Here is a 57,671-nt window from a genome sequence, read left to right as displayed (position 1 = left end):
GTCTTCGGCCAGTTCACGAACCTGCCCGGGATCTCCGACGCCACGCTCGTCCTGCTGCGGATCGAGAACTACGGCGCGCAGAGCATCAGCGAGTCCGACTACACCAACAACGGCCCGCACGGCCTGACCGTGGATGTCGCCGACCTCACCGTGCGCAGCGTCGTGGTCATCCCCGATCCCGACGAGCTGCATCTGCTCGGCCACTTCTCCGCCCCGGACAGCCTCCGCTACGGCGACAACCTGCTCCAGCTGCCGCGTGTGCCGCTGAACCCCGGCCAGCACTACAAGCTGCTGATCCTGCTCAGCGGCGGCGGCGCCGGCAGCGATCTGCACGTGCGCGGCGGTATCCGCGACGGCGGCATCGTCGAGACCGAGAGCGTCTCGGTGGACGACAAGCCCCAGCGGTTCAGCCGGCCGGCCCGTCTGATCATGGTGATGCTCACCGCGTGTGTGGTGGCGCTGGCGGCGATCATCCTCATCCCGGGTGACGGTGGGCGCACCCGGGTCGGCTGTGTGGGCGGGCGGCTGACGATCGCCGGGTCCACGGCGTTCGCGCCGATCGCGCGGGCGGCCGCCGACCGTTACCAGCGTGACTGCCCCGGTGCGACGATCGTCATGGACGCCCGGGGCAGCGAGGCCGGTCTGCGCGAGCTGACCGCGGGAAGCGAACCGCGCACCGATCTGATCGCCTTCTCCGACGGGCGGGTGCAGACCGGTGCGAGCCCCCGGCTGTGGGGGCAGGCCGCTGCCCTGTCCGTGTTCGCGCTGGTGGTCAACAACCATCTGGCGGTGTCGAACCTGACCTCCGGGCAGATCCGCGCGCTCTACACCGCCGACCCGGCCGGGCGGATCACCGACTGGAGCCGGATCAGCCCTCGCGATCCCGTGCCGGTGGCCGCCCTGAGTCGCACCGGCGATTCGGGCACCCGGCAGGCCTTCGACGCGTTGTTCCTGAGCGGCGACGCGGAGCCGGCCACCAGTTCACCCGGTGGCTGCCTCGGTGATGGTGCGGCCGGCGGGCAGGCGGTGTACTGCCAGTTGGCGAGCAGCGCGGAGATCGCGGGCCGGGTGGCGGCGCTGCCGGGCGCGGTCGGGTACGTCGACCTGCGGGCGGCGCGGAACACACCCAACGTGCACCCGGTGTCGATCGACGGCCACGCGCCGTCCATCCATGACAGTGGGTATCGCTTCACCGAGATCGAGTACGCCTACACCGACGGCAGGCCGGTGCCGGGCAGCCTCGCCGACGCCTTCCTCAGCTATCTGATCACCGGCCCCGGCCGCAGCGACCTCACCACCGACGACGACCAGCCCTGCTACACCCCCGACAACCTGCCACGCTGCCGTGGCTGAGGCGGGCCGGCCGCCTCATCGCCGGCCGCGGCGGCGGCGGCGAGAGTCGCGCGCAGCCGACAACGTTCGGCGAAGGCAAGAGCCGCCAGGTGGTAGGGGCGGGCCGCCCAGCCGAGACTGATGTTGTGGCTGGCATCGGCCAGCAGGCAGGTCTCGACCGTCGGGGCCGCGGTGAACAGCCGACCGATCGCGGCCAGCTCCCCCTCGTCACTGGTCCACCACTGTTCGTACTCGGCCATGGTGATCCGCACCGGCACGCGGATGTGGTGCGCCAGCGACGGAAACGACGGCGGCCAGGTGTGGATCTCCGCGCTCTCCCCCTTCGCGGACGGCTCGAGAAAACCGCGCCGTCCCCGCAGTGTGTCGGCGGGATACAGCTCGGACGCCCCCCAGAACACCTCGATCGCCTCGGCCACGGTCGCCGGCGGTGGGACATCCGGGTGGATGCCGTAGCGCTGCGCCTGGTAGCGCAGGCCGACCCCGGACCCCTCCAGCCCGAGCAGCGCACCGCTGCCGGCCTCGGCGGCCCCGGCGGCCTGCGGGGTCTGGGCGGCGACGTGGATGGCCAGTTTGAAGCCGTTGGAGTGGGCGACCAGGACGAAGCCCGCGCCGACGGTGTGCGTGGCCGCGAAGTCGGCGAGGGCGGCGCGGGCGATGCCGGCCTGGGCGGCGAAGTTCTGGTCGGCCTCGGCCAGGGCGGCGCTGGCCCGGTAGCCGGGACGGTCCAGGGCCAGCACGTTCCAGCCTGCGGCGGCGCCGATCGTCAGCAGGGACAGCTCCGGTGCCGCCCCGCCGTGGAAGTAGCCGGCGTTCATCCCCCCGCCGTGCAGCGCGACGATCGTCCCGCGGGGCTGCGCCACCTCGGCCAGCAGCCCCGACACCGAATAGCGCCCCGCGTCCAGCAGGACGGGCGCGACGGCCGGCTCAGCCTCGGGCACTGGCCGGCAGGGTGATCGTCTTCGGTTCGAGGTAGGAGGCGAGCCCCTCCGGGCCGAGTTCCCGGCCGAGACCGGACTGCTTCACACCGCCGAACGGCGCCGCCGGGTCGAGCGAGATGCCGTTCACTCCGAAGGTGCCGGTGCGGATGCGCCGTCCGACCTCCACACCGCGGTCGAGGTCCTCGGTCCACACCGTGCCGTACAGGCCGAACTCGGTGGAGTTCGCGATGGTCACGGCCTCGTCGACGTCCCGGTAGGGCAGGAAGGCGACGACCGGGCCGAAGATCTCCTCCTGGGCGATCCGCATGCCCGGGTCGACGTCGCGGAACACCGTCGGTTCGACGTAGTAGCCGCGCTCGAGGTGGGCCGGACGGCCACCGCCGGTGACCAGGGTCGCGCCCTCGTCACGTCCGATGTCGATGTAGTCGAGGACCCGGGCCCGCTGACGGTCGCTGATCAGCGGACCGATGAACGTGGTGGGTTCGGTCGGGTCGCCGACCCTCAGGCCGCTGACCTTCGCGGCGAAGATCTCCACGGCCTCGTCGTAGCGGTCGACGGGGACGACGATCCGCGACTGGGCGACGCAGAACTGCCCGCTCTGGAACAGGCTCATCGTGACCAGACGCGCCATCGCGTTCGCGAGATCCGCGTCGGGCAGCACGATCGCCGCGGACTTGCCGCCGAGTTCGAGGGTGACCCGCTTGAGCTGGCCGCCGGCCAGGGACGCGATGCGGCGGCCCACCGCCGTGCTGCCGGTGAACGCGACCTTGTCGATCCCCGGGTGCGTCACCAGATACTCGCTGGAGCGCGGCCCCGCCGCCAGCACGTTGAGCACCCCGGCGGGCAGCCCCGCGGCCGCCGCGGCCTCGGCGACGAGATAGGCGTTCAGCGGCGTCTCGGGAGCGGCCTTGAGCACGATGGTGCAGCCGGCGGCCAGGGCCGGGGCGACCTTCATCATCGCCAGGAAGAACGGCACGTTCCACGGGACGATCGCGGCGACCGCGCCGACCGGCTCGTGGCGCACGATCGCCGGGGAGTAGCGCCCCTCGCGCGGCGCCTCGTCCTCGAAGGTGCTGGCCAGCTCGGTGTAGTACCGCAGCACGTCCAGCCCGTTGTCGACCTGCGCCGAGCGGACCATCGCGGCCGGGACGCCGTTCTCCGCGGTGATCGTCTGTGCGAGCTCGTCCGCCCGCTTGACCAGCTGCTCGAGCAGCTCGCCCAGCACCTGCGCGCGCTGCGCCGGGCTCAGCCGCGGCCACGGGCCGGTGTCGAACGCCCGTCGCGCGGCGGCCACCGCGGCGTCCACGTCCTCGGTGCTGGCGTCCGGGACCCGACCGATCACGTCCTCGGTACTGGGCGAGACGACATCGAGATGGTGCTGCGAGCTCGACGCGACCCACTGACCGTCGACGAAGATGTCACCGCTTGTGTGCACCACCGCACACCTCCCCAGAATCAAGCCCAAGACCAGCCGAGACAAAAACTAGTCGATGTCGCATCGACGCGTCGATGTCTCCGCCGCGCCGCCCCCGTCCGCCTACAGGGCGCTGGCCAGGCGGCCGGCGAGCAGGCGGGTGAAGCGAGACGGGTCGCGCAGGTCGCCGCCCTCGGCGAGCAGGGCCAGGTCGTAGAGCAGATCGGTGGTCTCGGTGAGCGCGGCGGACTCGGTGTCCTGCTCGTGGGCGCGGCGCAGGCCGGCGACCAGCGGATGGGTCGGGTTGAGCTCCAGGATGCGCTTCGCGGCCGGCACCGGCTGGCCCATCGAGCGGTACATCCGCTCGAGCGCGGGTGTCATGTCGAAGGTGTCGCCGACGACGCAGGCGGGCGACGTCGTCAGGCGGGAGGACAGCCGCACCTCCTTGACCTCGTCCCGCAGCCGCTCACCCATCCAGGTCAGCAGCGCGGCGAAATCGGTGCGCTGCTGCTCCCGCTCCGTCTCCGTCTTCTTGCGGTCGTCCTCGGTGTCCAGGTCCACCTGTCCCTTGGCCACCGACTGCAGCACCTTGTCGTCGAAGCGGCCGACCCGCTCGACCCAGACCTCGTCGACCGGGTCGGTCAGGATCAGCACCTCGTAGCCACGGGCCGCGAACGCCTCCATGTGCGGCGAGTTCTCGATGGTCGCCCGCGAGTCACCGGTCATGTAGTAGATCTCGGTCTGGCCCTCCTTCATCCGCTCGACATAGCCGCGCAGCGTCGTGGTCTGCTCCGGGTCGTGGGTCGAGGCGGCGGAGATGATCTCGAGGATCGCCTCGCTGTCCTCGGCCGCGTCGAGCAGACCCTCCTTGACGGCGGCACCGAACTCCGACCAGAAGGTGCGGTACTTCTCGGCCTCGTTCTCCAGCAGGTTGCGCACCGTCGCCAGCACCTTGCGGACCAGCCGACGGCGCACCTGCTGAATACGCCGGTCCTGCTGCAGGATCTCCCGGGAGATGTTCAGCGAGAGGTCACGGGCGTCGACGACACCCTTGACGAACCGCAGGTAGTTCGGGAGCAGCGCCTCGCAGTCGTCCATGATGAACACCCGCTTGACGTACAGCTGAACGCCGCGGCGGGCGTCCCGGGTGTAGAGGTCCAGCGGCGCGCGAGACGGGATGAACAGCAGCGCCTCGTACTCGAACGTGCCCTCGCCCTTCATCTGGACGACCTCGAGCGGGTCACTCCAGTCGTGGCTCAGGTGCCGGTAGAGCTCGTTGTACTCGGCCTGGTCGACCTCGTCGCGGGGCCGGGCCCACAGCGCCTTGCGTGAGTTCAGCGTCTCGATCTCGATCGTGGTCGCGGCGACCGGCTCACCCGCGGCATCCGCGTCGGCATCCGCGTCGGCATCCGCGTCCGCGTCCGGCAAGGGGGCGGGGCGCTCGACGGCCATCCGGATCGGCCAGGCGATGAAGTCGGAGTACTTCTTGACGATCTCGCGGATCTTGTGGTCGGCGGTGTAGTCGAACAGCCGGTCCTCGGCGTCCTCGGCCTTCAGGTGCACCGTCACCGCGGTTCCGCGGGGGGCGTCGGGCACGTCCTCGATGGTGTAGGAACCCTCGCCGTCGGACTCCCAGCGGGTACCGGTCCGCTCCCCCGCCCGCTGGGTCACCAGGCTGACCCGGTCGGCCACCATGAACGTCGCGTAGAAGCCGACACCGAACTGGCCGATCAGATCCGCCGAGGCCGTGGTGTCACCCGCCGCCCGCGCCTCGGACAACGAGCGCAGCAGTTCGGCCGTGCCGGAGCGGGCGATCGTCCCGATCAGGTTGACGACGTCCTCGCGGGACATGCCGATGCCGTTGTCGCGCACCGTCAGGGTGCGCGCGTCCCGGTCGACCTCGAGGTCGATGTGCAGGTCAGCCGTGTCAACACGCAGCTCCTGCTCGGTCAGTGACGCCAACCGCAGCTTGTCCAGCGCATCGGACGCGTTCGAGATCAGCTCCCGCAGGAACACGTCCTTGTCCGAATAGATCGAGTGCACCATGAGGCGCAGCAGTTGGCGCGCCTCCGCCTGGAATTCCAGCGTCTCGACCCGGGTGGTCACGGAGTTCCTCCATACGAATTCAGCCGAACAGGGTCGCGAACATCGGGCGTCCACCACACCGCATCCGCGGCAGAAATCATACCTATCACTGCTGATCCGTCTCCAACCATGCCGCCGGCGCCCGAACGGTCACGCCGAGGTGACCCGGCGATGGCTCCGGAGTGGAAAACGGCTTGCCCTGGCGACGCCACCGTGGCAGGTTCGAGAGCGCTCCCACTCCCGGACGAAACGAGTTGCCGATGCTCCGCTGAGGCGCCGACCCGACGGCCCGCCGTGGCCGTCCCGCCTGGTACCGCCTCGGAGGACACGTATGTCCACCCAGCTCACCCTGGATGGCGTCAGCAAGTCGTACGATCATCGCCGCGTGCTGTGGGATGTCAGCTGCTCCCTGCCGCCCGGCGGCCGCACCGGGATCATCGGTGAGAACGGCGCCGGCAAGAGCACCGTGCTGCGGCTGCTCGCCGGTCGTGAACAGCCCGACGAGGGTCGGGTGATCGTCCAGGCCGACGCCGGCGTCGGCTACCTGCCGCAGGAGGCCCCGCTGCCGTCCCACTGGACGGTCGGTGACGCCGTCGACGACGCCCTCGCCGAACTGCGGGCCATCGCGTCCCGGATGCGCCAGCTCGAGGCGATGATGGCCGGACCAGCCGGCACAACCAGCTCGGATGCGGTACTGGAGGAGTACGGCACGTTGCTGACCATGTTCGATCTGCGGGGCGGCTATGACGCGACGGCCCGGGTCGAACGGGTGCTGCACGGGGTGGGGCTCGCCGGGCTCGCGCGGCAGCGGACGCTGGCCACGCTCTCCGGTGGGCAGCAGGCCCGGTTGCGGCTCGCGTGCGTGCTGGTGGCCAGCCGCGAGGTGCTGCTGCTCGACGAGCCGACCAACCACCTCGACGACGACGCGCTGACCTGGCTGGCCACCTACCTGCGCGCCCGCACAGGCACGACGGCGCTGGTGTCCCACGACCGCGTGTTCCTCGAGGCGGTCGCCGGCACCCTCGTCGAAGTGGACGCGGCCAGCCACGGCCTGACCCGCTACGGCAACGGCTACGCGGGATATCTGCAGGCCCACACCGCCGCTCGGGCCCGCCAGGCCCAGGCGCACGCGGACTGGCGCGCCGCGGTCGACCGCCAGCGGGAGGCCACCCTGACCACAGCCCGCCGGGTCTCCCCGCATCGCGCCGCGACCGATCGCAACAAGATGTCCTACGGCCTGGCCGGGGACCGCGTGCAGCAGGCGGTCGCGAGCCGGGTCCGCAACGCCGAGGAACGTCTGCGCCGCCTGCTCGACCACCCCGTCGCCGCACCCCCCGAAGCACTGCGCTTCGCCCTGCCGGCCCAGCCATCCCGCCCAACCCAGCCATCCCGCCCAACCCAGTCGCCCCGCCCAACCCAGTCGCCCCGCCCGTCCCTGGCCGTCAGCGCCGGTTCCGCCGGCGCCCCGGACTCCACCAGCACCACCAGCCCAACCCGCACCACCAGCCCAACCAGCGATGCCAGGCCGACCAGCACCACCAGCCCAACCGGCACCACCAGCCCAGCCGGCGGCGCCAGCCCAACCGGCGGGACGCTGCTTGGCGCGGTGGAGGTGACGGTGGCGGGGCGGCTGCCGGCGGTGTCGCTGGTGGTCGGCGCCGGGGAGCGGCTGCTCGTCGACGGCCCGAACGGGGCCGGCAAGACGACCCTGCTGCGGGTACTCGCCGGCGATCTCGTCCCCGACGGCGGCGAGGTCACCCGGCATGCCACGATCGCGCACCTGCCGCAGCAGATCCCGGTCACCCATCCGGAACGCACCCTGCTGGCCGCCTTCGCACACGGCCGCGCCGCCCTGACCGACTCCACCCTGCGGGGTTCGCCCCGCGCCGGTGGACGGGTCGAGGTCCGGTCCGAGGACGCACAGGCGCTGTTGGCCTTCGGGCTGTTCACCCGCGAGCAGCTCATGGTGCCGCTGGGACGGGCGTCGGCCGGCCAGCGGCAGCGCCTCGCGCTTGCCCTGGTCCTCGGGGCCGGCGCCGACGTCCTGCTGCTCGACGAACCCACCAACCATCTCTCCCTGGTACTCGTCGAGGAGCTCGAGGCCGCACTCTCCGCCTATCCCGGGGCGATCGTGCTGGTCAGCCACGACCGGTGGGTCCGCCGCCGCTGGAACGGCGACCGCCTCACCCTGGCCCACCATTCCGGCGCCGCCCCGCGGACGTGACCATGCCCCGCATCCCCACATCCCCCGCACCCGCACCCGCACCCGCACCCGCACCCGCACGATCTTCCCGCGGATCCGCCCGCCGGCGGCCGACCCTGCGGTCCGCGGTCAGATGCCGAGGGTTGGACGGCCGCATGCCGAGGGTTGTATGGAAAATCGGGCCCTGAATCCTCGAACAACCCTCGGCATGTCATCGTCCTGACCACAATTCGGCTGCGTCGAAGCGCTCACCCCGTCATCACGGCGACGAGGTAATTACTTATATCTGTAGATATCGGACATCCAGCTGGCCGCGATCCGGCATTCCCGAGGTTCGGCGAGACATCGAACCACCCGACTTGCGCACCATGCCTCGACCGGACGCGATCGAGGCCGCGGCGGGAACCGCATGGCCACGCCACGCGGCATGGCCATGCGACACAGATGGGCCGGTCGCGGAAGGTGGACCCCGCCTCGGCCGGGCGGGCCAGGGTGGCCGACGTGGCAGACGCGCCGGACATGGCGGACGCGCCGCCGAACGTGACGGATGCGTCGCCGTGCCACCGGCCAACCAGCCGCGGAGCGCGGGCGACCGGGGGTCATCCACGGCGGGCATGTGATTCGGATCACAGTACGCGCGAACACGCGCCGGAGCACCGTCGTCATGGCACCTCGACCGCATACCCACCTTGCGCCACACAAGCCGAGCCGGTTGACAACTGACGGCTACTTATCTAATGTTTTCACCACTCTTCCACTCGAACACCGCCTTCGTGTGATACCTCTACCTACGACAGCCGTTTCCGCCGACACCCCTGCCCAGCGCTGCCGAGATGCGAGGAGACGAGGAGCGGATGGAAGCGGGTCCGTCGTCCGATCCGGTGCGTGAGTTCTTTCTTCCCGAGCTTCCGCGGTCGTTGCCATGGCGATATCACCCGCGGGCGGCGCAGATCGAGTTCGCATCCAACGGGTGGGTGCGCGCATACCTGTCCGACTGCTTCTCGAGCGAATCCGAGCTGCTTTTCTTTCTGCGTCAGCGCAACGGTCTTTACGGTCCGCTCACGGTGCCGGACGCCGACGCGCGGCGGGCCCGTGACGTGGCCGACTGGTATCAGTTCGTCACGGTCATCGACACCTTCGTCTCCGACCGGACCGGTCTCGGCGCGAACCTCGCCGATGCCCGCGCCGTCTTCGCCGCGATCATCGGCGACTTCATCCCCGAGCAGCCGCAAGGTGACGAGACGCGGTCCACCCCGGTGCGGCCCGGCGAGACCCGGCCCGACCAGGCAAGGACCGACCAGGCGCGGGTGGATCAGGCAAGGACCGACCAGACGCGGGTGGATCAGGTCGCGTACGGGCGGGCGGCGCGGGATCTGTGGGAGCGGATCAGCACGGGGCTCAGTCGGGCGCAGACGGGGCGGCTGGTGGCCGCCCTCGCGGCGTTCCTGCGTGGCTGCGCCACCGAGATCGACGCGAAGCTCGCCGGCACGGTGCCCGACTACGAGACCTGCCTCGCCGTCCGGCTGGACAGTTTTGGCTGCGATTTCATCGAGCTGATGACCGAATACGGCGCCGAGGTGGATCTGAGCGACATCGTCGCCGAACTGGCCGCTGTCCACGACCACTGCCGCCGCCAGATGATCATCATCAATGATCTGCTTTCCTGGCGTAAGGAGCATGCCCAGAACGATCCGATGACCGTGGTGCGGGTGCTGGTCGAACATGACGGGCTCGCGCTGCAGCCCGCGGTCGACCAGCTGTGCGGGCTGGTGGCGTGGCACGAACGGGAATACGCGCGGGCTCGCGACGAGCTGCTGGCCGGCCCGCTCGGGGCACGTGACGACGTCCGACGGTATCTCGGCGCGCTGGACCTGCTCATGGGCGGCAGCCAGGAGTTCGAATACCTCACACCACGCTACTTCGGTGACGGTTTCGTCTGGGACGGCGCGACGTCCGGCTGGGTCGATCTGTATGCGCCGGTGACGCGATTTCGCCCAGATCCGTGGGAATCCGTGCGATCCTTGGAACGCCTCCAGCCCACGGTGCCACCTGGCGCCGCCGGGCGCCCGACTGGCGGGGCAGCCATCGGTACCCGTTAGGTGGTGTGGTGACGACCAGCGAAACCGTGGCTCGGCCAGGTCGCGACCAGGTACGCACCCGTTCGTACACGTTCGCCGTCGCGGACGGTCGCGTTCCTGGCCTTGGTCATGCACCGGCACTGATGCGTCGACCACTGGACTTTCTCGCCGGCCTGCCCGCCCAGGGAGATCTCGTCGAGATCAGCCTCGGGCCGCGCCGGGCGTATCTGGCCTGTCATCCCGATCTGGTGAACGAGGTGCTGGTACGCACCCGGGTCTACGACAAAGGCGGGCCGCTTTTTGACAAGGTCCGGCTGCTCATCGGCGACGGGCTGGTCAGCGCGCCGTGGGAGGTGCACCGTCGACTGCGCCGGCTGATGCAGCCGGCCTTCCACCATGGCCGCCTCGACGGGTATCTGCAGCTCATGGCCGAGGAGATCGACCGGGTGCTCTCGACCTGGCGCGCGGGCCAGGCGATCGACGTCAACGAGGCGCTGCACTCCCTCACCCTGCGGATCACCGCTCGCACGATGTTCGCCACCGACGTCGCCGAATCGCGCATCCTCAACGAGGTCGCCGCATGCATGCCGATCATCATGCGTGGCGTCTACCAGCGCACGGTCGCCCCGGTGGACTGGTGGGAGAAACTCCCCCTGCCCGGTAACCGCCGGTTCGACCAGGTCCGCGCCCGGATGCTCGCCGTCATCGGCGAAACCATCGAACTGCAGCGCCGCGACGGCACCGACCACGGCGACCTGCTGTCCATCCTCGTCGCCGCGCGGGACGGGGACGAGGCCGCGCGGCTCTCCGACGCCGAGGTGTTCGACCAGGTCATGACGCTGCTGATCGGTGGGACCGAGACGACCGCGAACGCGATCGGGTGGGTGCTGCACGTGCTGGCGCAGAATCCGCCGGTGGAGGCGGCGGTGCACGCCGAGATCGCGGGCGTCCTCGAACGCTCGGGCGGCGACACACCGGGTGTCGCCGACATCGCGGCGTTCGACTACACCGGCCGGGTCCTTCAGGAGACGCTGCGGCTCTACCCGCCGGCGTGGGTGCTGACCCGGGTGACCACGCAGGACACCGACCTCGGCGGCCGGCACCTGCCGCGCGGCAGCATCGTCCTGTACAGCCCGTACGCGATGGGGCACAGTGGCGCGCTGTTCGCCGATCCGGAGCACTTCGACCCGGACCGTTGGCTGCCGGCGCGGGCCCGGGAGATCCCGCCTGGTGCGTTCACCGTGTTCGGTGGGGGCAGCCGCAAGTGCATCGGTGACACGTTCGGCCTGGCCGAGGCCACTCTGACCATCGCGAACATCGCCCACCGGTTCTGGTTGCGTCCCGTGCCCGGTGCCCGCCCGCACACCGCGATCCCCCGGGCGTCGCTGGGTACCGGCCCCTACCCGATGGTTCCCTGGCTGCGCCGGCCGTAGCGTCCCCGCCCGGCGGCGAGCCGGCCCGACAGCAGATATCCGGCGATCATGATGGCGGCGATCATCGGCGGGCCGGTGGGCGCAGCGCGGCGAGGAACAGGTCGAGCAGACGGCCGGCCTGGTCGCGGTCCTGACGGTCGGCGGCGGCCAGGCAGATCCCGGACAGGGCGACGAGCACGTCGTCCGGGGCGACGTCCGCCCGTAGTTCGCCCGCCGACGCGCCGGCCCGCAGCAACGTGGCCACGGCGCTGGTCAGCCGCTCCCGGCTGCGTGCGAAGGGATTGCCCCCGGAGGCGACCAGTGCCCGCAGCGCCGGCCCCATGCCCTGCTTGGTCGTCAGGTAGTCGAAGAACCGGTCCATCCAGGTCCGCAGCGCCGCGGCGGGCGCCAGCGTCACGAGCAGGTCGTCGACGCAGTCGCAGAGCCGGTCGAGTTCACCCTGGTAGGCGGCGTCCACCAGGGCCTCCCGGGTGGGGAAGTGCCGGTAGAGGGTGCCGATGCCGACACCGGCTTCCCGGGCGACCGCCTCCAGTGGCACCTGCGGTCCGTCCTGCGAGAGCACCCGGACGGCCACCGCCAACAGGCGCTCCCGGTTACGCCGCGCGTCGACACGCAGCGGACGTGCCGCCATGTTCACCTCCCGGGAATCTTCCGGAGGGACCTCCGGTTATGACCGATCGAAGTGGAGGAACCTCCGCTTGATTTTACCGATCTTCTGGAGGAAACGCCGTATGAGCGACCGGATCACGACCCCGTTCGGTGCCGAGTCGACCGCCGCCGAGGTGCTCGCGGGCCTCGACCTGACCGGACGGCGCGCCATCGTCACCGGCGGCGCCTCGGGTATCGGGATCGAGACGGCCCGGGCCCTGGCCGACGCCGGAGCGGAGGTGACCCTGGCCGTGCGCGATGTCGCCGCGGGTGAACGGGTGGCCGCCGAACTGAAGGCGCCGGTGCCGGTCCAGGTCCGCCACCTGGACCTCGCCGAGCCGACCAGCGTCGGGACCTTCGTCGCCCACTGGGCCGGCCCCTTGGACATCCTGGTCAACAACGCCGGCATCATGGCCTCGCCGCTGCTGCGCACCCCGCGGGGCTTCGAGTTGCAGTTCGCCACCAACCATCTCGGCCACTTCGCCCTGGCCACCGGCCTGCACCCGGCGCTGGCCGCCGCCGCGGCGTCCCCGACCGGCGAGGCGCGCGTGGTGTCGGTGAGTTCCAGCGCCCACCACCGCTCCCCCGTCGTGTTCGACGACATCCACTTCGAGCGCCGTCCCTACGAGCCGTGGGCGGCGTACGGGCAGTCGAAGACCGCGAACGTGCTGTTCGCCGTGGAGGCGACCCGCCGGTGGGCGGACGATGGGATCACCGTCAACGCGCTCATGCCCGGCGGCATCCGCACCAACCTGCAGCGTCACGTCTCCGAGGCGGATCTCGAGCGGCTGCGCAGGGCCGCCGCGGGCGACGGCACTGGTCCCGCGCTGCGCTGGAAGAGCCCCGAGCAGGGTGCGGCCACCTCGGTGCTGCTCGCGGCGTCCCCGCTGCTGGCCGGGGTGGGCGGACGCTACTTCGAGGACTGCCACCAGGCCGAGGTCGGGATGCTCTCCGCCCGCAACGGCGTCGCCGCCCACGCCCTTGACCCCGAGGCCGCCGCCCGCCTGTGGGACCTCTCGGTCACCACCCTCGCCGGCTGACCACGGCAGTCGGCGTCGCGCACGACCGGCGCCGGCCCGGCCCGCGCCTGGTTCCGCGGAACCGGGCGCGGCCCGGCGCCGGAGCGGCTACTCGAGGCGGCGGAAGCGACTGGCGTGGAAGACGAGCGGGCTGACATCGTGATCGGCGTCAAGGTCATGGACCTCGAGCACGATGATGTCGTGGTCACCGGCCCGGACCTGCTGGGAGACGCTCGTCTCCAGCCAGCCTCCGGCGTCGTCGAGCAGGACGGCCCCGGCGTCGGTGGTGCGCCAGTCAAGCTCGGCGAACCGGTCGGCGCCGCGACCGGCGAGCTGACGGCCGTGGCGCTCCTGGGCGGCGCTGAGGATGCTCACCCCGAGACGGGGCGCGGAGCGCAGCAGCGGCCAGGTGCTCGACGAGTGCGCGACGCACACCGAGACCAGCGGCGGCTCCAACGAGACGCTGGTGAACGAACTGACCAGCAGCCCCACAGGTGCGCCGTCGACCTCCGCGGCCACCACGGCCACACCGGAGGGAAACGAGCCGAACACATATCGCAGCCGAGCTGAGTCGATGACCTGCGGTGGGCTCACCATGTGCCGACCTCCACCACATCGAGAGTACTGGCCGCTCGGGCCACTGTGTGCCGGTTCGCCGGGACCGGCAGACCGAGGTTCCCGCGCAGCGTCGTCGAGGAGTACTCGTCGCGTACCACGCCACGGTCGCGCAGGATCGGCACCACCTGCTCGGTGAAGCGGGCGAACTCGCGCGCCGAGTTCACCGTGATGTTGACGCCGTCCAGGCCGTCCGCCTCGAACCAGCGCTGGAGTTCGTTCGCGACGGTCAGCGGGGAACCGACGAACGGCGAGCGCTGGGCGTCCAGCTGGTGCTCGACGACCTGGCGCAGGGTGAGGTTGCGCTCACGGGCCAGCGTCGTGATCGACTCGGCGTGGGTGCGGAAGCTGCGCGCGCCGGCGTCGCCCACGTCCGGGAAGGGGGCGTCCAGGTCGTAGCGGGTGAAGTCGTGCCAGCCGAACGGACGGCCGAGTTCGGCCAGCGCCCGCTCGAAGCTGCGCCCGCCGCGCGCCGCGTCGTCCTTGGCCCGCGCCTCGGCGTCGGTGTCGGCGATCACCGGGGAGACGCCGGGGACGATGAGCACGTGCTCGGGGTCGCGTCCCTTCGCGGCCGCCCGGGCCCGCATCTCGCGGCGGAACTCCTGCGCCTGCGCCAGCGAGGGCGCGTGGGTGAAGATCGCCTCGGCGATGCTGGCGCCCAGGTCACGCCCCTCCTCGGAGTCACCGGCCTGGAAGATCACCGGCTGGCCCTGAGGGGTGCGCTCGAGGTTGAGCGGGCCGACGACACCGAAGTACTCGCCACGGTGGTCCAGGGTGTGCTGACGGGTCCGGTCGAAGAACTCGCCGCGCGCGCGATCGCGGGGGAAGGCGTCGGACTCGTAGGAGTCCCACAGGCCCTGCACGACGCGCACGTGCTCGAGCGCGCGGCCGTAACGGGTGGCGTAGTCGTAGTGCTCGTCGCGGCCGTAGTTGCCGGCGGTGCCCGCGTCGCCGCTGGTCACAACGTTCCAGCCGGCCCGCCCGCCGCTGATGTGATCGAGTGAGGCGAGCCTGCGGGCCACGTTGAACGGCTCGTTGTAGGACGTGGTGATCGTGCCGACCAGGCCGATGTGGTGCGTGTGTACCGCGATGGCGGACAGCAGCGTCAGCGGCTCGAGCCGGCTCAGGTAGTGGTGCGGCGAGTCCGGCGTGATGAACTGGCTGTCGACGATGAACACATGGTCGAACTTCGCCGCCTCGGCCTGCTGTGCGCGGGCGATGTACCAGCGCACGTCGACACTCGCGTTGGTCGGGATGTCGGGATCCAGCCAGGTGGTGTGCTGGCCGGGGCCACCGACACCGAACAGGACGGCCCCCAGCTTCAGGGTGCGCCCCGGCCGCCGGGCCGAGCCGGAGTTCGAAGCCGAGCCGGGATGCGGAGTAGAATCGGACATACTGACCTTCCTGGACGCCTGTACATACGTCAGCACGGACGTCCACACGCCAGTTCAGGCGTCGGTCTGGACGTCCACCGGAGGAACGGCGCGGGCTCGGGCGGCCGGCGCGGCGGGCACGGAGGTCAGCGACAGAGCGCGGCCTGGCCGCGGGCGAAATCAAGCCAGCGACAACGTGTCAGCAACACGCAGGTCAACTGGGCCATGGCGCCCAGCATGCGGCGCGTGCGTCGGTATGTCCAACGATGCTTCATGATGGCGATCCATCGCGGATCGTGATGCATTCTCGAGTAGCCTGGTGAACATGCGCCGGACCCTGGACATCGCCCCCCTGCGCAGCCTCGTCGCTGTCGCGGACTGCGGCGGTTTCCAGCGGGCCGCGACCTCGCTGCATCTGAGCCAGGCGGCGGTCAGCCAGCATGTGCGCCGCCTGGAGGCCGCCACCGGGCGGCTGCTCGTCGAACGCCAGGGGCGCGGCTCCCGGCTGACCGCGGACGGCGAGAAACTGCTCTCCCAGGCCCGCCGCATCCTCGCCCTGCACGACGAGACCCTCGAGGACTTCGGCTTCGCGGGCGACGCGACCCTGGTCATCGGGTCGACCGAGCACGCCGCCGCCCAGGTGCTGCCGCCGCTGCGCGCCGCGTTGGAGGACGGCCCGGCCGGCCATCAGATCCGGTTTCGGATCGACCGGGGCTCGAAACTGCGCGAGCGGCTCGACGGCGGCGGCGTCGACCTGGCCCTGCTGCTCGGCCCGGCCGACGATCCGCGGGCACGGGCGGTCGGCGATCTGGAGCTGACCTGGTACGCCGCCCCCGGCTGGCACCGCCCCGCGGCGAGCCTGCCGATCCCGCTGGTCGCCTTCGACCATCCGTGCGCGCTGCGCACCCGGGCGTTGGAGACACTGTCCCGGCACGGCCTGCCCGCGGTGATCGGCGCGGAGGCCATCCAGCTCGCCGGGGTACAGGCCGCCGTCGGCGCGGGCCTCGGGGTCGCGCTGATGGCGACGTTGCACCACACCCCGGTCGGCCTCGTCGCCTGTGACGACCTGCCCTCCCCCGGTGCCCTTCCGCTGGCGGTGTGGTCACGCACGGGCCTGGCCGAATCGGTCACCCGCCGGGCCGCCGACGCGCTACGCGACCTGCTCGCCGAAGGAGCCTGATGTCCGCCACATCCGCCGGGTCAGCCGGGTCGTCGGGATCGTCCGGTCGCGCCATCCGGGTGGTGCGCACGCCCGGCGGGGTCGCGGTGCCCGCCGACATCGACCCGTTCCACCGTCGGCTGCACCGGGTCGCCCCCGCCGGCCTCGTCGGTGACACCACCCAGACCACGGGGATGCGCCGCCGCGAGGCGATCAGCGGCAAGACCGTCGGCGCCCGCAGTCTGTGGATGGGTCAGACGCACGTGCCCGCGTCGACGTCCTCGGGCAACCATCACCACGGCGCGTCCGAAACCGCGATCTACGTGGTCGCCGGCCATCCCGTCTTCGTCTTTCTCAACGTCGAGGGGGACGACCCGGTCGAGACACGTGTCGAGACGTCCCCCGGCGACTACGTGTTCGTCCCGCCGTACGTGCCGCACCGCGAGGAGAACCCCGACCCGTCGGTGGAGGCGCTGGTCGTGATCGCCCGCACCACCCAGGAGGCGATCGTCGTCAACCTCGAGGGCCTCGACTGGTCCGAGGTGCGCACCGATGATCCGGGCGACACCGGCTCCGCCTGCTCGTAGCCGGCCACGGCGGGTGTCCGCTCAGCGCACGAGCCGGAAGAAGCCGCGGACCTCGTCGACGAACAGGGCCGGCTGTTCGAACGCGGCGAAGTGGCCGCCGCGCGCCGGCTCGCCGAACCAGCGCAGGTCGGTGAACCTGCGCTCGGCCCAACGCCGCGACGCCCGGAAGATCTCGTGTGGGAACACCGAGATCCCCGACGGCACCGCGACCTCGTCGGCATCGACCTCGCGCAGGCTTTCCCAGTACAGCCGGGCCGAGGAGGCACCCGTGCCGGTGAACCAGTACACCGACACGTCGTCGAGGATCTGGTCCCGCGACAGCACCTGCGCCAGATCACCGTCGTGGCCGGTCCACTCGTGGAACTTCTCGACGATCCACGCGCACTGCGCGACCGGTGAGTCGACCAGGCCGTAACCAACGGTCTGCGGGCGGGTGGACTGCTGCGAGGCGTAGGCCATCCCCCAGGTGGTGTACTCGCGCAGCCGGGCGAGCGCCGCCCGCTCCGCATCGGTGAGGTCGGTGAGCTCGCCGCGGGCCACGGCCTGGCCGATGCCGACCAGCGGCATGTTGACATGCACGCCGACGAGTCGGGCGGGCCGCTGCTGGGCCAGACTCGTGGTGACCATCGCCCCCCAGTCACCGCCCTGCGCGCCATAACGGTCATAGCCCAGCCGGGTCATCAGGTCGTCCCAGGCGCGGGCGATCCGCGGGAGGGCCCAGCCGGTGGACGTCGGGCGTGCGCTCCAGCCGTAGCCGGGCAGCGACGGGATGACCAGATGGAACGCGTCCGCCGGGTCCGCCGGATTCGTCAACGCCTCGATCACACCGAGGAACTCCACCACCGACCCGGGCCAGCCGTGGGTGAGGATCAGTGGCAGCGCGCCGGGATGCGGCGACCGGGCGTGGATGAAGTGGATGTCCAACCCGTCCAGCCGGGTGCGAAAATGCTCGAACGCCCGAAGCCGGGCCTCGGCGGCGGCGAAGTCATAGCCATCGGCCCAGTAGCCACACAGCTCGCGCAGATAGTCCACCGGAACGCCCTGCGACCAGTCGTCGACCGTCGCCGGCTCGGCCCAGCGGGTGCGCCGCAGCCGGTCACGCAGGTCCGCGACGGCGGCGGAGCTGTACTCGGGGCGTATCTCGACGATCGCATCGGTCATGGCGTACGACGGTATCGGTCAGTGCCGCAACAGGCCCGCTTCCTGCATGGCGGAGGCCACAAGCTCGCCGTCGCGGGTGAAGAACATGCCCCGGGACAGCCCGCGGGTGCCGCCGACGGTCGGGCTGTCCTGGGCGAACAGCAGCCAGTCGTCGGCGCGGAACGGACGGTGGAACCACATCGCATGGTCGAGCGACACCAGGTCGAGCCGCCCGGGTCCGGCCCTGTGATGCGGGCGCCGCGCGGTGGTGGACAGGGTGACATCCGAAAGATAGGTCAGCGCGCAGACGTGCAGCAGCGGGTCGTCGGTCAGCGGCTGATCGACGCGAACCCAGATGTACTGCCGGGGCATCCCGTCCTCGGGGGCGGCGGAGCTGGTCACCAGCCGGAGATCGAGCAGCTGGAACGGCGGGAAGTCGGGGGCGATCAACATCGGCCCCCACCGCTGGGACTGCTCGTCGGGGCCGGGAACGTCAGGCATCCGCAGCCGATGGCTGTCGTCGCTGTCCCGGGGACGCTGGAAGGATGCCGACATCGAGAAGATGACCTCCCCGTCCTGGACGGCGCTGACCCGACGGGTGGTGAACGACCGGCCTTCGCGCAGCCGCTCGACGAGGTAGACGATCGGCGCGTCGGTGCGGCCGGGGCGCAGAAAGTAGCCGTGCAGCGAGTGCATCCGCCGGTCGGGGTCGACGGTGCGCCCGGCCGCGATCTGCGCCTGGGCCGCGACCTGCCCGCCGAAGGCGCGCATCGGTGCACCCTCATGACATCGACCGCGGAAGATGTCGCGGTCGATGGTGTCGAGGGTCAGCAGATCCGCGAAGTCAGGCTTGTGCTCCAGTGCCACAGCGCCGAGGCTACCCGCGCCGGGGTAGCCGGAGCGCGTCAGAGCACGCCGGCCTGTCACCAGCCCCGTCAGGTGTGGTCAGCCAACGTCAGGAGCGGTCGACCAGCGTCAGTCGTCGTCCAGGGCCGGTTCGGGGGCTCCACCGAAGATGCCGTCGCACAGGCGCAGGTAGAACCGGTCGGGCCGGGGCACGTGTTCGAGTTTCTCCAACGCGCTGACGTGATCGCCCTCGGTCTCCATCTCGAACGTGCCGTAGCCGAGAAGCCGGCCGTTGGGATCGAGTTTGTACGACAGGTCGGTAATCTTCGACAGTGGCAGGCTCTGTATCCGCCGGGACAGGATCCCGGACGCCTTCACCAGCCGGGTGTTCGTGATGAGCAGCACGGTGAGATACCAGCCGAGCAGTCGCCACATGAGCCGGAGGACCACGGCCAGCGCCACCCACCACAGCAGCGTGACCAACACACCGATGCCCGCGTGGTGGACGGCATCGTAGAGGGAGACGGCGATGGCGACGGCGAGGACGCCGGCTGTCTCGAGAACCACCCGGGCAACCACCACCCAGTGAAGTCGTATTTGTACGGTTAGATGTTCGTTGTTGGCCAGATAGCCGTCGATGCGCATGGCGGAACCATCCCCGTGTGCCCCCCGAATTCCGACAGATCATGATCGCACACACGGCGCGATGCAGGCTATCCCTTATCCGACACATCGCAACCCGGGTGTCACATCCGGCGATCAGGTGACCGGGCCGGCGCACCAGACATCCTTCGGACATCTACCGGACAGGGCCGGGTTGACGCGGGGTGTCGGACCGTGCCGCCCGACCGCGCCGACCAGGCAGCGGTGCCACGCACATGTCACCGGGCATTTCCGCGAAATCATCAGTGATCTGACGGACCTTGCCTCACATCTCGAGACCGCCCGACAATTCGTCGTGAACCGCAGTTCTGTGCAGACCGCGCGGAACCGCGTTCGGCGAGAGGAGTTCGGTTGCCCACCGATCTGTCCACGGACATTGTGCGGACGTCCGCCCAGGCCGGACGCCTGGTTCTCTGGGAGGAGTCAGCCCGCGACGGCGCCCAGGGGAAAACCCTGATGAATGCCGGGTTCCGGATAAGGCTCGCCCGGAAACAGGGGCAGATCTTCGGTGTGCACGGCGCCCGACATGTCGTTTTCGCCGCCGGGTTTCCGGCGGTGTGCGCCGAGGAGTTCGAGGTGACCCGGCGGGTCGCCCTCGAGGTGGACGGCGCGGTGAGCCCGGCGGCGGTGTGCCGGGCCACCGCCGCCGATGTCCGCCAGGCCGTGGCCGCGGTACACGCGGCCGCCCGCCGCCGGGTGATGATCGTCGTGCCGGCGTCCGACCTGCTGGCGGATGTGATGCTGCACCGGACGGCACGCGCGATGCCCACCCTCGCCCCGGAGCTGGTCGACGAGGCGCACGCCACGGACCGCACGGCGGGCGGGGTGGCGGGCACGCTGTCGGTGGACGTCTGCCTCGCGGACGCGCCACGGGCCGATCCGGTGCTGCTCGCGGAGCTCGCCGAGCGGGTGACCGCGGCCGGCGCCGGCGTGGTCGTGATCGCCGACACCATCGGCGATCTGCTGCCCACGCAGACAGCCCGGCTGTTCGACCGGTTGCACCACGGTATCGGCGATCAGGTGGTGCTCGCCTCGCACCTGCACAACGATCTCGGACTGGGGCTGGCGAACACGCTCGCGGCGCTGCGGGCCGGGGTGCGAGTGGCGGCCTGCTCCTGGCTGGGCCTGGCCGAACGCAGTGGGATGGTGGCCACCGAGCAGCTGTTGTTCCTGCTCGCCTACCGTCCCGAGATCGTGGCGGACCTGCTCGGCGACACCGACGCACCCGGGCGGGGAGCCGACCTGTGGTGGGCCGAGCCGGATCTGACCCGGCTGCCGGAGATCGCCGAGATGGTCTCCGCGCGCACCGGCCTGCCGTTGTCGGTCACCACACCGATCGTCGGCAGCGGCGTCGGCACCATCTCCACCGGGACGCCGTTCGTCCACCCCGGCGCGTTCCAGCCCTTCGACCCCCGGCGCGTCCTGGGTGTCGAACCCCACGTCCTGCTCACCCAGCTGGCCAGCGCCCGGGTGGTGCAGGCCGTCGCCGAACGTCTCGGGTTCGCGCCGGACCGGGCGCAGACCGCGGCCGCCCTGCGCTGGGTGAAACAGGAGGCGTACCGCCGTGACCAGGCCGTGATTCCCGACGAGGACCTCGCAGGCTTCCTGCGCGACGCCGGCACGCTTCCGGGGCCGGTTCCGGTGGCCGGCCCCGGTTCTGGCACCGGCCCCGGTTCTGGCACCGGCCCCGGTTCTGGCACCGAAGGCCGCGCGGTGAGCGCGGCGACGGCGCCGCCGGAAGTCCAGGCCGCGCTGGTCGCCGGGCGGGCGGTCATCATGCCGAATCCGCCGCCGCTGACCTACGTGGTCGCCGCCACCACGCCCACGGCCGTCAACCAGGCCAAGCGACGGCCGGTCGACCAGGAGGTCGCGGTCTGGGTCACCGGTGACGCGCTGCTGGGCGAGCTCGCCGACCTGGTCGCGCTGGCGGCCCCGGAACGCGGCTTCGCCACCTGGTTGCTGCTCGAGGAGCGGGTCACACTGCTGGTGCCCCTGCGCCCGGACGTGGACGTGCCGGGCTGGCTGTCCCCCGCCGTCCGCGGCGGCTACGCCCTGCTGTTCGGGGCGCGCTGGGCACCGGTGCTGCCGCTGCTGTCGGCCTTCCGGCTGCTGTACGTCAGCAGCGCCAACCGGACCGGCCGGCCACCGGCTGCCACCGCCGCCGACGCCGCCGCGATGTTCGGCCCCGACATCCCGATCCTCGACGCCGACACGATCACCACCGACACGATCACCACCGACACGACCACCACCGGGACGGTCACCACCGGGACGGTCATCACCGGGACGGCGTCGACCGGGGCACGCACGGGCGCGACGACGATGCTGCGGCTGGGCGCCGACGGCACGCTGGGCCTCGTCCGCCACGGCGCCCACGACCGCCCGGACGGACCGGACGGGTCCGCGGCACTGCCGGTCGTCGACTATCTCACCGACGTCCAGGCACGGTTTCGGGCCACGACCCTGCTGCCTCGTTCGTACGAGGCGACGCCGGCCCTCGACCATGGCCACGGTCTGTGACGCTGCCGCCGGGGCCCACGGGTGTGCAGGGTGCACACGGGTCGCCGTAGGGGTATCCGCGTCCGATTCGCCCCCCACAGCGACCCGTGTAGGGGGATCTTGCTGTGGGGCCGGTTGCGGGGCGTCGCGGTGGCGGGGTGGGGTGCTGGCTGTCGAGCCGGACGGCTCAGACGGCGGCGCCGACGCGGTCGACCAGTGCGAGCGAGCGCTCCCACAGGGCGGCGCGGACGGCACCGTCGTAGGCCTGCGGGTTGGCGCGGGTCTCGCGCTGACGGTCGAAGAACCTGCCGGTGACACCGTCCAGCGCCGGGCTGGTGACCAGCCGGTGGGTGGCCTCGACACCGGTCTCGAGGGCGTCGACGCTGTGGCCGACTTCCAGCAGCACCATCTTGGTCGGCATGTACGTCGCAGGGTGCAGGCTGTTGACGGTGATCTCGGCGGGGTCGACCCGTGCGGCGAGCTCGAACCCGGACATGATCTGCGCGAGCTTGCTCTGGGCGTAGGCCCGTCCGCCGTTGTAGGCGCGCTCAAGCATGAGGTCGTCGAAATCGAGGGGATGCTGGCCGAGGGAGGCGACGTTGACGATCCGGGCCGGCGCACGCCCGACCGGGCCGGCGGTGGACGAGCCGGCGGTGGACGAGCCGGCGGTGGCGGTGGCGCGCAGCAGCGGCAGGAGGTCCAGGGTGAGCAGGAACCCGGCCAGGTAGTTGACGGCGAAGCGCAGTTCGTGGCCGTCGGCGCTGGTGCGGCGGGTACGACCGTCGGGCTCGCCGGAGCCGATGCCGGCGTTGCTCACGAGCACGTCGAGTCGGTCGGTGGCGGCCCGCACGTCGCCGGCAAGTCGGCGGACCTGGGCCAGATCCGCCAGATCCGCCTGGACGGTCCGCACCCGCGGGCCATCACCGGAACGACCCTCAGGACCGGGACGACCCTCAGGACCAGGGCTACCCTCGGGGCCGGGACGACTGGCGGGACCGGCGAGTGCGTTGAGCTCGTCGGCCAGCGCGGCTAGTCGGGCAGGGTCACGGCCGTGCAGGATGAGGGTGGAGCCTTCGGTGGCGAGCCGGGCCGCGAGGGCCCGGCCGAGGCCGTCGGTGGCGCCGGTGATCAGGATGGTGCGAGGCTCGGTCATGGGCGCCTCCTGCCCGCTTCGCGCCGCGTTGATTCCCGGGAGACCGACGATCCCGGGGCAATGTCAGCCCTTGACGGACGCCACGACGGACGACTCAGCGGGTGGTTCGGCGGACGGCTCAACGGGGCGCCATCCGGACGGCACCGTCGAGGCGGATGACCTCGCCGTTGAGCATCGCGTTGTCGACGATGTGGGCGACCAGGTTCGCGTACTCGGCCGGGTCCCCGAGCCGGCTGGGATGCGGGACCTGGGTGCCGAGCGAACGCAGCGCCGTTTCGGGCAGCGACTCCAGCAGCGGGGTGCGGAACAGGCCCGGGGCGATGGTGACCACCCGGATCCGATGTTGGGCCAGCTCACGGGCGACCGGCAGGGTCAGGCCGACCACACCGCCCTTCGACGCGGCGTAGGCGGCCTGGCCGATCTGACCCTCGTAGGCGGCGATGGACGCGGTGTTGACGAGCACGCCGCGTTCCTCGCCGTCGGACTCGACCGGGGTGTGGGCGATCATCGCGGCGGCGGCCAGGCGCAGCACGTTGAAGGTGCCGATCAGGTTGACCTCGATGACCTTGCGGAAGCCGTCCAGGGGACTGGGCTGCCCGTCCCTGCCGACGATGCGTGCCGCCGGGCCGATGCCGGCGCAGTTGACGGCCATGGCGAACGGGCCGTGGGCGAGCGCGGTGTCGACCGCCCGCCCGACCGCGTCCTCGTCGGTCACGTCCGCCGGGACGAAGCTGGCGCCGGAGCCCAGCTCGTCCACGATCTTCTTGCCGTTGCTGGTCGGCAGGTCGACGACGACGACGTGCGCTCCCTGGCGGTGCAGCCGCTGGGCGGTGGCCAGGCCCAGGCCGGACGCACCGCCGGTGACCAGCGCCGACTTCCCCGTGACCTTCATGGCGAGCAGCCTGCCACAGCCCACCCGGCCGACCCTGCGATGCCGCGCCCGACGCCGGGGTCGTAAGCGCCGGGACAGGACATCGAGGTCGACGCCTCCCTGGAGGGTGGCCGTCCCGAACGGGTCAGAGCTGGCCCTGGCTGGCCGTGCCCAGCGGGATCGCCCGCAGGCGGCGGATCACCGGCGCCTCGGCCAGGCCCCCGTCCAGCCCCGAGACGAGGGTCTTCATCGCCGGGCTGGTCCCGTGCTCGTCAAGCAGGTCCTCGGACGTCCACTTCTCGACGATGACGAACTCGTCGTCGCTCTCGTGCAGCGCGTACAGCTCGCAGCCCGCGTCCTGCTCGTGGACGAGTGGGAAGGCCGCCTCGAACGCGGCCCGTACCTGCGCCCGCCGCTCGGGCAGGGGCTTGAGCACGGCGACGACGACAACACTCATCGAATCTCCTTCGACAGGCCAGAAAGGACAGAAAGGACAGACAGAACGAACAGGGATTACCACAACGAGGCGGGCCGCAACAGACAGTACGGGTGGCCACCGCGCCCGCGGTGACCACCCGTACTCATCTCAGCAGGTCGACCGGTGTGCCGTCAGCCCCTGTTCACCCCAGTTCGCCGCGGCCACACCGGGTCGGGCTCAGTCCTCGATCGGGGTCGCGCCGAGGACCTTGTAGGCCTGCGGCTGGCCCTTGTCGTCCAGGACCGAGATGATGCCGCCGCGGACGCAGGTGGACGGCGCCAGCGGGTCGGCCTTGCCGTTGCAGCGGAAGCCGATGTCCAGCGCGCCGGCCAGCTGCCGCTGCGGTGCCTTCTTGATCGTGGAGGTGATGTTCGCGGCCGTGATGTCACCGGTGATGCCCTGCACGCCGGTGGCCAGCGCGGTGACCTCGATGAAGGAGGTCATACCGATGTTGCGGGTGGTGTCGATGCCGCTGCCGTAGGTCTCGGCGACGGCGTTGTAGAGCCGGGTCGAGGCGTTGTCCGCGCCGATGGGTGCGGACGCGGCGACCGTCATGCCCTTGAGGACCGAACCGGGCACGGCCTTGCGGGTCGCGTCGGTGTTGCAGGCGCCGATGGTGGAGATCGGACCGGTGAAGCCGACCGCCTGCAGACCCTTGAAGGCGCTGATGCAGAAGGAGTCGTTACCCAGCACGAAGACGAGACCAGGGTCCTTGCTGACGATGTTCTGCATCTGCGGGGTCATGTCCGCGGTGCCCGGCGGCACGGCGACGACGTTCAGGGCGACTCCGGCCTTCTGGAAGACCCCGGGAGCGACCGTCTTGAGCGAGTCCACCGCGGACGGCACGTCGATCACGACATAGGTGACCTTCTTCAGGCCGGCTTCCTTCGCCCGCTGGATCGGGAGCGTGTAGAAGCCGAAGGTGTTGTCCTGGATGGCGAAGGTCGACTCGGTGTCCTGGGTGGTCGCCTTGGTGACGCCGCTGTAGAGCATCACCGGGATGTGCGCCGCGTGCAGCGGCTCCCAGGCGGCGCCGATCACCGTGGAGGCGCCAATGACGGTGGCGACGACCTTCTCTTCGATCAGGCGGTTCGCGCAGTCGGTGCCCTTGCTCGGGTCGGCCGCGGACTCACAGCTGACCAGCTCGATCGGACGCCCGCCGATGCCGGCCTTGTGCTGGTTGAGATATTTGACGGTGGCCTTGGCCACCGTGATCTCGATCGAGTTGTCGGAGATGTCGGTCTTGCCGTCGGAGATGAAGCCGATCTTGACCGGTGCGCCGGCGGCCGCGTTGACGGGCCCCAGCACGCTGCTGGCGCTGGAGGTCACCGTCGGGCTGTCGGCCTTGTCGTCGCCACCGCTCCCACAGGCAGCGACGAGGGCCAGCAGACCCACGGTCGCACCGGCTAACCCGACTAACCGCCCACGCCGACGCTTCGACGGCCGGCTGTCCGCGGTGCCGCGCAGCGCAGTCTCTCGCGGAAGGTTTTGCTGTCCCATAAACTTAACCTCGTTCTCGAACTGCCTGGGTGGTCGTCGCCGGTGGCCGAAGGCCTAAACCCGCGGAACTGGGCGGCGCACACCTCGCCCGCGCCCCTCAACCCCCTCGATCAACATGCAGGTGACCCTAGTCACACTCTAAGTCGACGTCAATATCGACCTTGGCGAATCCATGGGTTGGCGACCGAGCAGGCCGACCGTGGGCCTCGGCCGGCGGCGGGTCCGGGCGGGCAGCGGCGCCCGTCCGGTGGCACAGGCTTCCCACAGACCTCGCACAGCAGACGCACAGGCTGGGGCGGCTTACTGAGGATCTCCACCGAGAGACGGAGCCTCGCATGGCGCACCGACCATCCGCCCGCAGCCCGCAGCCCGACCTACGAGGGTCGGCCGTTGCCCGCCCCGACGAGGAGCTCGTCGACCAGATCTGGCCTTCGACCTGCGCACCGCGATGAACCGGCGCCGGCTACTGGCCTTCCTCGGCGTGGGTGCCGCCACCGCGGGTCTCGCCGCCTGCGACACCTCCGCGGACGCGTCCGCCACCAGCTCGTCCAGCACCGCTGCTGCCACGAGCGGCGCCACCGCCACCGGCCAGCGGCATGCGACGTCGTCTACCAGCAGTCCGGTTACGCCACGTCGGTGACGAACCTGGCCCGGGTCAGTCTGGCCGGCGACAACGTCTTCGGCGACGACAGCGGCGCCCGGCAGCTCGGCACGGTCACCGGCAGCGTCACCGCCGGTTACACCGTCGCGCTCACCGTCGGCGTCGACACGACGACCACCGCGGGTGGTGGCGGCCAGGCGCCGGCGGGTGGTGACGGTGGCGGCCGTGGTGGTGGCGGCGGCCGTGGTGGTGGCGGCGGCCGTGGTGGTGGCGGCGGCCGTGGTGGTGGCCGGCCGTAGGCGCCCGCTACTCGGCGGGTCGGACCGCCAGCGCGTGGTGGAAGCGGTCCTGCGGGTCCCAGCGCTTCTTGATCTGGCGTAGCCGCGGGTAGTTGCCCTTGTAGTACAGCGTCGACCAGGCGGTGGACGACGTGTTCCAGGCGGCATCGGCCAGGTCGACATCGGGATAGTTGATGTAGGCACCGTCGTGGCGATCACCGGGAACGGGAACGCCGCCGGTGTCGGCGAACAGCTCCCGGTAGAGGCCGCGCACCCAGCTGAGGTGCAGCTCGTCCTCGGCCGGGTCGATCCACCGCACGGAGTACTGCGCCTTGATCACCGAATCACGTTGGGGTATGGCCCGTTCGTCCGCCCGCAGACTGTTGATGCGGCCACCGTAGCCGGCCAGCAGGACGGTCGCGGCCCGCCCCGGATACCCGGCCCGGGAAAGCCACCGGTAGAGGGTCGCCAGCTGCGCCGGGGTGTAGCTCTTTCGCAGATAGGACGACTTGAGCTTCACCCGGTTGCCTATCCCCGGGCCGAAATCGGCGAAGCTTGAATACCGGAAGGCGTCCCACCACGGCAGCGTCCGCTGGTTGCCGACCGGTGCGACGCTCGTGCCCTCCCCCAGCGCCGCGACGAAGTCGCGCAGCAACCCGGCGGCGTTCGGCGCGGTGGCGTCGACCTGCACGGTCAGGCCGAGATCTCCGGTGTTGACACTGTTGAGCGACAGCACCGCGAACAGGGCGCGCTCCGGGGCACCCGGGGCGCTGTTCGCCTCGTGCCAGCGGGTGAAGTTGGCGACGATCCGGGTGTAGCTCGTCTCGTCGAGCTGAGCCCACGGCCAGCGGTACTGGGCCAGCAGCAACGCCGCCGGCGGCTGGGGGAGCCAGGTCGCCGGGCTGTTCCCGGTCGCGTGCGGATCGCGTAGCCAGTAACGGGTTACGACCCCGAAATTACCGCCTCCGCCGCCGGTGTGCGCCCACCACAGATCATGGTTCGGATCGTCGGCCGCGGCGGTCGCCACCACCGTGCGGGCCTGCCCCGAGACGTCCACCACGACCACCTCGACGGCGTTCAGATAGTCGACCACCAGCCCGTGCAGCCGGGAAAGCGCGCCGTAGCCACCGCCGCTGATATGCCCGCCGGCACCGATCTGCGGGCCGACACCGCCGGGCACGGTCACCCCCCACCGTTTGAACAGCACCTCGTAGACCGTGCCCAGCGTGGCCCCGGCTTCGACCACGACGGCGCCGCGTGGCAGGTCGGCGTACACCCCGGTGAGCTGCGAGAGATCGATGACCGCCCTGACCGCGGGGTCGCCGACGAATCCCTCCAGGCAGTGCCCGCCACTGCGGACCGCGATTGTTCGGTTCTCCCGCACGGCGTCGGCGACGGCACCGCGCACCTGCGCCACCGTGGTGGCGAGCCGGACGTGGTCCGGTTGGCCGATGAAACGGTAGTTGATCCCGCGGACCAGATCCTGATAGCGCGCGTCACCAGGCCCGATCACGGCCGCGGACGCTACCGGGGTGGGTGCGGTGGCGGCGCGGGCTGGTGACGCGGCCAGTCCGGTGCCGACCGCCGTCGCGCCGCCCAGCAGCCCCAGCCGCCGTCGGGTCAGATCGTTCATCGCTGCTCCCCCTGTGCGCGTGTTCGCGCCGACGAGGCGGCGCACTGGCCGGGACGGGCGGTCGCCGCCATGCGACCGGGAATCCATGACCACGGATATCGGCTCCGACGGGAACACAAACGGACCCACCGAGTTCAGGGCAGCGGAAACCCACCGATCGGCACCCGAAGGAACATCCCGTCGGACAGCAAACAATCCGGATCTCCGACGTGGCTGACACCGGCCGTACGAAGGGGGATGCTACTGGTTGTCCGCCGCCGGGTCGGCCTTTTTCCCGGTTCCGGGATATTCCGGCGTCACAGCATCGGATCGCACTTTTCGGTGATACATCCGAGCCGGTGTTCAGGTCCGCGTGACGGTGACCGCCCGGCCGGTCGAGGTGGTGGGGCATCGGCGCCCGTGGCCTGCCGTGCCCGGTGGGTCGGGAAGGCCCGCGGCCGGGTCGTTGTTCTGGTGGACGCCGGCAGGCCACGCACGATCGAATGCTGTGACGGACGTCCGCGCAGGTGCGCGGACACGGACGCGGTGGAGGGAACCAGAGCCATGACGAGCACTCCCCCGGGCACCACACCCACACCCACCGACACGCGGGCAGCCACCGACACTCAGGCAGCCGACACTCAGGCAGCCGCCGCGGCGTTGGCGGCCCTGCCGGCCGCCGGGGCCTCGAAACCGGCCAGTGCCGTCGGCGGTGAGCGGGTCCACGCCGAGCGGGCGGGCAAGCGGGTACGGGCCCTGCTCGGCGGCCAGGTCGTGGTGGACACGGTCCGCCCGGTGCTGGTCTGGGAGGGCCCGCACTACCCCGTCTACTACCTGCCCGCCGAGGACGTCCGCGCGACGCTGGTGCCCAACGGGACGGTCAACCGCTCGCCGAGCCGGGGTGCGGCGGTTCGCCACGACGTCGTCATCGGCGACCACACCGCCCCCGACGCCGCCGTCACCCACCCCGACTCCCCCATCCCGGCGCTGCGTGGGCTCGTCCGGTTCGACTGGAACGCGCTGGACACCTGGCTGGAGGAGGACGAGATCGTCTACGGGCACGCCCGCAACCCGTATCACCGCATCGACGTTCTCGCGAGCTCCCGGCATGTCCGGGTGGAGATCGACGGTGTGACGGTCGCCGATTCGGTCCGTCCGGTGGTGTTGTTCGAATCCGGTCTGCGGCCCCGCTATTACCTGCCGCTGACGGATGTGCGTACCGAGCTGCTCACATCGTCGGATTCCGCCACCCACTGCCCGTACAAGGGAACCGCGAGCTACCATTCCGTGCGGGTGAACGGCGAGGTCCACGAGGATGTCGTCTGGTACTACCCCACGCCGCTGTTCGAGAGTATTCGCATCGCCGGCCTGGTCTGCTTCTACGACGAGAAGGTCGACGTCCTCGTCGACGGCGTCCACACCTGATTCCACGGGAGAGCGTCGTGCGCGGCCGGGCGCGGCCACCCGCATCACCGAACGCATCCGCACGACCGTCAGCGCACAGGCGGCACCCGGGCCGCGGTGAACGCGGTGATACCCACGTCGACCGCCGGACCGTGGATTCCGCCTTCAGGGGGAGGTGACAGTTGCATCCCGCGCCGGATGTGCTCACCACGACGGGTGTCCTTGACTGGATCGGTGACATCGACTCCTGCACAGCCCCTGGCGCTCGAGGCCCGGGCGTTGGGCCCGGACCTCGCCCGCGGGTTCATGCTGTTGTTCATCGCCCTGGCGAACTCGCACTACTTTCTGCGCGGCTCGTCGGTGCTCGGCGGCTATCCCCGGGACGGGTCGGGCCTCGACGCGGCCGTCATCTGGCTGATCGCCACCTTCGTCGACGGACGGGCGTTCCCGATGTTCGGGCTGCTGTTCGGCTACGGGGTCGCCCAGATCGTGCGACGCCAGCGGGAACGCGGGCCGCGGGCCGTCCGCCGGTTGTTGTGGCGGCGCGCCCTGGTACTGGTCTGTGTCGGGTTCGCGCATGCGGTGCTGCTGTATGTCGGGGACATTCTGAGCGCCTACGGGATGCTGCTGTTCGTCGGCGCGTGGATCGTCGGCTGGCGGGATCGCTGGCTGCTGACGATCGCGCTGGTGTTCTTCGTCCTCGGCGCGTCACCCAGCGGCGGTTCGGCGACCATCAGCACCGATCCGCCGGACGCCTCGATGCTGCCACCGAACGTCATCACGATGCTGACCGAACGACCGCCGGTGTCGGGCGTGGTCGCGTTCGGCGGGCCGTTGGGGTTCGTCGGGCCCTTCTCGCTCGGGTTGTGGGCGGGCCGCCGTCGCGTTCTCGAACAGCCGGAGTCGCACCGGGCGCTGCTGCGCGCCACGGCGGTGGTCGGCATCGGCGCGGCGGTGCTCGGCGCGCAGCCGGTCGCGCTCATGCTCGCCGGGGTCGTCGCGACACCCGCACCCGAGGTGCTGCGGATGATCGGCCCGTTGCACGACGCGACGGGACTGCTCGGTGGGCTCGGCTATGCCGCCGCGCTGTGTCTGATCGCGGCCCGCGTCCAGGGTTCACCGCGGCCACGGCCTCGATCGGTGGCGGCGATCGCGGCCGCCGGGCAGCGGTCGATGACCTGCTATCTGTCCCAGTCGCTGGTCTGGGCACTCGTGTTCACACCGTTCCTGCTCGACCTCTCGGGCACCCTGACCGTCGCCACGACCGCGGTTCTCGCGGCGCTGACCTGGCTGGGTACCGTGCTGACGGCCGCCTGGATGCGCCGGACCGGCCGCCGCGGGCCGTTCGAGACCCTGATCCGCCAGATCACCTACCGACCAGGCCCGTCACGGTGACGGGCCATCACCGTGACTCGGGCCTACGTGGGTCCGGCCGCCGAAGCGGTCTCGGCGTGGACGGCGGGCAGGACGTCGTCGAGCAGGCGGTGGACGACATCGTCGGGATCGCCGGTGCCGGGTGCCGGCATGAAGACGAAGTGCTGGACACCGGCGGCGACGAAATCCGCCAGTTTGCGGGTGACCTCCTCGGGGGTGCCCACGGCCGCGACGTTGTCGATCATCGCGCGGAAGTCCTGGTCGTAGTTGCCGCCGATGGTGCGGGCGGCCTCCTCGCGGGCCCGGTCGCCGTCCTTGTCGACGTTGACGAAGACGAACGCGTGGTATTCGAATCCGGTCAGGTCACGGCCGGCTTCGGCGGCCAGGGCGCTGATCGTCTGGACCGAGGCCGCATAGCGCCGCGGCGAGTACAGGTAGGGCATCCAGCCGTCGCCGACAAGGGCTGCGCGGCGCATCGCCCGTTCCCTGCGGCCGGCGATGACGATGGGTGGGCCGCCGGCCTGGGCGGGCGCGGGGTGAATCCGGACGTCCGCCATGGAGTAGAACGGGCCCTCGTGGGTGATCTCCTGCGCCGTCCAGAGCCCGCGCAGCAGGGGGATCGCCTCGTCCAGGCGGCGGCCGCGTTCGTTCAGGGGGACCTGGCACGCGCGGAACTCCTGCGGGTACTCCCCGCCGATGCCGACGCCGAGGGTCAGCCGGCCGCCGCTGGCCCGGTCGAGGTCGGCGACCTGCTTCGCGATGATCGCCGGTGGATACAACGGCAGCAGCAGGATGGACGTGCCCAGCCGGACCCGTTCGGTCACCGCGGACAGCCGCGCCAGGGTCATCATCGCCTCGGTCGAGGGATTACGGGAGGCGACGTGCCCGCCCGTCCACAACGAGTCGATGGGCAGTGCGTCGAACCGGGCGGCTCGTGCCAGGTCACCGCCGACGACGAAACCGACCTTCACCTGCTGGGGCCGCGTGCCCGTCACTGGGCCACCTCTCGGTCGGTGTAGCGGACGAGGATCGTCTCGGTGTCGGCGCCGAGGACGGGACCGGGGCGGACCTCGCCGCCGCCGGTGCCGCCACGTCCACCGGCGGAGAAGTGCCACGGTGGCCGCAGCACCCGCTGGCGTCCGAGCACCGGATGGTCGACCTCGACGAACGCCTCGCGGGCGGCCAGATGCGGGTCGGTGGCAAGATCGGCGAAGGTCATGACCGGTTCGGCGGGGACGCCGGCGGCCTGCAGGGACGCCGCTGCCTCGGCGGCCGTCCGCGGGTGCGTCCAGGCCCGGATGGCCTCGTCGATCTCGTCGGCGGCGGCGCGGCGGGCCGCGGGGGTGGGCAGGGCGGTGGGCCAGTCGTCGCGGCCGAGCACCGCGCACAACGCCGACCACTGGGCCTCGTCGCCGACCGCGAGCGCGAGCCAGCCGTCCTCGCCGGCGGTGGGACGGCAGGGGTGGACGCCGTGCGGGGTCATCGTGTGATGGCCGTTGCCGCGGCGCTGCCGCCAGGGGACGCCCGCGACGTGGGCGAGCACCGCGTCGGGGGCGCTGGCGATCACCACTTCGCGTGAGGACAGGTCGAGATGCTGGCCGCGGCCGGTCCGGTCGCGGTCGAGCAGGGCCGCGAGGATACCCACGGCGAGCGCCGCGCCGCTGCGGTAGTCGACCGGGTCCCCGACGTCGGTGGGCGGGCCGTCCGGGTGGCCGCTCTGCACGGACAGCCCACCCGTCGCGGAGAAGATGCTGGCCAGGCCCGCTCCGGTGGCAAGTGGACCGGTCGAGCCGTTGGCCGAGGAGGAGGCGACGACCAGGCGCGGGTTGAGGTCCAGCAGGACCTCGGCGCCCAGACCAAGGCGGGCCATGACACCCGGGCGGAAGTTGTCGACGACCACGTCGACCTCGCCGGCGAGCCGGCGGGCCAGCGCCAGGGCGTCCGGCTGGGTCAGGTCCAGGCGCAGGGACCGCTTGTTCAGGTTGAGCTCGTTGAAGATCGGTGACGCCTCGAGGGTGTCGTAACGGGCGAGGAAGCCGTAGCGGGCGAGGTCCGGCCGCCGCGTCGACTCGACCTTGATGATCTCGGCTCCGAGAAAGCCCAGCAGCAGCGTCGCGTAGGGACCGGCCGCCGCCCAGGTGAAGTCGAGCACCCGGACCCCGTCCAACAGCCGCCCATCCCCGGGCCGGTTCGACTGGGCTGGCAGGTGCGACCCACGGGACTCGCGGGACTCGCGGGACTCGCGGGACTCGAAGCCGGTGGACGAGCCGAGCCGGGGGGCCGGGCGCACGGGCAGCGCCGACGCCGAGAACCGGTAGGGCGCGCCGGGGATGCGCAGGTGACCGCCGTCGCCGTCGTCGACGCCGACGTCGCGGAAGAAGTCGCGGTGGGCGAGCTGCTCGTCCTCGAGCAGGTCGGTCGGCTCGGCGAAGATGCCGGCGGGGGCGCCGACCGCCGCGAGGAGGCGGGCGGCCTCGTGTTTGGGCCGCGCCTCGCACCAGGCGGTCAGCGCCTTCTGCAGGCCGGCGACGTCGGCGGCGCGGGCCTGCGCGGTGTCGAAGCCGGCGGCCCGGAACTCGGCGCCCTGCGGTGTGGCCAGCAGCCGATCCCAGTGCTCGTCGCGCAGGCCGACGGCCTGGATCCAGCCGTCCTGGCAGCGTTGCATCCCGCCGACCGGGTAGCGGGAACGCTCCCGTCCGACCAGGATTCCGTCGTTGAGGAAGCGGTTCAGCCGGGTGCGGTTGAGCGTGAGCAGCGACTCCTGCACCGACACGTCCACCCGCTGGGCGCTGACCCGCTCCCGCCCGCCGGCCGCCGTCCTCGCGGCGGGCCGTCGGGAGGCGTCCCAGCAGGCCGCGAGGGCGGCGATGGCGGCGTTCCAACCCGCGTCGAAGTAGCCGAGTTCACTGCCGAGCTGGATCGGCGCGCGGTCGGGGAACCGCTGCCAGCCCAGCCCGCTCGGCAGGGTCGAGCCCTCTCCCGACGCGTGGAACAACGTCAGATGATGGGCTTGGTGGCCGCTGGACGGTCCGGTTGCCCCGAAAGGACGCACCGACACCACCGCGGTGTCGGGAATCCGCGTGGCCAGCGGGTCGAGCCGGGCCGGCGCGAGGTCGGTGACGAGCAGATCGGCCGCGGCGGCCAACTCGAGAATCCCCTCGCCCACGGGCCGGATGACGCTACGCTTACCGGCGCTGAGGTAGACGAACCGGGCGCTGACACCCGCGGCGGTGCGCGGCTCGGCGGCGCGCAGCACATGCCCGGACGGCGGCTCGACCATCACCACCTCGGCACCGAGATCGGCCAGGAGCCGGGTGCAGAAGCTCACCGCCACGCTCTCGCCGACATCGAGCACCCGCCAGCCGGCCAACGGACCAGTGGTTAACGGCCCGGCGTCTCTCATGTCCACTCGGTCCTGGCCATGCTTCGCAGCCTCCCAGTCGGTGCTGACGCCCACTGCCCTACCCCTGACGCCCAGTGCCCTCTGACGCCCAGTGCCCTACCTGACGTCTGCCGCCCTGCCCAGACGCCTACTGTCCTGCCGCCCGGATGCTAGGCGACCGGACGAACCCCGGTCCACCGACCTTGGTCGGCAAGGGCCAGCTCGGACCATCGACCAAGGTCGAGCGACCCCTCGACCCCGGTCGGCCCACCTACCTCGAGGACGAGAAAAAAGTTGACAGATCCCGGCAACGCCGGCAGGCGGAGAACAGTGCCCGAACCGCATGTCGGCTGCTCGACAGAAAACGTGCCGTCGCGTCAGCCGGTCGGCCGCGTGATCCCACGTAAAGTCATTCTTGCAATCCCGTCATCAGCCGGTGACAGGATGGCCGTGATGGCGACGGCCACCCTCGTACCGGCACATGGGAGAGCGGTTTCCGAAAGCCTCGCCCGATGGCGACCGAAGCAGCGACGGCGACCGGACGAGGCCGCGCCACCTGCCCTCGTCCCGGATATCCAGGGCTGCTTCTTGGAGCGACACGGTGAACAGCGAGAAGGTGGGCGACCCGGTAACCACCGGCGCCACCCAGGGAGGAGTCATGGAATCCGCTCCGAACCAGATACTCGGCTAGGAGAACCGCTGCGCCCACCGCGTCGGACCCAGCCCGTCGGGCCGCCGGCGGTTCGCCGCCGAACCGGTCCGTTTTTCGTCCGACACACCCGCATGGAGGTGTCACATGCCCACGCTGAAGTTCGTCAGCGCCGACGAGAAGGTCGACTTCGAGGATTACGTCGACCTGACCGAAATGGATGACATCATCACGTTCGGCTGTAGGTCCGGCAGCTGCGGAATCTGCGCCGTTCGCATCGTGAGTGGCGCCGAGAACCTGTCGCCGCGCACCTCACGGGAGGACAGCCTCTTCGAACTGCTCGGCGAGGACAGCCCGGCCATGCGCCTGGCCTGCCAGAGCCGGGCCTACGGCGACGCCGTCCTCGACGAGGTCAACTAGCCCCCCACCAGCACCTTCACCCGTACATCCACCAATATCAGGAGAACTGTCATGGAGACCACGAACCGCCTCACCCACAGCGCACTGCTACGCCGCAAGCCGTTCCTGTCGCCCCGCGACAGCGCGCAGGCCAAGCAGGAGATCGACGCCTTCCTGGACGAGAAGATGGCCCAGTGGAACGCGACCGTACCGTTCGCGCGCCATCTCGAGGGCAGCGAGATCCAGCTGCGGTACTACCGGCAGACGCTGATCGAGCACGCCTGGCGTATTCGCCTGATGCGCACCGCCCAGTCCTACGCCCTCCACAAGATCACTAAGGTCAATGCCGAGGCGGCGAAGCTGTACGCGGCCTATCAGGACGAGGAGATGCTGCACGACGTCCTGTTCATGAAGGACGCCGAAAAGGTGGGGCTGTCCGCGCAGGACATCTTCGAGACCGAGCCGAGCCTGTACACCCGGCTGCTCGCCGGCTACCTGTACTTCGTGGCGGAGCACGAGAAGGTTCTCGGCGTGATCTGCTACAGCTATCTGGTCGAGTACACCACCCAGAAAATCACCCCGAAGCAGATCAGGGCCATGTCGAAGTCACTCGGCAAGGACATGATCGTCGGCCAGGCCGCACACCTGAACACCGACCTCGTCGAGGACCACACTCAGGACATGTGGGACATCCTCGGTCTCTTCGTGGAGAGCCAGCAGGACATCGTCGACATCAAACGGTACTTCGACGAGATCCAGGAACTGCTCCGTCAGTTCTTCGTGGACATGTACGAGCGTTTCGGCGCCGTCGAACCGCAGTCGGCCTGACGCCGACCGAAACCCCCTGTTCCGGATTGGATTATCGGTATGGCTGGGAACTCTGGCTTTCTCGTTCTTTCACACCAGCTCAGGACCATGGTGGCACCGCTGGTCGCCGCGCTGCGCCAGCGGGGGATCACCCCCTACGTCCTGTCGTCGCGTCCCGCGGACGCCGGCGAGGCCGCGGACTGGCAGGCGGACGTCGGTGCGCTGCACCTCGGCGGCGGCCACGGCCTGCGCGAAACCGACGTCGACGAGACGCTCGCCCGGTTGGCGGCGGACGGCGTCCACCTGCTGGGCGCGATCAGCGTCTGGGACGCCTACCGGGAGCTGATGGCCTACGCGAACCGGTCGATCGGCGCCGGTGACCTGGCCGTGGGCACCGTCCGCCAGCTGCGGGACAAGCTCGCGATGCGGGAGCGGCTGCGCGAACACGGGTTGACGCGGGTGGGTGCCTGGCCGTTCGACCCCGAGCGTTACGCCACGCTGGCCGACCCGTCCCGCTACTTCGTCAAGCCCCGCACCGGGTTCGCCTCGCTCGGCGCCGTGCGCGCGGACCGCCTCGGCGGTGCCGCGGAACTCACCGAGCTCTGGGAGCGGGCGGCGCGCGACGTCGCCTACGCCGGTGCCTTCGAGGGCGCCCCGTCGTTTCTCCTCGAGGAGTTCATCGACGGCGTGGAGTGCAGCTTCGAGGTCAGCGTCCAACGGGGTTCGGCGACCGTGCACGCCGTGCACGAGAAGGTCGACCTGCGCGAGTCCGGTCGGACGGTGCTCGAGAACGCCTGCGTGTGCCCGCCGACCTCGCTGGGCGCCGCGGCGGTGCAGCGCGGCATCGACCACGTCACGCTCGCCCTGAAGGCATTGGACGTCGACACCGGCGTCCACCACGTCGAGGCCCGCCACACCCCCGACGGGACCTGGGAGATCGTCGAGATCAACCCGCGGATCGGCGGCGCCTACATCGTGCCCAGCACCCTGGTGCACAGCGGTGTCGACCTGCTCGGCCGCTGGATCGACCTGCTGCTCGACCAGCCCGACACGGCGGCGGCGGGCATCGAGACGGCGGCGGCCGATGGGGTGCGCAGGACGTTCTTCCGGGTCTTCTTCGGCGATCCAGGTCAGCGGATCGCCCGGATCACCCGCCGGCCGGCGCGCGTCGAGGTCCTCGAGGAGAAGGTGTTCGTCCACGACGGTGACACCCTGCCCGACGTCGACCGGGAGATCTTCGTCGGCCAGGCGCTGTGGGACGTCACCGCGCTCGGCCCCGACCTGCCGGCCGACTTCGTCGTCGAGACGGAGTCCTATCTGGAGATCGGCTATCGGCCATGAACATCGTCATCCTGCACCGCATCCCGTTCAGCAAGATCCGCTACGACCTGGCCGTCGACCACACCCGCCATGACGTGCGCTACCTGTGCACGGGCACGACCGACGGCCTGCCCGCCGGCGCCCACAGCCGCGTCCTGGCCACCCCGACCACGGACATGGACGCCCTGTCCGCACAGCACGCGGACTGGCTGGGCAACGCCGACCGGCTGATCGCCCGTTCCGAGTACGACCTGCTGCCCGCCGCGCACCTGCGCGCCCGCTTCGGCATCCCCGGTGACCGACCCGCCGACATCGCCCCGCTACGGGACAAGTGGCTCATGCGTACCCGCGCCGCGGCCGCCGGCATCCCCCAGCCCGCGTTCTGGAGCGTCGCGGGCTTCCGCCGCACCCCGCCCATCCCCACGTCCACGCCCACGTCCATCCCCGCCTCCACGTCCAGCGCGACGGCCGGCACCTATCTGATCAAGCCGCGGTTGGAGGCGTCCAGTACCGGCATCGAGACCGGCGACGTCCAGGCGGTCCTCGAGCGCCTCGACCGGCTCGGCGCCGAGGCCGCGGCCGAGGTGTTCGTCGAGGAGTTCGTGCCCGGCGAGATCTGGCACCTCGACGGTTATCTGCGCGGCGGCACCGTCCGCGCGGCCACGTGCAGCGTCTACGTCGGGGACTGCCTGAACTTCGCCTTCGGCAGCCCGCTGGGCTCCGCGCAGACACCCGACGAGCCGGCGGCGCTCGCGCTGCTGCGCCGCACCCTGCCCGTACTCGGCCAGCGGGACGGCTGTTTCCATTTCGAACTGATCCGGGCCGGCGACGGCCGGTTTCTGTTCCTGGAGACGGCGAGCCGGGTCGGCGGCGCCGGTGTCGCGGAGACCTTCGAGCTACGCACCGGTATCAACCTCTACCAGGTGGACCTGGCGCAGCAGCTTTTCGGTGAGATCGACGAGCCGCCGATGCGGCTGTCCACGGATCTGTACGGCTGGTTCGTCTTCCCCGCCCACCATGACACCGACCACGCCACCGTCGACTTCGATCCGCACCGTTTCACCGGACGGCTGGTGTCCCACGTCCACAACACCCGTCCGGCGGCGAAGGCCGGCGAGATCAGCTATGCCGCGGCGGCGACACCGCTTTCCGGGATCGTCCGCGGCAACGCCACCGACCTGCGGGCGACCCTCACCGAGATCTGCACACGGACGACCCAGCGGACCCAGACCCAGCCGGCCGTTCTGGAGTCGGTATGACCACGGCCTGCTTCGTCCTCACCGGTTACAACAACACCCGCGTCTACGACGTCGTCAAACTGCGCGACCTGTGCCATCGGGAACACCACGCGCGGCTCGTCCTGGTCACCGAGCGGCCGGGACCGCGGGATGCCACCGCCGCCGACGTCGTGATCGCCACCCCGCTCGGCCAGCTCACCCCGTCCGACCCACCCGAAGCGACCGACCCACCCGGCTCGACCAGCGCGACCAGCACGACCAGCGCCTTCGCCGCCGCGAAGCGGGTCGCCGCGCGGCTGGGACAGCTCGGGTTGCGGCCGATCGGCGTGCTGCCGTTCGCTGACCGTGGCGTCGTGCTCGGTGCGGAGCTGGCGGCCAGGTTCGGGCTGCCCGGCGCCGAACCGTCCCGGGCGGTGCTCGGCCTCGACAAGCACCGGTTCCGCGCCGCCGAGGCCGCGGTCTCCCCGACCGCGCATCCGGACGGCTACACGCCGCTGCGCAGCCAGGTCGTCCATTCACTGGGCGCGTTCGAGTCGGCCGTCCGCCGCTTCGGCGGCACCGCGTTCGTCAAACCGACCAGCGAAGGCAACAGCCGCGGCTGCCAGATCGTCCCCTCCGTCGCCGCCTGCCCGCGGGTGTGGACGGCCCTGGCGCCGTACCACGAACATGGGGTGATGGTGGAGACGCTGGTGACCGGCGCCCGCGAATACAGCTGGGATTTCGCCGGTGGCCACCGCTGGCTGACCGAGAAGCACACCACGACAGGCCGTTTCCGGGCCGAATACCAGCAGATCGTGCCGGCGCCGCTGGACGACGTGCAGACCGCGCTGCTCGACCGGGCCGGCGCGCACGTGCGCGATCTGGTGTCCCCGACCAACGGCGCCTTCCACACCGAACTCTTCCTGCTGGAACGGGGCGTCGCCGCGGTCGAGACCAATCTGCGTCCCGGCGGCATGCACATCTGGGATCTCGCCCGGCTCGCCTTTCCCGGTTTCGACCCGTGGCGGGAATGGCTACGCTGGTCGACCACCGGCGAGATCCAGCCCGCCCGCCCGCGGGCGCACGCGGCCAGCGGTATCCGCATGCTGCGCGCCCCCCGCGACGGCATCGTCGTGTCGACCCCGACCGTCGCCGACGTCGCGGCCGACCTCGGCATTCCCCTGCACGACGCGACCCTCACCACCGCGCCGGGCCAGCGTGTGCGCGCCGAGGTCGCGGACAACGCCGGTTTCGTCGGGCAGATCGTCCTGGTCGCCCCCGACGCCCCGACCCTGCGGGACCGCCTGGACCGGCTCAGTGCCGCCGTCGAGGAACGGATCGACATCGATGCGCACTGACCGCGAGGGGGACGGCACATTGGTGATCATCCTGGCTGATGTCGTGATCGTCCTCGGGAGGGGGCATGGGTAGCTGGCAGCTGCGGGTGTTCCTGGCCGCCCGCGTGCTGTCAACGCTGGGCGATCAGGTGCTGCAGTTCGCGGTGCCGCTGATCATCTACACCGCGACGGGCAGCGTGTCGCTGGCCGGCTTCGCGTTCCTGGTCGAATGGCTGCCCCGGCTGAGCTCGCTGCCGCTGGCCGGGGTGCTGTCCGACCGGTTCGGCGGACGCCGCGTCTACGCCGCCAGCGACAGCGTCCGGGCGGTGGCCTGCCTGCTCACCGTCCTGGCGCTCGGACGATGGCCGGGGCACACCTTCGGCCTGACCGCGACCCTCATGGCGCTGTGCGCGTTCTGCTACGCCCAGACGTTCATCGCGTTGGAATCCACCATCCCGCAGCTCGTCCCCAAGGAGGATCTGCCGAAGGCACAGGGCGTCCTGCAGATCATCAACAGCGGCTCGGGGGTGTTCGGACCGGCCGCGGGCGGCCTGATGCTGCTCTGGGTCTCCCCCACCCAGTTGCTGTGGGTGAGCGGGGTGGCGTTCGCGGTCGGCGCGTGCGGCGTCCCCGCCCTGCGCGGCCTGAGCCCACTGACCCCGGACGTCCCAGCCAGCACGGATGGCCCAGCCAGCGCGGACGTCCCAGCTGCCGCGGACAGCCCCGGTGCCGCCCGGACGGCTGACGTGGTGCGTCGCAGCGTGCTGGGGGATCTGCGGGTGGGTGTGCGCAGCCTGGCCGCGGCGCCGATCCTGCTGTCGCTGGTCGGACTCACCATGGTCGCGAACCTCATGGTGGGTTTTGCCATGGCGACCGGGGCAGCCCTGACGATCGGCCGTTTCCACCAGCACGACACCGTCTTCGCGACATTGCAGATCACGGTGGGGGTCTTCTCCGTCGGCACCCTGCTGCTGCTGTCACGGCTGCGTCGGCACCTGTCCATCTACCGGATCGGCGTGCTGTCGTTCCTGCTCAGCGCGGTCGGCGCGGCGCTGATCGGGGTCGCGCCACTGTTTGCGCTGTACGTGCTCGGCTATGGCCTGTGCCTGGGCATGACCGGCCTGTTCAACGTCTTCATCCGGGTCGAACGGCTGCACTGGATAGCCCCGGCCGAACGGGGCCGTGTCATCAGCCTGATCGTGCTGCTCAACCAGAGCACACTGCCGCTGGCCGGTGGGCTGGTCGCGCTGATCGGCGGCCGGGTGTCCGTCCAGTGGCTGTTCCTCGCCGTTGCGGCCCTGGCCTGGCCTGCCTACGCGCTGCTGCTGCGTCCGCTGCGCACCCAGGCCATGACGGCCCGCCCGGCCGACCCCGCGCCGGTGGCGGTGGCGGTACCGGTGGCGTCGTAGACCGCCTCGTCCCAGGTACTGCCGTTCGCTGGACGGCCGGACCGCCGGTGGGATGAAGTGCCAGAGGTGACAGCCTCGGGCCACCGATCACCGACCACGGACCGTGGCCGGGCCGACGGGCTGACGGGCTGACGGGCTGACGGCTGACGGGACGGAGATGGCGATGTCCGAGGTGCTGGTGGAACAGAACGGCGCGGTCCTCACGGTGACGCTGAACCGGCCGCACCGGCGCAACGCGCTGACCTACACGTCGTTCCGCCTACTCGCCGACACCTGGGACCGCGCCGACCAGAATCCGGACATCCGGGTCATCATCGTCACCGGCGCCGGCGACAGTTTCTGCTCCGGGATGGACCTGCGGGCCCTGTCCGACCGGCAGAGCGAAGGCGGGATCGCCGCGTCCACCGAGGACTCCCGCGTCTACGACGCGCTGCTGCGCGACCGCCGCCCACGCCAGCCGCTGATCGCCGCGGTGGAGGGCAGCGCCGTGGCCGGCGGCGCCGAACTGCTGCTCGGCACGGACATCCGGGTCGCCGCCGAGAACGCCCGCTTCGGCCTGCCCGAGGTCAGCTGGGGTCTCTACCCCGAAGGCGGCGGCGCCGTGCGACTTCCCCGCCAGATGCCCGTCGCCCTGGCCGCCGACCTGCTGCTGACCGGACGGACCATCACCGCCGTCGAGGCACGTGAGGCCGGCCTGTTCAGCCAGCTCGTCCCCGCCGGCCAGAGCCTCGCGAAGGCCCGCGAACTGGCCGCCGCCATCGCCGCGAACGGCCCGCTGGCGGTGGAGGCCGTGCTGCGCACCCTGCGCGAGACCCTCACCCTGTCCGAGCAGGACGCCTACGCCCACGACCACCCCTACGCCACCGCCGTCAACCACTCCCAGGACGCCCGGGAAGGCCCCGCCGCCTTCGTCGCCAGACGCACCCCCGTCTTCCACCGCCACTGACACCGGCTGACCGCCCGCTCAGCCCACCGCCCACAGCCGGACGGTCGCGTCGAAGCTCGCGGACGCCACGCACCGGCCGTCCGGTGAGAAGGCCACCGCGACCACATCGCCGGAGTGACCGGTCAGCGGGCCACCGACAGGAAACGGACTGGCTGGATCCGCGACATGCCACAGTCGAACGCTGTTGTCCTCACTGCAGCTCACGAGCAGCCGGCCGTCGGGTGAGAACGCCACGGACCGCACTCGCGCCGTGTGACCGGTGAGGGGACGGCCGATCTGCTGCGGCTCCCCCGGATTCGCGACGTTCCACAACCGTATGGTCAGGTCACTTCCGCTGGTTGCCAACGTCGCGCCGTTCGGGGAGAACACAGCCGACCACATCACTCTGTTCGATGTCAGCGGTCGCCCGGCCGACCGGAGATGGGCCGGGTCGGCGATCGACCACAGTCGCACCTTCTCGTCGTCGCTCGCGCTCGCCAGGAGCCGACCGTCCGGCGAGAACACCACCGAGTTCACCGATTCGGTGTGTCGCGCGAGGCCGAGGGGCTGCAGGTTCCCGGGCCCGGTCACCCGCCAGAGACGCACCGAGCTGTCGCGGCTGCCAGTCGCGAGAAATCTTCCGTCGGTCGAGAACGCCAGCGTTCGCACCTGGCCCGAATGACCGCTCTTGGTTTCGTGTAGCAGCGTCGGACTGCCCGGGTCTGCGACGTTCCAGCACCGTACGATGCGGTCGCTTCCTCCAGCGACGAGAACCTCGCCGTCCGGGGAGAACGCGGCGGCACGCACTGTGCCGGTGCCACCGGAAAAGGAATAGCCGATCTTGTGCGGCTGCGCGGGGTTGGTGAGATCCCACAACCGCACTCTGCGGTCCTCACCGGCACTGGCGAGGAGGCGACCGTCTGGCGAGAACGCGACCGTGCGCACGGCGGGCACGGGACGCACGGCACCCTTGTGGCTCTTCAGCGGCTCCCCGAGGGGATGGGGCATGACCGGTGATTCGGCGAGTGCGGGGAAGACTGGTTCCGTGGTCGGGGTGGACTCCTGCGCGCCGGGGAACCGCGGCGGCTTCCTCGGCGTGGCGCTGCCGGCGAGCGCCTGCCGGATCCGGCCCAGCAGGTAGCGACGGGCCTCCTCCTCGGACCGACCGAACAGATCGAACGACACTATCTGCTGGAGAATCCCCGGCTGGGCACAGTCCTCGACCCGGATCGGCAGCAACCGACTTGTGTGGCCCGGCGGGCTGGCCGTCACCGCGGCCAGCCATTCCAGCTTCCCGTGCTCCGAAGCCAGGTAGGCGTCGGACAGCAACGCGATCGTCCGCTCCGATTCCTGGATGGCCTGGTCCGCCATGACCATCCAGTTCGTGCCTGGCACGAAGTCCCAGTCCGGCAGTGTCACCCGATGGCCCGCCTGCCGCAGCTGCCAGGCCACCCAGCTCGCCCAGTCCCGATCAGCATGACTGTAGGAAATGTAAAAGTCCCAGCCGCCAGCTCCGGCAGCCGCCCCCGTGTCTGTCACGCCACGCATCTTCCCAGCCCGAGCCTCGGAAGATGGATCGACCCAGGCTCGGAGGAGACGTCACGCCGCAGGGACCGGCCGTGCGTCCGCGAGGACGGACGCACGGAGCAACGGATGGAGCCCGCGGACGGAGACCAGGTCGACACGGCGTCCGAACAGATCAGATCGCCACAGATGGCTCGTACATGGGCACACGATCACGCTAGCCGAGCAGCCCATCCACGTTTACAGGCACCCGCAGGCCACGGGTCCAACTCGCCTGGGGGTGCGCGATCTCGTCGGCCAAGAGGCGGTCGAACTCCTCGACGGAGTAGCAGACAACAGACCGACCTGCTTCGATATGGGCGTAGTTACACCGTACCCACAGTCCACCAAGATCGACACGCGCACACCTAATTGATCACGACCAGATTTCTCCGGTTCCCGCCAGCGCGGCAGGACCTGGGCCTCCTGGTGCCGCGACCCGACGGCGGACACAGTCCGATAGCCCGTCGCCCGGAGCGACGAACGACAGTTCCGCGGAACCGCCTCTGGAGCCCTTCGGGGAGCGCCCGCCGTCACCTCCAGTCGGCTGGGTGACGACCGCCGCGACCCGGTTCGGCGGCCTCGCCGCCGGTTCCGACCGCTGGGGACCCCAGTTATGGCGGACGTCCACCAGGCTGAGGCTTGGCTCGACGTCCTGCGCGGTTCGCCCGTCCAGGAGAGAACACCGCGGACCAGCGCTCGGAGAACAGCGCTGGGGCACGGGTCACCGCTGGGAAGCGGGTAGGCAGACGCACGGGGGCGGTGCTGGGATACTGCATGGTCTCGTCGGTGGTGAGGGAGCGGGCGGCCAGCGCGCAGGCCAGGATGGGCCACCGCCGCTCATCGGTGTTCCAACTGACAAGGTCAGTTTCCACCTGGGAGACCAGAGCAGCTGGTCGGCTGCGTCCCGCGCCGGGATTGATTGTGAGGGCGGAGGTGTCTGGAGGTCGATGACGCGACTGACGCCGGTCTTTATCGGGAAGATGAGTCGCCGGCTGTCCGCGGTCCAGGCCAGCGCGGTCACCGCCGGACCGTCCGCGACGCGCACAGGTCTCGTGGGCGCGGCATCAGGCGGTGATTCTCGGCTGCTGTCACGATACAGTCCGCCTCGACAACAGATGAAGAAGGGAAAACGAATGCCTCTGTATTCGGGCCGCCTGGCGGCACTCGCGCTGATCCTCGCCGGCGGGATCTTCGCCTGCTCGAGCACCGATGAGGGGGCGCCTGATGCTCCTGTCACGGGAAATCCCACCGCACCGCTGGAATCGAGCCGTGTTCGAGATTACAGCACCATAGCCGACCTGAGGTCGGACGCCGCCCTCATCGCGCAGGTACGGGCAACCCCGACGTCCACCGTGGTCACCGTCGACCAGCTGCCGTTCACGATCACCGATGTCACGGTGGCGGAAACCCTCAAGGGGGCGGCGCCGGGCACCATCCGGATACGCCAGACCGGCGACCGGGGTGTGGCCGGCACGCACATCCTGAACTCCGGGTCGACCTATCTGCTCTTTCTCCAGCCGTTCACCCGCCCGGGCGAGGACACCACCAACCAGTACTCCATCGTCGGTGTCAATGCTGGCCTCTACCTCGAGGACGGCGACCAGGCGCACCTTCAGGACACAGAATCCCCCGGGCTTCCCCGGACGCTCCCCATCGCCGATCTCAGCGCCCAAGCCAAAGGTTGAGACCCGCTGGCGGAAGCGGCGTGATGCGTGATCGGTGGCCGAGGAGCTCGGCGATCCGTCCTCAACATCTCCCCTGGCCGGCGTATGACACCACACCACGCCGAGGTCGGCAAGGATGCCGTCAACCAATCGGACCGACGGCTGTGCCTTCGGCAGTGGTGTCTTCGGCGACAGGCCGGCCGGGTAGGAGTGGGGTGGCGGCGAGGATGACGGCGAGGGCGGCGATCGCGAACCAGGAGACGCCGTGGAAGCCGGCGATCAGGTCGTCCCGGCCGACGACGGCGAGGATGAGGGTGACCACGGCGATGCCGATCGCGGCACCGAGCTGGTTGAGGATGTAGAGCACGGAGCTGCCCTGCGCCACCAGCGGCGGCGGCAGAACGCGGTACAGCGAACCCATTGTGGGTGCCCCGACGAAACCGAGGCCGAGGCCGACGACCAGGGCGGCGATCGCCGGCCACACCTCGCCGGTGGACGCGCCGACCCTGGTCAGCACCAGCCCGCCGACGGCCGCCACCAACGCCCCGCCGCGGGCCAGTTCACGCGCGCCCAGCCGGTCGGACAGCCGTCCCGACAGGGGCATGGCGATGATCGCGCCGACCGCGAACGGCGCGGCGAGCAGCCCCGCGGCCAGCGAACCGTGCCCGTACTGCTGGTAGTACAGCGGCAGGGCGAACAGGTTCGCGAAGGTGGCGAGCCCGACGAGGTTCATGACGACCACGGCCGCGGTGAACCTCGGGTTCGCGAACAGCCGCAGGTCGATCAGCGGCGCCCGCCGCCGACGCACCAGCCCCGCGGCGTGCAGCCCGTAGCCGACCAGCAGGGCGAGACCCAGGGCGCCGGGCACCAGCACCTGCCAGACCGCGAACGCGGAACGCTCCCCAGCCTGCGACAACGCGAGCACCAGCGAGGCGAAACCCGGCCCGAACAACGCCACCCCGACGATGTCGAGCCGGTCACCCCCCCGCTGCCCGCGCGGCGGGTCGACCGGCAGCACCCGCAGCGCACCGGCGAACGCGAGGGCGCCGATCGGCAGGTTGATGAGGAACATCCACCGCCAGCTCCCCTCCTCGAGGACCAGACCGCCGACCACCAGCCCGAGCACCGGCCCGGCCGAGAGCACCATTCCCATCAGGCCCATCACCCGCCCCGCGCGCGCCGGCCCGGCCGCCCGGGCGAGCAGGGTGAGCACCAGCGGGTCGAGGATCCCGGCGCCGACGCCCTGCAGCACGCGGAAGCCGACCAGCGCGCCGACGTTCCAGGCCAGGCCACTGGCCAGCGACGCCGCCAGAAAAAGCGCCAGGCCGCCCAGCCACAGCCGTCGGCTCCCCACCCGGTCGACCGCCCAGGCGGTGATCGGGATCGTGGCGGTCAGCGCCAGCAGGTAGGCGGTGGACACCCAGCCGATCGTGGTGACCGACGAGTCCAGGTCCGCGGCCAGGGTGTGCACCCCCACCGCCACGACCGAACCATCGAGGATGCCCAGGATCCCGCCGAGCAGCACCACCGCGATGAACCGTCGTAGCCCCCGGTCCAGCCGATCATCCGCGGCGACCTCGGCGCCGGCCTGATCATCCGCAGCACCCACCCGCTCATCCACCGTGCCTGCCATCGCGCCTCCAACATTCCAACCCGGGCAGCCACGCCCAGGAATCCCGACCGTCCCGAAATTATGCACCCGCCAGTGCAATTTAACAGTCCGATCGGAAGTTCTGAGGAACGGATGCGCTCCGCAGAGCAGATCGGTTGGTGCGATTTGGGTCGTCCACGGTACCGTGACGGACGTGACTGGGTCTGACGTCGCTGGGTCTGACGTCGCCGGGTCCGAGGTAGCTGGAACCAAGGTGGCCGGAACCGAGACGGCCGGGTCCTCGCCCGCGAGGGCTACGCGCAGGCCACCGTGGATGCGATCGCCTCGGCCGCGGGCGTCGCCAAGCACACGATCTACAGCCACTTCGGCGACAAACAGACGCTGCTACGCGAGACGATCGCCGCCGAGTCCGACCTCGCACTGGCCCGTAACCTCGCCGCACTCGAGCTGCTGCGCGACGTCGCGGCCGACACCGGCCCGGCAGACATGCCCGCGGTGCTCTGCCGCGTCGCACACCGGCTCGATGCAGTCCCGTTCCCGGCTCGGCACCCGCCACATCCCCGACGACGAACTACGCTCCGTCGCCACAGCGGCGGTCGAACTGTTCCTCACCGCCTACGGCCCGGCCATCACCTGAGGCGGCTCGCCGCACCTCCACGCCCCGCACGCACTACCGTTACGGCAGATCGACCGATATCCGGAACGGGAGACTTTCATGGGGCAACCCGGCGTCTTATTCGCGCTTCGCTTCGACTTCCGCAATCCCGACTTTGCCGGCACCCGCATGGCCGATCGCTATGCCGCGGGACTGGACATGGTCGAATGGGCCGACAGCCTGGGCGCGCTCAGCGTCATCATCTCCGAACACCACACCTCGGCGGACGGCTATCTACCCAGCCCGGTCCCGATGCTCGGGGCCATGGCGGCTCGCACCTCCCACGTCCAGCTGCTGGTCTCGGCACTTCTCGCCCCGTTCCACGATCCGCTTTCCCTGGCCGAGGATCTGGTCGTGCTGGACCAGTTGAGCAGGGGCCGGGTCGACGTCCTTCTCGCCGGCGGTTACGTGCGCGAGGAGTTCGAGATGTTCGACGTCCCGCTGAAGGAACGACCGAAACGGGTGACCGAGACGGTTGCCACGTTGAAGGGCGCGTTCACCGGCGAACCGTTCGAATACCGGGGACGGACCGTGCGGGTCACCCCCGGGCCGTACCGCCCCGGCGGGCCGACGGTGCTGCTGGGCGGTACCAGTGAGCCGGCCGCACGCCGGGCCGCCCGCATCGCGGACGGTTTCATGCCCGGGGTGCCGGAGGTCTGGGAGTTCTACCGGGACGAGGTGATCAAGCTCGGCCGGCCGGACCCTGGTCCCAACACCAGTGGCGACAACCGTGTCGTCTTCCTCGCCGAGGACCCCGACAAGACCTGGGAACAGGTCGGCCCCTACTTCCTGCACGAGACGAACAGCTACGTCGACTGGGCCGTGCAGAACAACGCCGCCACGCCGTATCCCCCCGCCGCCTCGATCGATGAGCTGCGTGCCGGCGGAATCTACTCGGTACTCACTCCCGAACAGTTCGTCGAGCAGCTGCGCGCCGCGCCGGCCCCGTTCGTCTGCTTCCATCCCCTGTGCGGCGGAATACCGCCGGAGCTGGGCTGGTCGAGCCTCCGGCTCTTCGAACGCGACGTGATCCCGGCCTTCGCTCCGGGCACGACAGACTGAAACACCCTCCACGGGGGCGGCCACCCCACCTGAACCAGCCGGCCGCCCCCACCGGTGCCCGCGGGATGTCACGCCTACGCGAGACGCACGCCGCCGGCATGGTTCCCACGGCGGTCGGCCGTATCCGGCATCAGTGTCGCCGCGGGAGCGTGTTCGGGTGCGGGCCGGGTTGGTCTGGGCGCATGATCTGGTGTGGCGCCAACCCGACTGTGGTGGCGACCAGAAGGGACAGCCATGTCCATGCCGCAGCAGTCCTCGTACCAGCCTGCCGACCGCCGTGTGACCGTGCATGATCTGCAGGCGGCGACTGATCGTGGTGAGCGGTGGGCGATGCTCACCAGCTACGACACCCTGACCGCGGGGATTTTCGAGCGGGCCGGGGTGAAGGCCCTGCTCGTAGGTGATACCAGCGGGGAGCTGGTGCTCGGCTACCGGGACACCGTGGCGGTGACGATGGACCAGCTGATCCCGATGGTGCAGGCGGTGGTCCGTGGCACCCGCCGGGCGCTGGTCGTCGCCGACCTGCCCTTCGGTAGCTATCAGGGTGGGCCTGAGCAGGCGCTGGCCAGCGCGGTCCGTCATCTCAAGGAAGGCGGCGCCCAGGCGGTCAAACTGGAAGGCGGCCGGCCTGCCCTGGCGCAGGTGCGTGCGCTCGTCGACGCGGGGGTTCCGGTCATGGGTCACCTTGGGCTGACGCCGCAGAGCGTGCACGCGCTGGGTGGGACGCACCGGGTGCAGGGCCGGGGCGACGCCGGCGGCAGCCTGCTGGACGACGCGCTGGCCCTGGAACAGGCCGGGGCTTTCGCCGTGGTCCTGGAAGCCGTTCCCGCAGAGCTTGGACGTCGGGTCTCGGACGCGCTGCGGATCCCGACAGTGGGCATCGGCGCCGGCCCCTCCTGCGACGCGCAGATCATGGTCTGGCAGGACCTGGCCGGCCTGACTACCGGCCGCGCGCCCAGGTTCGTCAAGCGCTACGCCCACCTCGCGCAATCCCTGCACGCCGCCGTCGAGCAGTACGTCACCGAGGTCACCGACGCCGTCTACCCGGACGAGACACACAGCTACACCTGAACACGCCCCCGCTGCCCTGCCGGCGGTGGCGATCGACTGAGAACAAGCTGGTGGTCCCGGGAAGTCGCGTCCAGAGGATGCCCATGATCCCGCCGAGCAGCACCACCACGATGATCCGACCCGGACATCCCCGCCCGGGCAACCCAAATGTCCTGAAATAATGCACTGGCCAGTGCATTATTGCGGCAAATATGGTGGCATAGGGGAACCATTAAGTTCTATGAGGCAGATCCTTCGGTACGATTTTGGTCGGTGGAGGTACCGTGTGGGACGTGGCCGGGTCTGACGTCGCTGGAACCGCACCAACTGGAACCGACGTGGACGCACCTGGGACGCGGACGGCGGCCGTCCGTCCACGGGTGCGGGCGGACCGGCGCCAGCGCATCCTGGACGCGGCGTTCACGACGTTCGCCCGCGAGGGCTACGCACAGGCCACCGTGGATGCGATCGCCTCGGCCGCGGGCGTCGCCAAGCACACGATCTACAGCCACTTCGGCGACAAACAGACGCTGCTACGCGAGACGATCGCCGCCGAGTCCGACCTCGCACTGGCCCGTAACCTCGCCGCGCTCGAGCTGCTGCGCGACGTCGCGGCCGACACCGGCCCGGCAGACATGCCCGCGGTGCTGCGCAGCGTCGCGCGCCGGTTCCTCGACTGCTACTGCGACGAGCGCGCCCACGCCCTGCGGCGCCTGCTGTACGCCGAGGCCGTCCAGTTCCCCGACCTCATCGACATCATCCAGGGCCGTGCCACCGACCCGGTGACCGAGGCCCTCGCCGACCGGCTGGCCCGTCTGTCCCTGGCCGGCCGGCTGCACACCCCCGACCCGGCCAGCGCGGCCGAACAGTTCGCCGCACTGCTCACCGGCTCGATACAGGCCCGTTCCCGACTCGGCACCCGCCACGTCCCCGACGACGAACTCCACGCCGTCGCCACCGCCGCGGTCGAACTGTTCCTCACCGCCTACGGCCCGGCCATCCCCTGAGTTCGCGGCCACCTGGCGCAGACAACGAGTATCCGGTGGATGTCAGCGGAATCGGAGCCGCGGTCTGGCTGTGCGGCGACCGGGCCTCGTTCGTCACCGGCGCGAACCTCGTCGTCGACGGCGGCTTCACCATTATCCGACGTCCGGTACTCAGGCGGGTTGGCTGGTGAGGGCGGCGATCCGTCCCATCAGCGCCTCGACATCGCCCCGCTCGTGGGCGAGCTGCCAGCGGGCGAGCTGGACGGAGGCCTCCACCACGGTTCGGACCCGCTCGTAGCGGCGGTCGGTGAAGCGCGCCAGCAGCTGGTCGTCGACGCGGTCCGCGGTGGTGAGCAGATCGGCGAGGACGGCGGCGTCCTCCAGGGCCATCGCGGCGCCCTGGGCGAGGGTGGGTGGGCAGGTGTGCGCGGCGTCGCCGATGAGCACGACCCGGCCGCGATGCCACGGCGGGTCGAGAAGATGCTCCTCGAACCAGGTGTAGTTGATGGTCTCGGGGTCGGTGATGGACTCGCGGATCTCATCCCACGGCCCGTGGTAGTCGGCGGTGAGCTGACGCACGATGTGGACCTTCTCCGCACCGGTGAGGGTGGTGCGATCCTGGGCGTCCTCGGCGAGAAAAGCATAGAGGGACGACGCGGAGGTCGGGGTGTAACCGGCGATGTAGCAGGGCCCGCCGTAGTAGGCCTCCGAGTTCACGACCTCTCGTGGACGAGGCACGAAGACCCGCCACACTCCCATCCCGACCGGCCGTGTCTCCAACGGCACGCCCAGCAGACCGCGCACCGTCGACCGAAGCCCGTCCGCGCCGATCACCAGGTCGTAGCGGCCCACCGAGCCGTCGCTGAACACCACATCCACACCGGTGTCATCCTGCGTGAAAGCGGTGACGGTGGTGGCGAACCGGGAGACGACACCGGCCTGGGCGGCCCGGTCCATCAGGATGCGCGCGAGGTCAGGTCGGTACATGCCCATCGCCGCGGGCAGATCCAGGCCACCGGAGCGATGTTCGGCGAGTTCGGCGAGGACACTGGCAGCGGCATCCGGCGCGCGCAGGACCAGGCCGTCCGACGGCCAGCCGTGCGCCAGGCATTCCGGCAGAACACCGAGGTCACGCAGCACCCGGAGGGCATTTCCCTGCAGCGTGATACCAGAGCCGAGCGCGGTCACATCAGGTCTGACCTCAACCAGGTCGACCCGCACCCCGGCCTCGGCACACAGAATCCCCGCGGCCGCCCCCGCGAGACCAGCCCCCACGACCAGCACACTGCCCACCGCAGCCATCCAGAATCTCCTTTGTCGATGAGCAAGAAAAGAACTTCGCCCGTTCTGTGCGACGCCCGAGAGTGAAACCCCTCTGTTTCTACCACTGGCCCGAACCGGCCCGATCTTCTCCCCACCTTGTAACACTTGTACGGTGCCGAAGCTTCATGACCCCGCAGATCTCGAACGGACCGTCGATTCGCTCCTGCGCGAACTCGTCGCCCACCTGCGCGCCGACCACGGCATCGACCTCACGCTCGGACGGCGCGCCCGCACCCGCCTGCTCCTCGAACTCGCCGCCGACCTGCCCCTGGACGACGAAGGCGTCGCCCGCGGATTCGAGAACATGCTGCGCACACCACTCGACCAGGCCCTGCTCACCCATCGACCAGCGCGACCCGGCCCACTCACCATCACCGACCTGGCCCGCGAATTCGGCACCTGGACGGCGTCCCTCGCCTGACCCGCAGACCGCGCGGCCCGCCCGAACTCGGCGACACCGGCGAGCCGCCCGCCCTGCTATTGCCGTAGCTGCCAAAACTGGCCCGCTTCACGGCATGCCACCAGCTTGATCCTTTTCTGATGGTGGATGATCCGGGGCGCGGCCGACAGGGTCCGGGAGGTCGATCCGGACGAGGGTCAGCGGTAGTTGCGGATCGTGCGCCGATCCTCGGGGTCGGGGGTACGGGCTCGCCACCCGACGAATGTCATCGCCCGCGAAGACCTCATCCTGCCCGCGCTGGACAGCTGGATCGCCCAGACCCAAGCGGCGAAGACCAGCGCGGAGCGGGACCTCCACGAGGCCGGCAGGACGCAGACACAGACGCTGAGTCACGAGGAGCTCGGCGACGTGGCCAGCGCACTGGGCCAAGCCGAGCCTGCAGAGAAGGCCGCCCTGTACTGCCAGCTGACCTTCGACCGACCTATCAGCCGTCCACCAACGCAGAAAAGACCGAGCTGAAGATCAACTCGGCCTACCGTGCGGTAACAAAACGTGTCCGAGGGGGGACTCGAACCATTACCCCACCACCGGTAACCCTGTCCGGTGACCTCATTCTCGCAGGTCAGGCGGGGGCGGGCGATGAACGACACAGGTTCTACCCCACCTGCCGGCCCGACAACCCGGCCGTTCGCTCTTCGCGGTCACCATGCTGATCGGCAGCGTTGTCGCGTTGAGCTTCCTGTTCGGGCTGGGTAATGTGTGGGCCCTGGGAATCCGGCTGGGCGTTCCCGCCTACATCGCTCCACTGGTCGCGCCGGCCGTTGATCTTTCCGTTGTCGCTCTACTCGTTGCGACCCGTCAGCTTGCCCTTGCCGGCGCCAGCCGGGAGCAGATCAGACCGGCGCAACGACTCCTGATCTTCTGTAGTCTCGTCACCCTCGCGTTGAATACCGCAGAACCGATCATCGAAGGCCACTACGGCCGCGCAGCGTTCGACGCGGTCGGTTGTTGCCTGCTCATTGGCTGGTCCCACATCGGCCCGGAACTCCTCCAAGCCCTGCAGGTCACCGCGCGCCACGACGAGCAGATTCCGCTGTCGGCGTTCCCAAACCAAACTGGGATAGCAGCAGGTCATGCGGGTCAACCGGACCCGCTGCTGGCGGGCCATCTGATGCCGCGCCCACGAGAAGCGACCCGGGCCGGCCATCGTGAGCAGCGGGGGCGCGTATCCGACGAGGAGCTTCTCGACCGCGCCCGCGTCGAGGATGCCATTCACTGGCAGGCCCATCGCCGGCCGATATCCGCTGAAACCCTTCGGAAACGTCTCCACGTCGGCGCCCGCACAGCCCGGGGTCTCGTCGTACAGCTACGAACCGACCACGACCTTCGACCTGGTTCTGCAGCGGGGTTCGAACAGGCTGGCCGGCCATTACGACCCGGGCCAGTCACCCCGCCAGCAGGCGCACCGCCATCCCCCGCCGCTCGGCGGGAATCCTCGGCCACACCCCCGACTGGGGGGCTCACCACGCTCGCCGGACATACCTCACCATCTCCGGCCCTATCCGTCACCGACCGCAACCGGCCGACCAAAGCCGCCAGCCGCAGCAACGCGTCCACGCTGATTATCGGCCCGCTCGCCCCAGGGCCGCCATTTTCAGATGCACTGTGCGTAGTCGATGTCCACGTTCCAGCGGATCCCGGCGACGCGGACGTAGGCGGCCAGCGGCACCAGGGCCGGGCTGTGGGCCCGGTAGAACGCGTACTCACCGGTGGTGATGTTCCGGCGGATCAGGAGATGGTGCTGGCCGGGCAGGTCCTGGTCGGTGGTCGCGACCAGTGCCCAGTCGTAGAGCCGCTGGCCCTTGGCGCCACTGCCGGCGGAGATCCGGTTCCAGGCGGTGGCGGGCAGGGTGACGGCGAGGTCGATCGCTTTCCTCCTCCCGGCTTTCGTGTCGATCTGGTGGGTCCTCGCGACGGCGAGGACGTAGCCCAGGCCGCGGCGGGCCAGTGCGGCGCGCAGCGCGGGGTCGTTGCCGTAGACCTCGTCGCCGGTGGCCCAGCGGCCGGGGACGCCGGTGTCGAGCGCGGTCTCGACCAAGCGGCGGGCGAGTGCGGGTTTGGTCGCGAACTCCAGGTCGTCGGGGACACCCGCAGCCCGGCGGCGTTCCGGGTCCGCCATCCACGACTTCGGCATGTACAGGGCGTTGTCGAGGAACGCGTGCCCGGCCGGGGTGGCGTAGGTCAGGTAGACCGCGACCTGCGCGTTCTCGACACGGCCCGCGGTGCCGGTGTACTGGCGCTGGACACCGACGGTCCTCGATCCCTTCTTCACGTCGCCGGTCTCGTCGAAGACGAACACCGCCTCGGGGTCGCCGAATCGCTCGACGACGTAGTCACGCAGATCGGCGCGCAGGCCGTCGTCGTCCCACACCGCGGCGGCCAGGAAGTGCTGCATCCCGCCCGGGGAGGCCTCCCCGGCGTACTCGGCCAACGTCCAGCAGTTCACCCGCGGCAGCCCGGCCATCAGACCGCGCAGGAACCGGCGCATCCGCCGACGGGACTCCGGCCGGGCGAACCGGCGGTCGAGTCGGCCCGCGAGCCCCTCGAACGCTTCAAGCCACCCGTCGAGGTCTACGCTGGGACACACGGCCACCGGCTGATCTTCACGTGTCGTCACAAACCGCGAGGATCACCGGTGGCCTCTTACGTTCTCCGGCCAGGGTCCCTCCTCAACCCCGCCGCCCAACCATGACCCACCAGATCTAAACGATCACAGAAGTCGGGCTGGAGTACTAGGCCTCGATCTTTCATGGGGTGGGGTCCGCTGATCGCGTAGTGCCTCCCCAGCCTTGTTGATGTTGAGTTGTGGGGTGGCTCTGGTTCGGGTCATGGCTGGCTGCCCTGCTGTCGCGTGGGGTCGGCACCCGGTCCACGTCCGGGGCGGTGTTTCGGGTCGGGGGTAAGGGACAGCCGGTGGCCTGGCTATGCGGGTGCTGGCAGTGCGCGTAGCCGGGTGATCGCTGTGACGGCCAGTGCGGTGCAGGGGGGATGTGCGGGCAGGTGCACCACGACGCGGCGGGCGTGGCGGGCGATCCGGCCGGGGAGGCGGAACAGCCGGTGGCGTAGCCGCTTCGGTTCCCAGCGGCGGGCCTGCTCGCCGGGTAGCGCGAGCATCTGGGCCCAGGCGGTCAGGGTGAGCGTGACGACCGCGCACCAGATCTGGTTCTGTGCGAAGTCGTGCAGGGGCAGGTTGGCCAGGCCGGTGTCCTTCGCGCCGCGGATGCGGTCCTCGCAGCGGGCGCGGCGGCGGTGGCGTAGTTCGAGGGCGGCGAGTTGGCCGCGGGGGCTGTTCGTCGCGAACGCGGTGATCCGGTTCCCGTCGACGTCGGTGATACGGAGCTGGGCGCCGGGGTGTGGGCGTTCTTTACGGAGGATGACCCGCATACCCGGTGGCCAGCCGGACAGGTCGAGCAGCCCGGTCAGTTCCGCGACCCACGCCCCGGGGCGAGGGATCCCGTCGGCGTCGTAGGCCGGGGTCCACGCCTGCTCCGGCAGCGCGGAGATCTGTGCGGCGTGGTCGTCGGTGAGGGTGAACCCGACCGAGTAGGCGACCCGACGCTGGTGCAGCCAGGCGACGAACTCGTGCGTGCCGCCACCGCCGTCGGTACGGATCAGGACCTTCCGGCTCCGGCGCAGCCGCCGGGGGAGCTGCGCGAGAGCACCGGTGGTCACGGTGATGTGGTCGGCCGCCGTGTTCGATCCGGCGTTCCCGCGGCGCAGCAGCACGCCCGCGGGTTCCCCGGTCCCGGCGGGACCGTGGTCGATGAACGCCCACAACGGATAGAACCCGAACCCCTTCTTGAACGTCGGCTTCGCCTGTTCCTTCTCCGAGTGGGCGGTGACCAGGGTCGCGTCCAGGTCCACGACCAGCGGATCGTCGGCGCTCACCGTCCGGTCCGGGGCGTGTGTGTCCGCAAGGGTCCACACCTGTTCCCGTGCGGTCGCCACCGCACGGGACACGCGGCCAAGACCCGGTCGACATCGACCGCGAGCCGGTCCACGGTCCGGGACACCGTGGGATCCGACGCCACCGCGCCGAACAGGCCGGGCTCAGCACGCAGCAGATCGATGTCGGCCAGGCAGTCCCCGCCGAGCGCGAGACTGACCGCGAGATCGGTGAGGACCTTCGCCGGGTCATGGATCGCCGTCGGTGCCCGCCACGGCGCCAACGCCTCGGACAACGCGGCTCCCAGCCCGGACACCCGGACCGTCTCGGTCAGCAGCAGCCCACCCGCCGACGACACGACACCACACCCAGCGGCATCGACGGGAACAGACGGGTACACACCGGTAGGCTTCACCGCGAAGGTGCTCCTTGGTACGGATGGATCAGGTCCTCAGCAAGCCCGATCCTCCCTGCTCAGGAGCACTTTCCCGTTTATCCCCACCCAACAGACGATCAGCCCGGCGAAAGCCCGAGGCTAAGCGCTGACCACGCCAAGCGACCGACATAATTGATGGATGGCTTCTCACGAAACCACCAGTGCCCCCGAACTTTTGGCCAGGACCCGTGACGGTGTCCTG

46 protein-coding genes and 1 pseudogene (1 of these 47 running past the window's edge) are annotated in these 57,671 nt (G+C 70.5%); 25 read left to right on the top strand and 22 right to left on the bottom strand.

From position 1 onward, the window contains the following. A protein-coding gene (locus MXD61_RS28570; protein ID WP_248815734.1) for a PstS family phosphate ABC transporter substrate-binding protein crosses the window boundary here: on the top strand, nt 1-1,353 show its 3' portion. It extends 177 nt beyond the left edge of the window; 1,353 of the gene's 1,530 nt are visible here — the last part of the coding sequence; the start codon falls outside the window, past its left edge; its stop codon occupies nt 1,351-1,353. On the opposite strand, the gene MXD61_RS24270 is transcribed toward MXD61_RS28570, so the two are convergent. The 3 genes from MXD61_RS24270 to htpG form a co-directional block, all read right to left on the bottom strand. Beyond that, a complete protein-coding gene (locus tag MXD61_RS24270; protein ID WP_248815733.1) occupies nt 1,317-2,291 on the bottom strand; it encodes a hypothetical protein in 975 nt (324 codons plus the stop codon). The two genes, MXD61_RS28570 and MXD61_RS24270, sit on opposite strands and share 37 nt — an antisense overlap. Next, complete coding sequence (locus MXD61_RS24265) at nt 2,278-3,729, bottom strand: aldehyde dehydrogenase (RefSeq protein WP_308222836.1); 1,452 nt, start codon at nt 3,727-3,729, stop codon at nt 2,278-2,280. Before MXD61_RS24265 ends, MXD61_RS24270 begins: the two co-directional genes overlap by 14 nt. Nucleotides 3,730-3,828: 99 nt before the next feature. Further along, nucleotides 3,829-5,751: a molecular chaperone HtpG gene (htpG, locus tag MXD61_RS24260; protein WP_251080541.1), complete on the bottom strand. Its 1,923-nt coding sequence runs from the start codon at nt 5,749-5,751 to the stop codon at nt 3,829-3,831. 370 nt (nt 5,752-6,121) lie between these two features. Between htpG and MXD61_RS28205 the strand changes: the two genes are divergently transcribed. From MXD61_RS28205 to MXD61_RS24240, 3 genes are all read left to right on the top strand, one after another. Next, complete coding sequence (locus MXD61_RS28205; RefSeq protein WP_285223369.1) at nt 6,122-8,014, top strand: ABC-F family ATP-binding cassette domain-containing protein; 1,893 nt, start codon at nt 6,122-6,124, stop codon at nt 8,012-8,014. Nucleotides 8,015-8,847: 833 nt separating this feature from the next. Then, nucleotides 8,848-10,092: a terpene synthase family protein gene (locus MXD61_RS24245; protein ID WP_248815731.1), complete on the top strand. Its 1,245-nt coding sequence runs from the start codon at nt 8,848-8,850 to the stop codon at nt 10,090-10,092. Between the two features lie 8 nt (nt 10,093-10,100). Then, on the top strand, nt 10,101-11,504 hold the full coding sequence (locus tag MXD61_RS24240) for a cytochrome P450 (RefSeq protein ID WP_248815730.1): 1,404 nt from the start codon (nt 10,101-10,103) through the stop codon (nt 11,502-11,504). Nucleotides 11,505-11,565: 61 nt separating this feature from the next. Here MXD61_RS24240 and MXD61_RS24235 read toward each other — a convergent pair whose 3' ends face one another. Continuing rightward, nucleotides 11,566-12,135, bottom strand: a complete 570-nt coding sequence (locus MXD61_RS24235) for a TetR/AcrR family transcriptional regulator (protein ID WP_248815742.1) — start codon at nt 12,133-12,135, stop codon at nt 11,566-11,568. A gap of 100 nt (nt 12,136-12,235) precedes the next feature. On the opposite strand from MXD61_RS24235, the gene MXD61_RS24230 reads away from it, so the two are divergent. After that, complete coding sequence (locus MXD61_RS24230; protein ID WP_248815729.1) at nt 12,236-13,192, top strand: SDR family NAD(P)-dependent oxidoreductase; 957 nt, start codon at nt 12,236-12,238, stop codon at nt 13,190-13,192. 87 nt (nt 13,193-13,279) lie between these two features. Here MXD61_RS24230 and MXD61_RS24225 read toward each other — a convergent pair whose 3' ends face one another. Together MXD61_RS24225 and MXD61_RS24220 are read right to left on the bottom strand one after the other, a co-directional pair. After that, a complete protein-coding gene (locus MXD61_RS24225; RefSeq protein WP_248815728.1) occupies nt 13,280-13,768 on the bottom strand; it encodes a flavin reductase family protein in 489 nt (162 codons plus the stop codon). Continuing rightward, on the bottom strand, nt 13,762-15,180 hold the full coding sequence (locus MXD61_RS24220; RefSeq protein ID WP_248815727.1) for an NtaA/DmoA family FMN-dependent monooxygenase: 1,419 nt from the start codon (nt 15,178-15,180) through the stop codon (nt 13,762-13,764). Before MXD61_RS24220 ends, MXD61_RS24225 begins: the two co-directional genes overlap by 7 nt. 304 nt (nt 15,181-15,484) lie before the next feature. Here MXD61_RS24220 and MXD61_RS24215 point away from each other — a divergent pair, with 304 nt between their 5' ends. After that, nucleotides 15,485-16,339, top strand: coding sequence for a LysR family transcriptional regulator (locus tag MXD61_RS24215; protein ID WP_248815726.1), 855 nt, complete (start codon nt 15,485-15,487; stop codon nt 16,337-16,339). Next, entirely contained in the window at nt 16,339-16,905 is a 567-nt protein-coding gene (locus MXD61_RS24210; protein ID WP_248815725.1) for a cupin domain-containing protein, read from the top strand. Before MXD61_RS24215 ends, MXD61_RS24210 begins: the two co-directional genes overlap by 1 nt. A gap of 21 nt (nt 16,906-16,926) precedes the next feature. On the opposite strand, the gene MXD61_RS24205 is transcribed toward MXD61_RS24210, so the two are convergent. From MXD61_RS24205 to MXD61_RS24195, 3 genes are all read right to left on the bottom strand, one after another. Continuing rightward, a complete protein-coding gene (locus MXD61_RS24205; RefSeq protein WP_248815724.1) occupies nt 16,927-18,066 on the bottom strand; it encodes an epoxide hydrolase family protein in 1,140 nt (379 codons plus the stop codon). Between the two features lie 18 nt (nt 18,067-18,084). Next, complete coding sequence (locus MXD61_RS24200) at nt 18,085-18,912, bottom strand: acyl-CoA thioesterase II (RefSeq protein WP_248815723.1); 828 nt, start codon at nt 18,910-18,912, stop codon at nt 18,085-18,087. A gap of 108 nt (nt 18,913-19,020) precedes the next feature. Continuing rightward, nucleotides 19,021-19,536 carry a PH domain-containing protein gene (locus MXD61_RS24195; protein WP_248815722.1) on the bottom strand — a complete coding sequence of 172 codons (516 nt, stop codon included), beginning with the start codon at nt 19,534-19,536 and terminating at the stop codon, nt 19,021-19,023. A gap of 369 nt (nt 19,537-19,905) precedes the next feature. Between MXD61_RS24195 and MXD61_RS24190 the strand changes: the two genes are divergently transcribed. Further along, the gene (locus MXD61_RS24190) at nt 19,906-22,074 is read left to right on the top strand and encodes a hypothetical protein (protein WP_248815721.1); all 2,169 of its coding nucleotides are present in this window, start codon (nt 19,906-19,908) and stop codon (nt 22,072-22,074) included. Between the two features lie 166 nt (nt 22,075-22,240). Here the strand turns inward: MXD61_RS24190 and MXD61_RS24185 are convergent, their stop codons facing one another. The 4 genes from MXD61_RS24185 to MXD61_RS24170 form a co-directional block, all read right to left on the bottom strand. Further along, the gene (locus MXD61_RS24185) at nt 22,241-23,206 is read right to left on the bottom strand and encodes an SDR family NAD(P)-dependent oxidoreductase (RefSeq protein WP_248815720.1); all 966 of its coding nucleotides are present in this window, start codon (nt 23,204-23,206) and stop codon (nt 22,241-22,243) included. 118 nt (nt 23,207-23,324) lie between these two features. Next, complete coding sequence (locus tag MXD61_RS24180) at nt 23,325-24,098, bottom strand: 3-hydroxyacyl-CoA dehydrogenase (RefSeq protein WP_248815719.1); 774 nt, start codon at nt 24,096-24,098, stop codon at nt 23,325-23,327. A gap of 124 nt (nt 24,099-24,222) precedes the next feature. Beyond that, a complete protein-coding gene (locus MXD61_RS24175; RefSeq protein WP_248815718.1) occupies nt 24,223-24,534 on the bottom strand; it encodes a putative quinol monooxygenase in 312 nt (103 codons plus the stop codon). A 198-nt stretch (nt 24,535-24,732) separates the two neighbouring features. Continuing rightward, a complete protein-coding gene (locus tag MXD61_RS24170) occupies nt 24,733-25,950 on the bottom strand; it encodes an ABC transporter substrate-binding protein (protein ID WP_248815717.1) in 1,218 nt (405 codons plus the stop codon). Between the two features lie 741 nt (nt 25,951-26,691). Between MXD61_RS24170 and MXD61_RS24165 the strand changes: the two genes are divergently transcribed. Continuing rightward, entirely contained in the window at nt 26,692-26,955 is a 264-nt protein-coding gene (locus MXD61_RS24165) for a hypothetical protein (protein WP_248815716.1), read from the top strand. A gap of 7 nt (nt 26,956-26,962) precedes the next feature. On the opposite strand, the gene MXD61_RS24160 is transcribed toward MXD61_RS24165, so the two are convergent. Beyond that, nucleotides 26,963-28,567: an FAD-binding oxidoreductase gene (locus tag MXD61_RS24160; RefSeq protein WP_248815715.1), complete on the bottom strand. Its 1,605-nt coding sequence runs from the start codon at nt 28,565-28,567 to the stop codon at nt 26,963-26,965. A gap of 543 nt (nt 28,568-29,110) precedes the next feature. Between MXD61_RS24160 and MXD61_RS24155 the strand changes: the two genes are divergently transcribed. After that, on the top strand, nt 29,111-29,971 hold the full coding sequence (locus tag MXD61_RS24155) for a DUF427 domain-containing protein (RefSeq protein WP_248815714.1): 861 nt from the start codon (nt 29,111-29,113) through the stop codon (nt 29,969-29,971). 213 nt (nt 29,972-30,184) lie between these two features. Next, nucleotides 30,185-31,345, top strand: a complete 1,161-nt coding sequence (locus MXD61_RS24150) for a DUF418 domain-containing protein (RefSeq protein WP_248815713.1) — start codon at nt 30,185-30,187, stop codon at nt 31,343-31,345. A gap of 23 nt (nt 31,346-31,368) precedes the next feature. On the opposite strand, the gene MXD61_RS24145 is transcribed toward MXD61_RS24150, so the two are convergent. Then, nucleotides 31,369-32,319 carry an LLM class flavin-dependent oxidoreductase gene (locus MXD61_RS24145; protein ID WP_248815712.1) on the bottom strand — a complete coding sequence of 317 codons (951 nt, stop codon included), beginning with the start codon at nt 32,317-32,319 and terminating at the stop codon, nt 31,369-31,371. Continuing rightward, nucleotides 32,316-34,694 (bottom strand): CoA transferase, encoded by a 2,379-nt coding sequence (locus tag MXD61_RS24140; protein WP_248815711.1) that lies wholly within the window; start codon nt 34,692-34,694, stop codon nt 32,316-32,318. The genes MXD61_RS24145 and MXD61_RS24140 overlap by 4 nt, the downstream gene beginning before the upstream one ends. 808 nt (nt 34,695-35,502) lie before the next feature. On the opposite strand from MXD61_RS24140, the gene MXD61_RS24135 reads away from it, so the two are divergent. From MXD61_RS24135 to MXD61_RS24105, 7 genes are all read left to right on the top strand, one after another. After that, the gene (locus tag MXD61_RS24135) at nt 35,503-35,775 is read left to right on the top strand and encodes a 2Fe-2S iron-sulfur cluster-binding protein (RefSeq protein ID WP_248815710.1); all 273 of its coding nucleotides are present in this window, start codon (nt 35,503-35,505) and stop codon (nt 35,773-35,775) included. A gap of 51 nt (nt 35,776-35,826) precedes the next feature. Then, nucleotides 35,827-36,582, top strand: a complete 756-nt coding sequence (locus MXD61_RS24130) for an iron-containing redox enzyme family protein (protein ID WP_163549999.1) — start codon at nt 35,827-35,829, stop codon at nt 36,580-36,582. A gap of 39 nt (nt 36,583-36,621) precedes the next feature. Beyond that, nucleotides 36,622-37,902 carry an acetyl-CoA carboxylase biotin carboxylase subunit family protein gene (locus tag MXD61_RS24125; protein ID WP_248815709.1) on the top strand — a complete coding sequence of 427 codons (1,281 nt, stop codon included), beginning with the start codon at nt 36,622-36,624 and terminating at the stop codon, nt 37,900-37,902. Beyond that, a complete protein-coding gene (locus MXD61_RS24120) occupies nt 37,899-39,140 on the top strand; it encodes an acetyl-CoA carboxylase biotin carboxylase subunit family protein (RefSeq protein WP_248815708.1) in 1,242 nt (413 codons plus the stop codon). Before MXD61_RS24125 ends, MXD61_RS24120 begins: the two co-directional genes overlap by 4 nt. Beyond that, nucleotides 39,137-40,456, top strand: a complete 1,320-nt coding sequence (locus tag MXD61_RS24115; protein ID WP_248815707.1) for a biotin carboxylase — start codon at nt 39,137-39,139, stop codon at nt 40,454-40,456. Before MXD61_RS24120 ends, MXD61_RS24115 begins: the two co-directional genes overlap by 4 nt. A gap of 65 nt (nt 40,457-40,521) precedes the next feature. Further along, nucleotides 40,522-41,844, top strand: a complete 1,323-nt coding sequence (locus MXD61_RS24110) for an MFS transporter (RefSeq protein ID WP_248815706.1) — start codon at nt 40,522-40,524, stop codon at nt 41,842-41,844. Nucleotides 41,845-42,001: 157 nt separating this feature from the next. Then, complete coding sequence (locus MXD61_RS24105; protein WP_248815705.1) at nt 42,002-42,790, top strand: crotonase/enoyl-CoA hydratase family protein; 789 nt, start codon at nt 42,002-42,004, stop codon at nt 42,788-42,790. 18 nt (nt 42,791-42,808) lie between these two features. On the opposite strand, the gene MXD61_RS24100 is transcribed toward MXD61_RS24105, so the two are convergent. Continuing rightward, on the bottom strand, nt 42,809-44,308 hold the full coding sequence (locus MXD61_RS24100) for a TIR domain-containing protein (RefSeq protein ID WP_248815704.1): 1,500 nt from the start codon (nt 44,306-44,308) through the stop codon (nt 42,809-42,811). 1,160 nt (nt 44,309-45,468) lie between these two features. On the opposite strand from MXD61_RS24100, the gene MXD61_RS24095 reads away from it, so the two are divergent. Further along, nucleotides 45,469-46,020, top strand: coding sequence for a hypothetical protein (locus tag MXD61_RS24095; RefSeq protein WP_248815703.1), 552 nt, complete (start codon nt 45,469-45,471; stop codon nt 46,018-46,020). A 121-nt stretch (nt 46,021-46,141) separates the two neighbouring features. On the opposite strand, the gene MXD61_RS24090 is transcribed toward MXD61_RS24095, so the two are convergent. Next, a complete protein-coding gene (locus MXD61_RS24090) occupies nt 46,142-47,632 on the bottom strand; it encodes a DHA2 family efflux MFS transporter permease subunit (RefSeq protein ID WP_248815702.1) in 1,491 nt (496 codons plus the stop codon). A gap of 763 nt (nt 47,633-48,395) precedes the next feature. On the opposite strand from MXD61_RS24090, the gene MXD61_RS24080 reads away from it, so the two are divergent. From MXD61_RS24080 to MXD61_RS24065, 4 genes are all read left to right on the top strand, one after another. Further along, nucleotides 48,396-49,328, top strand: coding sequence for an LLM class flavin-dependent oxidoreductase (locus tag MXD61_RS24080; RefSeq protein WP_248815701.1), 933 nt, complete (start codon nt 48,396-48,398; stop codon nt 49,326-49,328). A 240-nt stretch (nt 49,329-49,568) separates the two neighbouring features. Further along, entirely contained in the window at nt 49,569-50,399 is an 831-nt protein-coding gene (gene panB, locus MXD61_RS24075; protein ID WP_374629496.1) for a 3-methyl-2-oxobutanoate hydroxymethyltransferase, read from the top strand. Between the two features lie 317 nt (nt 50,400-50,716). Beyond that, nucleotides 50,717-51,385 carry a TetR/AcrR family transcriptional regulator gene (locus tag MXD61_RS24070; RefSeq protein WP_248815699.1) on the top strand — a complete coding sequence of 223 codons (669 nt, stop codon included), beginning with the start codon at nt 50,717-50,719 and terminating at the stop codon, nt 51,383-51,385. 35 nt (nt 51,386-51,420) lie between these two features. Then, on the top strand, nt 51,421-51,555 hold the full coding sequence (locus MXD61_RS24065; RefSeq protein WP_248815698.1) for an SDR family oxidoreductase: 135 nt from the start codon (nt 51,421-51,423) through the stop codon (nt 51,553-51,555). Here the strand turns inward: MXD61_RS24065 and MXD61_RS24060 are convergent. Continuing rightward, nucleotides 51,536-52,666, bottom strand: a complete 1,131-nt coding sequence (locus tag MXD61_RS24060) for an FAD-dependent monooxygenase (RefSeq protein ID WP_248815697.1) — start codon at nt 52,664-52,666, stop codon at nt 51,536-51,538. The genes MXD61_RS24065 and MXD61_RS24060 overlap by 20 nt on opposite strands. A 133-nt stretch (nt 52,667-52,799) precedes the next feature. On the opposite strand from MXD61_RS24060, the gene MXD61_RS24055 reads away from it, so the two are divergent. Together MXD61_RS24055 and MXD61_RS24050 are read left to right on the top strand one after the other, a co-directional pair. Then, nucleotides 52,800-53,108 carry a hypothetical protein gene (locus MXD61_RS24055; protein WP_248815696.1) on the top strand — a complete coding sequence of 103 codons (309 nt, stop codon included), beginning with the start codon at nt 52,800-52,802 and terminating at the stop codon, nt 53,106-53,108. Between the two features lie 186 nt (nt 53,109-53,294). Next, the gene (locus tag MXD61_RS24050) at nt 53,295-53,606 is read left to right on the top strand and encodes a hypothetical protein (protein WP_248815695.1); all 312 of its coding nucleotides are present in this window, start codon (nt 53,295-53,297) and stop codon (nt 53,604-53,606) included. A 322-nt stretch (nt 53,607-53,928) separates the two neighbouring features. Here MXD61_RS24050 and MXD61_RS24045 read toward each other — a convergent pair whose 3' ends face one another. The 3 genes and pseudogenes from MXD61_RS24045 to MXD61_RS24035 all read right to left on the bottom strand — a co-directional run bounded on the left by MXD61_RS24045 (nt 53,929) and on the right by MXD61_RS24035 (nt 57,448). After that, a complete protein-coding gene (locus tag MXD61_RS24045) occupies nt 53,929-54,417 on the bottom strand; it encodes a hypothetical protein (protein ID WP_248815694.1) in 489 nt (162 codons plus the stop codon). A 324-nt stretch (nt 54,418-54,741) separates the two neighbouring features. Then, the gene (locus tag MXD61_RS24040; RefSeq protein WP_248815693.1) at nt 54,742-55,734 is read right to left on the bottom strand and encodes an IS701 family transposase; all 993 of its coding nucleotides are present in this window, start codon (nt 55,732-55,734) and stop codon (nt 54,742-54,744) included. A gap of 335 nt (nt 55,735-56,069) precedes the next feature. Then, nucleotides 56,070-57,448: pseudogene (locus MXD61_RS24035) on the bottom strand (IS1380 family transposase). Between the last annotated feature and the right edge of the window lie 223 nt (nt 57,449-57,671).

This window comes from Frankia sp. AgPm24 (genome assembly GCF_023243055.1).
Classification (GTDB): Bacteria; Actinomycetota; Actinomycetes; order Frankiales; family Frankiaceae; genus Frankia; species Frankia umida.
This window is presented reverse-complemented; position numbering and strand designations above follow the sequence as displayed.

Coding starts and splice junctions, on each gene's coding strand:
- htpG (WP_251080541.1), bottom strand. CDS start 5,751: ATGGTGCACTCGATCTATTCGGACAAGGACGTGTTCCTGCGGGAGCTG.
- MXD61_RS28205 (WP_285223369.1), top strand. CDS start 6,122: ATGTCCACCCAGCTCACCCTGGATGGCGTCAGCAAGTCGTACGATCAT.
- MXD61_RS24245 (WP_248815731.1), top strand. CDS start 8,848: ATGGAAGCGGGTCCGTCGTCCGATCCGGTGCGTGAGTTCTTTCTTCCC.
- MXD61_RS24235 (WP_248815742.1), bottom strand. CDS start 12,135: ATGGCGGCACGTCCGCTGCGTGTCGACGCGCGGCGTAACCGGGAGCGC.
- MXD61_RS24230 (WP_248815729.1), top strand. CDS start 12,236: ATGAGCGACCGGATCACGACCCCGTTCGGTGCCGAGTCGACCGCCGCC.
- MXD61_RS24225 (WP_248815728.1), bottom strand. CDS start 13,768: ATGGTGAGCCCACCGCAGGTCATCGACTCAGCTCGGCTGCGATATGTG.
- MXD61_RS24220 (WP_248815727.1), bottom strand. CDS start 15,180: ATGTCCGATTCTACTCCGCATCCCGGCTCGGCTTCGAACTCCGGCTCG.
- MXD61_RS24215 (WP_248815726.1), top strand. CDS start 15,485: ATGCGCCGGACCCTGGACATCGCCCCCCTGCGCAGCCTCGTCGCTGTC.
- MXD61_RS24210 (WP_248815725.1), top strand. CDS start 16,339: ATGTCCGCCACATCCGCCGGGTCAGCCGGGTCGTCGGGATCGTCCGGT.
- MXD61_RS24205 (WP_248815724.1), bottom strand. CDS start 18,066: ATGACCGATGCGATCGTCGAGATACGCCCCGAGTACAGCTCCGCCGCC.
- MXD61_RS24195 (WP_248815722.1), bottom strand. CDS start 19,536: ATGCGCATCGACGGCTATCTGGCCAACAACGAACATCTAACCGTACAA.
- MXD61_RS24185 (WP_248815720.1), bottom strand. CDS start 23,206: ATGACCGAGCCTCGCACCATCCTGATCACCGGCGCCACCGACGGCCTC.
- MXD61_RS24180 (WP_248815719.1), bottom strand. CDS start 24,098: ATGAAGGTCACGGGGAAGTCGGCGCTGGTCACCGGCGGTGCGTCCGGC.
- MXD61_RS24175 (WP_248815718.1), bottom strand. CDS start 24,534: ATGAGTGTTGTCGTCGTCGCCGTGCTCAAGCCCCTGCCCGAGCGGCGG.
- MXD61_RS24160 (WP_248815715.1), bottom strand. CDS start 28,567: ATGAACGATCTGACCCGACGGCGGCTGGGGCTGCTGGGCGGCGCGACG.
- MXD61_RS24155 (WP_248815714.1), top strand. CDS start 29,111: ATGACGAGCACTCCCCCGGGCACCACACCCACACCCACCGACACGCGG.
- MXD61_RS24135 (WP_248815710.1), top strand. CDS start 35,503: ATGCCCACGCTGAAGTTCGTCAGCGCCGACGAGAAGGTCGACTTCGAG.
- MXD61_RS24130 (WP_163549999.1), top strand. CDS start 35,827: ATGGAGACCACGAACCGCCTCACCCACAGCGCACTGCTACGCCGCAAG.
- MXD61_RS24125 (WP_248815709.1), top strand. CDS start 36,622: ATGGCTGGGAACTCTGGCTTTCTCGTTCTTTCACACCAGCTCAGGACC.
- MXD61_RS24120 (WP_248815708.1), top strand. CDS start 37,899: ATGAACATCGTCATCCTGCACCGCATCCCGTTCAGCAAGATCCGCTAC.
- MXD61_RS24115 (WP_248815707.1), top strand. CDS start 39,137: ATGACCACGGCCTGCTTCGTCCTCACCGGTTACAACAACACCCGCGTC.
- MXD61_RS24110 (WP_248815706.1), top strand. CDS start 40,522: ATGGGTAGCTGGCAGCTGCGGGTGTTCCTGGCCGCCCGCGTGCTGTCA.
- MXD61_RS24105 (WP_248815705.1), top strand. CDS start 42,002: ATGGCGATGTCCGAGGTGCTGGTGGAACAGAACGGCGCGGTCCTCACG.
- MXD61_RS24095 (WP_248815703.1), top strand. CDS start 45,469: ATGCCTCTGTATTCGGGCCGCCTGGCGGCACTCGCGCTGATCCTCGCC.
- MXD61_RS24090 (WP_248815702.1), bottom strand. CDS start 47,632: ATGGCAGGCACGGTGGATGAGCGGGTGGGTGCTGCGGATGATCAGGCC.
- MXD61_RS24080 (WP_248815701.1), top strand. CDS start 48,396: ATGGCCGATCGCTATGCCGCGGGACTGGACATGGTCGAATGGGCCGAC.
- panB (WP_374629496.1), top strand. CDS start 49,569: ATGCCGCAGCAGTCCTCGTACCAGCCTGCCGACCGCCGTGTGACCGTG.
- MXD61_RS24060 (WP_248815697.1), bottom strand. CDS start 52,666: ATGGCTGCGGTGGGCAGTGTGCTGGTCGTGGGGGCTGGTCTCGCGGGG.